The 57,671-nt window shown below is 55.4% G+C and carries 50 protein-coding genes (1 of these 50 running past the window's edge); 24 read left to right on the forward strand and 26 right to left on the reverse strand.

The annotated features are described in order from the left end of the window. From B3527_RS02785 to B3527_RS02795, 3 genes are all read left to right on the forward strand, one after another. Positions 1–1,139: hypothetical protein (locus tag B3527_RS02785; RefSeq protein ID WP_290482179.1), on the forward strand; the 1,139-nt coding region annotated here is incomplete at its 5' end. A 43-nt stretch (positions 1,140–1,182) separates the two neighbouring features. Next, a complete protein-coding gene (locus B3527_RS02790; RefSeq protein ID WP_290479601.1) occupies positions 1,183–2,253 on the forward strand; it encodes a glycosyltransferase in 1,071 nt (356 codons plus the stop codon). Between the two features lie 25 nt (positions 2,254–2,278). Continuing rightward, positions 2,279–3,379 carry a glycosyltransferase gene (locus tag B3527_RS02795; RefSeq protein ID WP_290479602.1) on the forward strand — a complete coding sequence of 367 codons (1,101 nt, stop codon included), beginning with the start codon at positions 2,279–2,281 and terminating at the stop codon, positions 3,377–3,379. Positions 3,380–3,420: 41 nt separating this feature from the next. Here B3527_RS02795 and B3527_RS02800 read toward each other — a convergent pair whose 3' ends face one another. The 4 genes from B3527_RS02800 to B3527_RS02815 form a co-directional block, all read right to left on the reverse strand. Beyond that, positions 3,421–3,807 (reverse strand): DCC1-like thiol-disulfide oxidoreductase family protein, encoded by a 387-nt coding sequence (locus B3527_RS02800; RefSeq protein ID WP_290479603.1) that lies wholly within the window; start codon positions 3,805–3,807, stop codon positions 3,421–3,423. Between the two features lie 11 nt (positions 3,808–3,818). Continuing rightward, positions 3,819–5,531 (reverse strand): hypothetical protein, encoded by a 1,713-nt coding sequence (locus B3527_RS02805; protein ID WP_290479604.1) that lies wholly within the window; start codon positions 5,529–5,531, stop codon positions 3,819–3,821. A 226-nt stretch (positions 5,532–5,757) separates the two neighbouring features. Continuing rightward, the gene (locus B3527_RS02810) at positions 5,758–6,777 is read right to left on the reverse strand and encodes a hypothetical protein (RefSeq protein ID WP_290479605.1); all 1,020 of its coding nucleotides are present in this window, start codon (positions 6,775–6,777) and stop codon (positions 5,758–5,760) included. Beyond that, positions 6,774–8,309: a lipopolysaccharide biosynthesis protein gene (locus B3527_RS02815; RefSeq protein WP_290479606.1), complete on the reverse strand. Its 1,536-nt coding sequence runs from the start codon at positions 8,307–8,309 to the stop codon at positions 6,774–6,776. The genes B3527_RS02810 and B3527_RS02815 overlap by 4 nt, the downstream gene beginning before the upstream one ends. 429 nt (positions 8,310–8,738) lie before the next feature. Here B3527_RS02815 and B3527_RS02820 point away from each other — a divergent pair, with 429 nt between their 5' ends. The 3 genes from B3527_RS02820 (at position 8,739) to B3527_RS02830 (ending at position 11,932) form a co-directional block, all read left to right on the forward strand. After that, entirely contained in the window at positions 8,739–10,199 is a 1,461-nt protein-coding gene (locus tag B3527_RS02820; RefSeq protein WP_290479607.1) for a GMC oxidoreductase, read from the forward strand. After that, positions 10,196–10,639: a hypothetical protein gene (locus tag B3527_RS02825; RefSeq protein WP_206990701.1), complete on the forward strand. Its 444-nt coding sequence runs from the start codon at positions 10,196–10,198 to the stop codon at positions 10,637–10,639. Before B3527_RS02820 ends, B3527_RS02825 begins: the two co-directional genes overlap by 4 nt. 63 nt (positions 10,640–10,702) lie before the next feature. Next, the gene (locus B3527_RS02830; RefSeq protein WP_290479608.1) at positions 10,703–11,932 is read left to right on the forward strand and encodes an acyltransferase family protein; all 1,230 of its coding nucleotides are present in this window, start codon (positions 10,703–10,705) and stop codon (positions 11,930–11,932) included. 9 nt (positions 11,933–11,941) lie between these two features. On the opposite strand, the gene B3527_RS02835 is transcribed toward B3527_RS02830, so the two are convergent. The 4 genes from B3527_RS02835 to B3527_RS02850 all read right to left on the reverse strand — a co-directional run bounded on the left by B3527_RS02835 (position 11,942) and on the right by B3527_RS02850 (position 17,787). Further along, positions 11,942–13,285 (reverse strand): HlyD family type I secretion periplasmic adaptor subunit, encoded by a 1,344-nt coding sequence (locus B3527_RS02835; protein ID WP_290479609.1) that lies wholly within the window; start codon positions 13,283–13,285, stop codon positions 11,942–11,944. After that, a complete protein-coding gene (locus B3527_RS02840; protein ID WP_290479610.1) occupies positions 13,282–15,030 on the reverse strand; it encodes a type I secretion system permease/ATPase in 1,749 nt (582 codons plus the stop codon). The genes B3527_RS02835 and B3527_RS02840 overlap by 4 nt, the downstream gene beginning before the upstream one ends. Positions 15,031–15,228: 198 nt before the next feature. Continuing rightward, positions 15,229–16,200 (reverse strand): glycosyltransferase family 2 protein, encoded by a 972-nt coding sequence (locus tag B3527_RS02845; RefSeq protein ID WP_290479611.1) that lies wholly within the window; start codon positions 16,198–16,200, stop codon positions 15,229–15,231. Positions 16,201–16,254: 54 nt separating this feature from the next. Then, a complete protein-coding gene (locus B3527_RS02850) occupies positions 16,255–17,787 on the reverse strand; it encodes a lipopolysaccharide biosynthesis protein (protein WP_290479612.1) in 1,533 nt (510 codons plus the stop codon). 399 nt (positions 17,788–18,186) lie between these two features. On the opposite strand from B3527_RS02850, the gene B3527_RS02855 reads away from it, so the two are divergent. Beyond that, entirely contained in the window at positions 18,187–18,357 is a 171-nt protein-coding gene (locus B3527_RS02855; protein WP_156947807.1) for a hypothetical protein, read from the forward strand. Positions 18,358–18,387: 30 nt separating this feature from the next. Here B3527_RS02855 and B3527_RS02860 read toward each other — a convergent pair whose 3' ends face one another. The 7 genes from B3527_RS02860 to B3527_RS02890 all read right to left on the reverse strand — a co-directional run bounded on the left by B3527_RS02860 (position 18,388) and on the right by B3527_RS02890 (position 28,442). Further along, on the reverse strand, positions 18,388–19,689 hold the full coding sequence (locus B3527_RS02860; protein WP_290488422.1) for an O-antigen ligase family protein: 1,302 nt from the start codon (positions 19,687–19,689) through the stop codon (positions 18,388–18,390). Continuing rightward, positions 19,686–20,831, reverse strand: coding sequence for a hypothetical protein (locus B3527_RS02865; protein WP_290479615.1), 1,146 nt, complete (start codon positions 20,829–20,831; stop codon positions 19,686–19,688). Before B3527_RS02865 ends, B3527_RS02860 begins: the two co-directional genes overlap by 4 nt. Before the next feature lie 59 nt (positions 20,832–20,890). Further along, positions 20,891–23,287: a GumC family protein gene (locus B3527_RS02870; RefSeq protein ID WP_290479616.1), complete on the reverse strand. Its 2,397-nt coding sequence runs from the start codon at positions 23,285–23,287 to the stop codon at positions 20,891–20,893. A 72-nt stretch (positions 23,288–23,359) separates the two neighbouring features. Then, the gene (locus tag B3527_RS02875) at positions 23,360–24,652 is read right to left on the reverse strand and encodes an outer membrane beta-barrel protein (RefSeq protein ID WP_290479617.1); all 1,293 of its coding nucleotides are present in this window, start codon (positions 24,650–24,652) and stop codon (positions 23,360–23,362) included. A 361-nt stretch (positions 24,653–25,013) separates the two neighbouring features. After that, entirely contained in the window at positions 25,014–26,168 is a 1,155-nt protein-coding gene (locus tag B3527_RS02880) for an acyl-CoA dehydrogenase family protein (protein WP_206990711.1), read from the reverse strand. A gap of 26 nt (positions 26,169–26,194) precedes the next feature. Next, positions 26,195–27,391, reverse strand: a complete 1,197-nt coding sequence (locus B3527_RS02885) for an acyl-CoA dehydrogenase family protein (RefSeq protein WP_290479618.1) — start codon at positions 27,389–27,391, stop codon at positions 26,195–26,197. Between the two features lie 109 nt (positions 27,392–27,500). Beyond that, positions 27,501–28,442, reverse strand: a complete 942-nt coding sequence (locus B3527_RS02890; protein WP_242517322.1) for a nicotinate-nucleotide--dimethylbenzimidazole phosphoribosyltransferase — start codon at positions 28,440–28,442, stop codon at positions 27,501–27,503. 200 nt (positions 28,443–28,642) lie between these two features. On the opposite strand from B3527_RS02890, the gene B3527_RS02895 reads away from it, so the two are divergent. Together B3527_RS02895 and B3527_RS02900 are read left to right on the forward strand one after the other, a co-directional pair. Continuing rightward, positions 28,643–28,837, forward strand: a complete 195-nt coding sequence (locus B3527_RS02895) for a DUF1289 domain-containing protein (protein WP_206990714.1) — start codon at positions 28,643–28,645, stop codon at positions 28,835–28,837. 9 nt (positions 28,838–28,846) lie between these two features. Beyond that, positions 28,847–29,383, forward strand: coding sequence for a retropepsin-like aspartic protease family protein (locus B3527_RS02900; protein ID WP_206990715.1), 537 nt, complete (start codon positions 28,847–28,849; stop codon positions 29,381–29,383). Here B3527_RS02900 and pyk read toward each other — a convergent pair. Further along, on the reverse strand, positions 29,370–30,794 hold the full coding sequence (pyk, locus tag B3527_RS02905) for a pyruvate kinase (protein WP_206990716.1): 1,425 nt from the start codon (positions 30,792–30,794) through the stop codon (positions 29,370–29,372). The two genes, B3527_RS02900 and pyk, sit on opposite strands and share 14 nt — an antisense overlap. Before the next feature lie 158 nt (positions 30,795–30,952). Here pyk and B3527_RS02910 point away from each other — a divergent pair, with 158 nt between their 5' ends. Continuing rightward, positions 30,953–31,792 (forward strand): DUF5694 domain-containing protein, encoded by an 840-nt coding sequence (locus B3527_RS02910; RefSeq protein ID WP_206990717.1) that lies wholly within the window; start codon positions 30,953–30,955, stop codon positions 31,790–31,792. On the opposite strand, the gene metH is transcribed toward B3527_RS02910, so the two are convergent. Genes metH through B3527_RS02935 form a run of 5 tightly spaced genes read right to left on the reverse strand, consistent with a single transcriptional unit; the run spans position 31,789 to position 37,782 of the window. Next, positions 31,789–34,422, reverse strand: a complete 2,634-nt coding sequence (metH, locus tag B3527_RS02915; RefSeq protein WP_290479619.1) for a methionine synthase — start codon at positions 34,420–34,422, stop codon at positions 31,789–31,791. The two genes, B3527_RS02910 and metH, sit on opposite strands and share 4 nt — an antisense overlap. Beyond that, the gene (locus B3527_RS02920; protein ID WP_290479620.1) at positions 34,419–34,847 is read right to left on the reverse strand and encodes a gamma-glutamylcyclotransferase family protein; all 429 of its coding nucleotides are present in this window, start codon (positions 34,845–34,847) and stop codon (positions 34,419–34,421) included. The genes metH and B3527_RS02920 overlap by 4 nt, the downstream gene beginning before the upstream one ends. After that, positions 34,844–35,917 (reverse strand): homocysteine S-methyltransferase family protein, encoded by a 1,074-nt coding sequence (locus B3527_RS02925; RefSeq protein WP_290479621.1) that lies wholly within the window; start codon positions 35,915–35,917, stop codon positions 34,844–34,846. The genes B3527_RS02920 and B3527_RS02925 overlap by 4 nt, the downstream gene beginning before the upstream one ends. A gap of 3 nt (positions 35,918–35,920) precedes the next feature. Then, entirely contained in the window at positions 35,921–36,829 is a 909-nt protein-coding gene (gene metF / locus B3527_RS02930) for a methylenetetrahydrofolate reductase [NAD(P)H] (protein ID WP_290479622.1), read from the reverse strand. Next, positions 36,826–37,782, reverse strand: a complete 957-nt coding sequence (locus B3527_RS02935) for an ArsR/SmtB family transcription factor (RefSeq protein ID WP_290481109.1) — start codon at positions 37,780–37,782, stop codon at positions 36,826–36,828. Before B3527_RS02935 ends, metF begins: the two co-directional genes overlap by 4 nt. Positions 37,783–37,946: 164 nt before the next feature. Between B3527_RS02935 and B3527_RS02940 the strand changes: the two genes are divergently transcribed. Together B3527_RS02940 and B3527_RS02945 are read left to right on the forward strand one after the other, a co-directional pair. After that, entirely contained in the window at positions 37,947–38,702 is a 756-nt protein-coding gene (locus B3527_RS02940) for an MlaA family lipoprotein (RefSeq protein WP_290479624.1), read from the forward strand. A gap of 35 nt (positions 38,703–38,737) precedes the next feature. Continuing rightward, complete coding sequence (locus B3527_RS02945) at positions 38,738–39,367, forward strand: MlaC/ttg2D family ABC transporter substrate-binding protein (protein WP_242517323.1); 630 nt, start codon at positions 38,738–38,740, stop codon at positions 39,365–39,367. Between the two features lie 69 nt (positions 39,368–39,436). Here B3527_RS02945 and B3527_RS02950 read toward each other — a convergent pair whose 3' ends face one another. The 3 genes from B3527_RS02950 to B3527_RS02960 all read right to left on the reverse strand — a co-directional run bounded on the left by B3527_RS02950 (position 39,437) and on the right by B3527_RS02960 (position 43,055). After that, positions 39,437–40,300 (reverse strand): sulfotransferase family protein, encoded by an 864-nt coding sequence (locus B3527_RS02950; protein ID WP_206990724.1) that lies wholly within the window; start codon positions 40,298–40,300, stop codon positions 39,437–39,439. A 281-nt stretch (positions 40,301–40,581) separates the two neighbouring features. Then, the gene (gene ettA / locus B3527_RS02955; protein WP_290479625.1) at positions 40,582–42,246 is read right to left on the reverse strand and encodes an energy-dependent translational throttle protein EttA; all 1,665 of its coding nucleotides are present in this window, start codon (positions 42,244–42,246) and stop codon (positions 40,582–40,584) included. A 149-nt stretch (positions 42,247–42,395) separates the two neighbouring features. Further along, complete coding sequence (locus tag B3527_RS02960) at positions 42,396–43,055, reverse strand: tetratricopeptide repeat protein (RefSeq protein ID WP_206990726.1); 660 nt, start codon at positions 43,053–43,055, stop codon at positions 42,396–42,398. A gap of 171 nt (positions 43,056–43,226) precedes the next feature. On the opposite strand from B3527_RS02960, the gene B3527_RS02965 reads away from it, so the two are divergent. The 6 genes from B3527_RS02965 (at position 43,227) to B3527_RS02990 (ending at position 50,501) form a co-directional block, all read left to right on the forward strand. Beyond that, positions 43,227–45,446, forward strand: a complete 2,220-nt coding sequence (locus B3527_RS02965; RefSeq protein WP_290479626.1) for a S9 family peptidase — start codon at positions 43,227–43,229, stop codon at positions 45,444–45,446. Next, positions 45,443–46,003, forward strand: coding sequence for an NUDIX hydrolase (locus B3527_RS02970; protein ID WP_290479627.1), 561 nt, complete (start codon positions 45,443–45,445; stop codon positions 46,001–46,003). Before B3527_RS02965 ends, B3527_RS02970 begins: the two co-directional genes overlap by 4 nt. Before the next feature lie 10 nt (positions 46,004–46,013). After that, positions 46,014–46,436: a DUF1330 domain-containing protein gene (locus tag B3527_RS02975; protein ID WP_206990729.1), complete on the forward strand. Its 423-nt coding sequence runs from the start codon at positions 46,014–46,016 to the stop codon at positions 46,434–46,436. Then, positions 46,433–47,425 carry a glutathione S-transferase family protein gene (locus tag B3527_RS02980; RefSeq protein WP_290479628.1) on the forward strand — a complete coding sequence of 331 codons (993 nt, stop codon included), beginning with the start codon at positions 46,433–46,435 and terminating at the stop codon, positions 47,423–47,425. The genes B3527_RS02975 and B3527_RS02980 overlap by 4 nt, the downstream gene beginning before the upstream one ends. A 101-nt stretch (positions 47,426–47,526) precedes the next feature. Beyond that, positions 47,527–48,642, forward strand: a complete 1,116-nt coding sequence (locus B3527_RS02985; RefSeq protein ID WP_290479629.1) for a cystathionine gamma-lyase — start codon at positions 47,527–47,529, stop codon at positions 48,640–48,642. Positions 48,643–48,710: 68 nt separating this feature from the next. Beyond that, a complete protein-coding gene (locus tag B3527_RS02990; RefSeq protein WP_290479630.1) occupies positions 48,711–50,501 on the forward strand; it encodes a carboxylesterase/lipase family protein in 1,791 nt (596 codons plus the stop codon). On the opposite strand, the gene B3527_RS02995 is transcribed toward B3527_RS02990, so the two are convergent. Beyond that, the gene (locus B3527_RS02995; protein ID WP_206990733.1) at positions 50,466–50,933 is read right to left on the reverse strand and encodes a GAF domain-containing protein; all 468 of its coding nucleotides are present in this window, start codon (positions 50,931–50,933) and stop codon (positions 50,466–50,468) included. The two genes, B3527_RS02990 and B3527_RS02995, sit on opposite strands and share 36 nt — an antisense overlap. Before the next feature lie 144 nt (positions 50,934–51,077). Here B3527_RS02995 and B3527_RS03000 point away from each other — a divergent pair, with 144 nt between their 5' ends. Genes B3527_RS03000 through B3527_RS03025 form a run of 6 tightly spaced genes read left to right on the forward strand, consistent with a single transcriptional unit; the run spans position 51,078 to position 57,284 of the window. Further along, positions 51,078–51,869, forward strand: a complete 792-nt coding sequence (locus tag B3527_RS03000) for a hypothetical protein (RefSeq protein WP_290479632.1) — start codon at positions 51,078–51,080, stop codon at positions 51,867–51,869. Then, positions 51,866–53,092 carry a DUF4350 domain-containing protein gene (locus B3527_RS03005; protein WP_290479633.1) on the forward strand — a complete coding sequence of 409 codons (1,227 nt, stop codon included), beginning with the start codon at positions 51,866–51,868 and terminating at the stop codon, positions 53,090–53,092. The genes B3527_RS03000 and B3527_RS03005 overlap by 4 nt, the downstream gene beginning before the upstream one ends. Then, positions 53,079–54,035 carry an AAA family ATPase gene (locus B3527_RS03010; protein WP_034811615.1) on the forward strand — a complete coding sequence of 319 codons (957 nt, stop codon included), beginning with the start codon at positions 53,079–53,081 and terminating at the stop codon, positions 54,033–54,035. The genes B3527_RS03005 and B3527_RS03010 overlap by 14 nt, the downstream gene beginning before the upstream one ends. Then, complete coding sequence (locus tag B3527_RS03015) at positions 54,032–55,345, forward strand: DUF58 domain-containing protein (RefSeq protein ID WP_290479634.1); 1,314 nt, start codon at positions 54,032–54,034, stop codon at positions 55,343–55,345. Before B3527_RS03010 ends, B3527_RS03015 begins: the two co-directional genes overlap by 4 nt. After that, positions 55,342–56,343 carry a stage II sporulation protein M gene (locus B3527_RS03020; RefSeq protein ID WP_290479635.1) on the forward strand — a complete coding sequence of 334 codons (1,002 nt, stop codon included), beginning with the start codon at positions 55,342–55,344 and terminating at the stop codon, positions 56,341–56,343. Before B3527_RS03015 ends, B3527_RS03020 begins: the two co-directional genes overlap by 4 nt. Then, positions 56,340–57,284, forward strand: a complete 945-nt coding sequence (locus tag B3527_RS03025; RefSeq protein WP_290479636.1) for an RDD family protein — start codon at positions 56,340–56,342, stop codon at positions 57,282–57,284. Before B3527_RS03020 ends, B3527_RS03025 begins: the two co-directional genes overlap by 4 nt. Positions 57,285–57,288: 4 nt before the next feature. On the opposite strand, the gene B3527_RS03030 is transcribed toward B3527_RS03025, so the two are convergent. Next, a protein-coding gene (locus B3527_RS03030) for a DUF3137 domain-containing protein (protein ID WP_290479637.1) crosses the window boundary here: on the reverse strand, positions 57,289–57,671 show its end. The gene runs 763 nt beyond the window's last position; the window shows 383 of its 1,146 coding nt (coding positions 764–1,146); its start codon lies off the right edge, out of view; the stop codon is at positions 57,289–57,291.

Genomic DNA, 57,671 nt, shown 5'->3' on the forward strand with positions numbered 1-57,671 from the left:
CGCCTCCGCCGCCACCTCCAGCTGCGGATATTGGACTTGGCCGCACAGAAGCAGAAGACTTGGTCCTCACTGATGGGTTCATTACTGAATCCCGTTCGACCGCTTCGAACGACGCCGTTATACGCGCGGAGGATAGCGCAACAACCAGCGTCGCCGAGGGACAGTTCACAGGTGCTGACGGCGACTATCTGGTTCGCCTGTCCCATCTTGATGAGAGCGACGGAGTCTCGGCCTATCAGATCAAAGTAAACGGCCAGATCGTCACAAGCTGGCTGGCAGATGCAGATAATGATGTGTTCAATATTCATGAAGCTTCGGTCGCTCTCGAAACCGGCGACCAAATCTCCGTGGAAGCGGTCTATGATTCAGGCGAGAAGGCCCGGATCGACTGGATTGAAATCGTCGAAGACGATTCAATCGCCCCAATTTCTCACACACTCAACCCGGAAGATTACGATTATATCGCCTTCACCGGTCAGTCGAACGCCGAGCGGTACTTCTATCGCCATAAGGATGACGAGAGCCCAGGCGATATCGGATCGGTTGTGTTCGAGGACTCCATCGAGGCTTATCTCAATGGTGACACCACGCTGATCAACGCCGCCAAAGGCGGCAGCGGCTCCAACCCGCTGGCCGATGCCAATAGTTATTGGTGGAATGTGGATACAGATTCCCCGGGGCCAGCGCTGCTAACCGCGGTTTCAAAGATAGATGCAGCCCTCAATGCGGGCGAGGATCTCGACGCCATTATCTGGGCACAAGGCGAAGATGATGCGCGCGCGATTGATGGAAGCAACACTTCTTCAATTGTCGACGCTCTGATCGACGCTACGACGAGCGTGTTCGAGTATCTCTGGAACCGATATGGCGCAGACATCCCCGTCTTCATTCAGGAATTGGGTGACTTTCCGGAGCTGGGCCCCTGGCTCGATGGCCCCGAAGGCGCGCTGTCAGCTATCCGGGATGCCCAAGCCTACATCGCATCACTTTACGACAACGTTTATATCGGGGCGACGACCACGGATGTCGATGAGCAAATGGACGATGGAATCCACTTCAATGTGGAAGGATTTGGTCTGATCGCCGAAGAACTTGCCGAGACCGTCGCAAATGTATTGACGGGTGAAGTTCTGGCGTAAATCGTGCACTCATCATTTCGTCTGGCACAGTCGAGAGCACGATATGCGAATACTCATTGCGAGCGCACACCCCTATATTCCGCAGATTGCGGGCGGCGCCCAATCCAGCACGCATGAACTCGTTCTGGAATTGCGAGCTCGAGGGCACAACGTCAGCGTATTTTCAGGCCTGACCGGAGACGGTTGGCTCGGCTTACGTCATCGTACAATGTTGAAAGTGAAGTCTGGAACGATCGTCAGCGATGACGTGTGCGGCTACACCACTTATCGTGCTTGGCACCCTGTGGATTCAACATCCGAAGTCGTGGACGCATTCAAACCCGACGTCGTGATTCTACAGTCAGGGTTTCCAGCCCGGCTGGCGAAAGGCTTCAAATCCCGGAATGTACCGCTGGTTTTCTACCTGCGAAATGTAGAATTCGAAGATTTGGGGGGAGACCTCAAAGAGTTTTCAGATTGCCAGTTTATTGCAAATTCCGAATTCACGGCGCGAAAGTTCGATGACGCATTCGGCGTGAAGTCGGAAATCATCTATCCTCTCATTCGTCCAGAAATGTACCAGACGGAAACGCGGCGTGAGTCTGTCCTGTTTGTGAATCCGCACAAGCACAAAGGACTCGACATCGCGCTGAATTGCGCCCGCGCCTGTCCCGAGATCCCGTTCACGTTCCAGATGACCTGGACCCTATCCAAGGAAGACCTCGACGAACTCAACTCCGCGCTGGCGACTCTTCCAAACGTTCGGGTTCAGGCCCGGACCCAGGACATGAAGCAGGTCTATGCCGAAGCCAAGATTGTGCTGGCCCCAAGTCGATGGGAAGAGGCTTTTGGACGCATTTCGGCTGAGGCTCATATCAACGGAATTCCTGTTGTAGCATCGGCCCAAGGCGGATTGCCAGAATCTGTAGGACCCGGCGGGGTTTTGATCGATTTGTCAGAGCCTGAAGAAACCTGGTCAAGCGCCCTGAAGAGATTGTGGACCGATAAGGCTCATTACGATCAACTGGTCCAGGCCTCACTAGACTATGCAGCGCGCCCTGCCCTGCAACGCGATCATCAACTCGATACACTGGAAGCGGTGCTCGGACGTGCAACGTCCCTGGCCGACCAGTAACCCGCCCTACCGAACAGGACACACCATGAACCTATTGTTCGTCACTGCTCATCCGCATACGCCGCAAATTGCAGGCGGATCACAATCCAGTACGCATGAATTGTCGCTGGAAATCATCAAACGCGGTCATGAAGTCTCAGTACTGTCCGGCCTCTACCACAAAGACCGGCTCGGTTACCTTGTACGGGCTGCGCTCAAGTTGACGCCTATGAAGTATACGCGCGACAAGCTGCCCGGGTATCCTGTTTATCGAAAATGGTTTGTCTGGGAAGAAGGTGACGCGGTTCTGAAACAAGCCAAGCCGGACGTATTGATTGTCACAGCGGGCAAGCCCTTCAAGACCGCAAAGCATTTCGCCCAGTTTGGCATTCCACTCGTAGTCTACGTCCGAGACGTGGAATTCCACAAGTATGAAGCCAGCCCTGCCGACCTCCCGGCTTCGACAATCTATGTTGCGAATTCCCAATTTACTGCGGATGCTTACAAGGAAAAGTATGGCATAGACGCGGTACCCATTCCGCCCATGTTCATGGCCGAGCGCTATATCTGCGATCATGCACCAGAGGTCGTCTCCTTTATTAATCCGCACCCCAAGAAAGGGCGCGATATTGCGTTCCAGATCGCTGAACGCTGCCCTGATATTCCGTTCGAGTTTGTTGAAGGCTGGCCACTTCCCGAAGATGTCAGCAAACAGAATGTCGAGTGGGCACGAAAATGCGGAAATGTGACTCTGAAGCCGCGCACCAATGATATGCGCAAAGTCTATTCCAGAACCAAGATCCTCCTCATCCCGAGCCAATGGCAGGAAGCCTGGGGGCGCATTGCATCAGAAGCTCACTTCTCTGGCATTCCGTGCGTCGCCACAAAAATTGGAGGCTTGTCGGAATCTGTTGGCGAGGGCGGTATCCTAATCAGCCCGGACGCAACAATCGATGACTGGGTGTCGGCGGTGAGGAAGCTTTGGGATGACCAAGGTTTCTATGCGGCCATGCAACAACAAACGCGTGATTATTCCAAGCGCGATATCCTGAACAAAGATCACCAGATCGACACGCTTCTGGATGCGTGCAACCGCGCGAAGGCAGCTTTTGCCGCCGAACCAGAAGCAGCTGCGATAGCGAACTGATAGACACGACAGTTGGGTGAAAGAAACCAGCTCTGCGGGTCTCAGGTTTCCGAGAGTGATTGTCCGATCTTCCGCCGGCCCAGCAAACGCAAAACGAGATTGCGACTGCTCCGCATAACGGGATAAAGCACGCGTGCTCGCTTGGGGCTACGAAATACCCAGCCGTTCAACTTGTTGAACACTGTCACAGGACTGCTGATCATCGACAATATGTGGATGCAATCATCCCCATAATACCATTCGCCACTGATGCGCGCGGCCATACCCTGATCCATATCGTACTTGCTGCGGGCGAAGATAGCCGTTTCATCGGACGACCGGGCATCTATCAGACGGACGGTCCCCACCGACTCGCGTATCCGCAGCATCTTCACATACTGGCTACAAAATGGACATTCACCATCATAGACGATTACATTTTCAGTCATTTTGATCGCCGCTAGTTTACCGGAATGATGTCGGTTTTTGTGCTCACCAGAACATCTCGCTTGAATGCGCCATCTTGCCAGTCGAGACACACCGTTTCGACATTGTAACGATAGCCTGCGATGTTTTCCAGATTCAACGCTTCAAACCCCTTGTATCTCACCGGCATGGAATAATGATGGTGAGGATATAGGTGGTAAGACGGCATTTTGCCCGATTTAATTTTCTGCTGCAGCATCATCTGGTGATGAGAGCCGATGAAGCTCGACGCGGCTCCGGCATCAAAATCGACGATAGACGCATCATTTTCGTACGGTGAATGATAGGAGCAAGTCTTGGTAGCTTTCATGATATCGTAATTGGCGATTTCGTCCGAGTGAACGCCGATGCCAATCTGCCCCCATTGCGACGTCGGCACGTGACGAGACGGTCCGCGATGCTCGCGATATCCAAAGTTACGTGTGTACATGAGATAAGAAGACTGCCGGAAGAAGCTATTGGGGACCCGGTACTCTTCACCTGTATCGGTGATCGCGGTGAAATAGGAATCTCGCAATTCCCGGCTATCATACCAACCAAGGCGTGCATTGTAGAAAACTGTATGTCCCATGATCGTGACAAGTACGCCAGCAATGATCGCCTCCTTGGGAAGTCGATCCATCTTCATCGCGACAAAAGCCGATGCGAGAAGGCTGTTCAACAAAATCCAGGGAACGAACAACGCGCCGGTCAGCAGAAAGATTGCGATGTGCATCATGTCGAAGAAGACGGTGAAGGCCAACATGGTTCGCACGCGCAAAAAAGCGAGGAAGCACAAGAACTGCGCCGCCAATGTTACGACGTTGAGATACGGCTCGACTGCGCGAAGAACTGAATATGCAAAACCGAAAAGCCCGGGCGCATACGCCCCTGGTGCGGCACCGACATTATAGCCAGCCAACATCAGAGAACTGGTTGGATTGTCAGAAACCCAAGCAAAGACACCTCCATCAAGGTGAATCTTCGCCAAGCCAGACATGAAGTAGTTGCCCAGATGAGCGCCGACCGCCATGCAAAGAATGATGAGTGGCAACGCGGTGATGCCCTGCTGAATACCCGTGTGAAAGCGCTCCGGGATAATCTGCTTCCGCTTGGCGATCTCTACCGCTTTTACGAACAGGCCAAGCGCCACAACCGCGCCGGCCGTGAAGACAAGCACTTCCACAAGCGGCGCATAATCATTGCGACCGAGTTCCTTCGCGCCAGACAGAACCCGTGTCAGGTCCTTGTGGATCAATAGATACAAGGGAGGTAACAGCGCCAGGGATGGCCGAAACATGGCGGCAATCGTGGCGGCGAAAACAATGAATGGAACGACAACAATAAAGTTTCCAGCGCCGCTCTGAACGTTCTCGTTTACACTCGAAAAATCCGCGCCCAACCACAGGCTGTAAAAGCCGAGGAAGAGGGCGAGACCCTTGATGATTATCCGAAGATACTTTGGCACATCATCATACTTGATGATGGCAGCCAGCGCGCAGCAAACTGCGATTGCAATGTAAATCGCAAGCGCGCGTTCAGGGTGCCAAGCGGCCGAATAATTGGCAATGAAGTTGAAAATCGGAACCAGCAACAAGCTTGCCAGCACAATGATGCCGATTGTCCCAAACTTGATGATTGGTGTCAGATTGTCATCGTCGGATAGGTTGGATCTATGCCCGAGTGTTGCCCACCGTAGCCCTGCCATTTTATTGTCACCCCACTAGGTCTCCGAAGCAGCGTTCCTCCACCCGGAAACAGAAATATACATTACGACCATTTAACACGCCGAAGAGTTTATCGGAATGGAAAACCGGCCCGGTCAGACTAGTTTTTTATTGATAATTACTACTGATCGCTTCAGCGAAATAAGTATTAGTCCGTATTCATCTTAAAAAAACTCTGAAACGATAACGCTAACGAAGGGATTTGCGTCAGGATCTACCCGACGCCTTCTTCATGAGCGCGTATCCTCTGTCGCCCACAATTGAACGAACAAAATTCTTCATCGACTGTTTGTTTGACAAGGGCGTCTTCTGAAGCACAATCCGCCGAGGCAACCCTTTCATGGATTGCTGAATTGTGCGCAGATCACCGCTGGCAGGCATATGCATTTGCTGCGTCTCAATGCATAGCGCTGGCTTGCCAGATAGACGGGCGATTTCAACCGCTTGGTCGTGTTCGCTTTCAATGAACATAATGCTGTTCTTGTTGCGATAGACTTCCGCCTTGAACGACCCATGCGCCTTTGCTTTCTGGCGGGCCTCCTTGTTTGGCAGGTCTAGCATGTTGAGCGACTCGTACTGGATGCCCCACTTCTCGAGCCAAGCTTCCGTTTCCGGGCGATACTTTTCAAGTCGGCTCGTTACCAGATGGCCTAATGGCTTTGTCGGACGATTCAGCGGTATCGCGTTGAGGATAAATTCGCGATAGCGGTCGCCGTCATCATTTTGCTGGGCCGTGGGGTCCAGGCAAAGGACGCCATCAATATCGATGCAGCATTCCTTAAGCAGGCCGTGGTGGAAGAGGTTCCATTGAAAAATTCGCGGCTGGGGTACAGCGTCCAGAACAATGTCGATATCCGGGTGCGTCATCTTGGGACCGAAAACGGCGCAATACGTCAGATTGTATCCTTCAAGTTCGACATCCAGCCGCTCCTTTACAGCGCGAATGGAATTGCCGTGGAACACGCTGTCATCAATCACCAGCACATTCTTCATCTCGGCGAAGGTCTTGTTCACCGCCGCACCGCGACGCGTGCGTCCCGAAGCCATGACGCGCCCCTCAATCAAACCTTCAACATCCGTGATGGGCAGGTTCAGCAAAAGGCCAAGGAAGTTCGCCGGAATCAAGCCGCTGCGCGGAACGCCCACGATTAGATCGATGTTGTCCGGCAACCGGCCAAGCCCCATCGTTATAGCGTCATACATATCTGCGAGAGAGCGATAGTTCATTCCTGCATTCCCTTTTGAGCCGCTCGAGCCTGTCGCTTGGACTGAATGCTGTTCCAGACCATTTCAAGCAGTTCTCGCGCCATCGAAACCTTTTCTTTGAACAAGGTCAGAACAGCAAGGTATATGCCATAAGAGAGCGCCAAAAGCAGGCCAATTTGTAGAAAGCCGATCTGCTGGAACGACTGCCCCGTGAAATAAAGTGCAGCAGCTGCGACTGCCAACGCCAACAGGTGCGGCATGAGCAGACGCACGAAATCTCCGAACCTGACGGTCCCATTGCGGGATGCCATGAACCAGACATAAGGCGTCTTGAACACTAGATCGCCAATGGCATACGCCGCAGCCACGCCTACGGCCCCTTGGGGCAATCCCACAACGAAGGAGGTTATGGAAATCACGGCAGTAACGGCGCCGACCATGAGATAGTGCTTACCTCGCCCCTGGCTGACGAACAGCCAACCCATGGTCGAGGTCATAACCTGAACAAGACCAGCAATTCCGAGCCACATGAAAACTGGCGCCGCCGGCACCCACTCCTTGCCCAGCAGGACGAGGAAAATTTCGTCGGCGAACAGTATGCCGACCAGAACGCCCGGCTGCGCGGCAACAAGAATAATGGTGACGGCCACAAAGTAAGCACGCTTGTAGCGCTCAGGCTGGTTCACATTACGAGAAAGGAACGGCACCATCACCCTGGAGAGCGGATAAGTAATTTTCTGCAATGGGAAGAGCAGAAGCTTGTAGGCCCGGTCATAAAGACCGAGTTCGACCGCATCATGAAAGCGCGCGATTAGAATATTGTCGGCATTTCGTGAGGCAAAATTGAGAAGGTCAAATCCGGCGATACTGGAGCCGAACCCGATCATCTCCCTCATGCCTTCCGCACTGCCTATTTTCATCGGCTTGAACTTGCTGGCCATCCAGCTGGCGAGTGTGGAAACAGCCGCCGTAACAATCGTGCCGTAGAAGAGCGCCCAATAGCTTCGGGTCAGATAGGCGGTTGCGACCGCGACAATGAACCCGGCGAGCAACGAAACGACCTCGATGATCGCGATGGTCTTGAACGCGAGCTTGCGAGCCAACAAGGCGGCCGGCTGGGATTGCAGGCCCCAGACCACGATCGTTGCAGCATACGCGACCGCGAGCGCCTGGACTTCAGGCTCTCCATAGAAATCGGCAAGCAAAGGCGCACACGCCGCCATGATGACGGCCAGCAAAATGCTCATCGAAACGCTGAGCCAGAAAAGATTGCTCACAATCTGCTGCGATATCTGGTCTCGCTGTACCGTCGCCTGGTTCAGACCGAGTTCCTTGACCATGGCCGCGAAGGCGACGGCGGGCGCAACCATGGCAACGAGACCGAAGTCAGCCGGCAGCAACAGGCGCGCCAAGACGATACCCTGAACAAACCCCAGCACAACTCGAAAGCCCTGAGCGACGCCGGTGATCGCAGCTCCACTCGCAAGGCCCGCCGCAGTCGTATTGATATTGTTGAGGTCGTCATCCTCGGGAGGCGTGTCGTTCTTGGACATGTTCTGGAATGGAGGCTTTCTCTGGCTCGTTCTCAATACTGTTGCAGGCTGCTACAGTGCGAAATTCTGGCTGGTTAATAGTACAAGGACGTCACTGCCGGATCTCTATCTAGATTTTGATAATTTGATCCGGTTGATTTTCATTGCGCTTGTCATTGGAATGCTCGCTTGTTGTGCACCCATGGCGCTTACCTTGCCTCAATTCCCCTTTTTCGGTCATGTCCCAAGTTTCCGGCGCGAACACGCCCGGGTTTCGGGAGACGCCCCCGTGTAGAAATGTTAGATGGAGAGCCTGACTATTTGGGGACGATCCCCTCTAGCATGCGAATTGCAAATATAGCGCCAGATGAATAAAGAATACCGGCGCTATCGGGTCTCTTTTCAGACCCATGCTGCAGCGCTGCATGAATGGGGATCAAAGGTGGGGTCATGCTAAAAAATCTGGCACAGCCGGAAACTGTGAATTCACAGCATTACGACTTTGTCGTGGTCGGCTCCGGCTTTGGCTCCGGTTTCTTTCTGTCGAAATTACTGGAGACAATAACCGGTCGAGTGCTCGTCATCGAACGCGGCGATTATAATGCCCATTCGTGGCAAGTGAACGAAAACCGGAACAGCTCGATCGACCGGGCAACGACTTATCATTCCGACAGCGACAAGCCGTGGAACTTCACCATCGGGTTTGGTGGCGGGACGAATTGCTGGTTCGCCCAATCGCCCAGATTTCTGCCAAATGATTTCCGGCTGAAGTCCAAGTACGGCGTCGGCCAGGACTGGCCTGTCAGCTATGATGAGCTGGAACCCTACTATTGCGATGCAGAAACCATCATGTCGGTTTCAGGCGATCCGGACATGCACGGCATCGCGCCACGTTCGAAACCGTTTCCACAACCACCGCATCATCCTTCTACGCCCGATCAGGTGATGAAGGCGGCGCGACCCGACACACACTTTATTATTCCCACTGCTCGTGCCCGAGTTGCCACGGAAGGACGCGGCCCCTGCTGCGCCTCCTTGCGATGCATGATTTGCCCGGCCGATGCGAAGTTCACGGCCCAGAACGGCCTGATGGATGTGTATAACGACCATCGCGTGACGGTGATCCTGAACAGCCGCGTCACCAGCTTTGACTCGACGAATAATACGGTAAAGAGCGCGAGTTTCGAGTCCGCGGGAAAGACATTCTCGGTTACCGGAGACGTGTTTGTACTCGGCGCAAATGCCATTCATAGCCCTGCTATAATGCAGGCATCTGGAATGGCCGATGCGCTGACCGGTGCCGGCCTAAACGAGACTTATGGGGCTGATCTAGAAATCCTGCTGGATGGTATGGAGAATTTCGACGGTTCCACTATCACGACTGGCTTGGACTATAGTTTCGCAGATGGCGACTTCCGCGCCGATCGCGGCGCAGCGCTTATCTACTTTGAAAATCGTTGGAAGTTTGGCCTTCGGACAGAGCGCTCGAAATGGCGGCAGACGCTTCCAATCTCTATCGTTGTCGAAGAGATGCTTGAAGACGGAAATCGCGTCGAACTCGGCGAGAACGGAGAGCCAATCGTTCACTTCATGGGCGCCAGCGACTACGCCAAGAAAGGTTTGCAGGCAGCCATCGACGGTTTGGACGAGATCCTTCAACCCCTACCCGTAGAAGAGGTTGTGTTCCGCCGGATACGCCGGACGGAGTCGCATCTGCAAAGCACGATGCGCATGGGGTCCGATCCGGCAAGCTCCGTGGTGGATGGAGATCTCATTCACCACAAATACCGAAATCTCATTGTGGTCGGCTCGTCTGTGTTCCCAACATGTGGAACCGGCAACCCCAGCCTGACCGTTGCCGCTCTCAGCTTGAGGGCAGCTGAAAAGCTGACTGCGAAGGTGACCATATGACCCGGAACAGACTCTCACTTTCTCGCCGGGCCATGATTTTAGGCGGCGTTGGCGTAGCGGCAGCAGCTGGGGCTGGCACGGTTCTGCTGACGACCGATCAGGGGCATATCCGGCGCACGCTGAGACGGCTGGTCGGTCCGTTCAAAATGGACAAAGCGGAATTTGAGACCTTCGTACGAGACTTTCGGGAGGCTGAGGCTGCACCTTCCTTCATCAAGTCGGCCACGCTGCGCGGACTGGAATTGATTGGGCTCGGATCAACTGTATCCGGGGGCGGAATTCCGAAATTGTCTGATCATCAAGCCGATTTCGAACGCGCCCTGCTCACCGCCTTTATCGTGCGCACCGACTATACGTTGCTTGATGAGCCCGCCACTGAACCCACGACCTATCTCGGCTCCATGACGGCTTGCTTCAATCCATATGCCGAGTTTGCCTAGGGCAGGCACCTGTATGCTGGCGCTCATGCGGTGCTTGCACAATACCTTGAAAAGATTTGCGTTATGACTTCACAACCAATTCTCCCAAATCCTTCTTCGTCTGAGCAGGTGACGTTCTCAAACAGTCTTGCGAGCCTGAGAGGCACTGCCGCCTCTTTCGTCGTGATTTATCATGCATTCCTGTTGTTCAAGGTTTCTGGACTGGATACACCGCAACGGCACGGTCTCAATTTTTCTGAACCGTTCCATATGCTGGTTCACGGCCTGATCGGATTTTTCAACGGACCTGCCGCAGTTGTTCTCTTCTTCGTGTTGAGCGGGACAGTTCTCACGCTTTCCCTGCGCCGGTCGAAGGGCAAAGGACTTGCTCATCTGGCTGGCTATTATGTTCGACGTCTCTTTCGCCTGTATCCGCTACTGATCGCGGTGACATTGTTTGCTGCGGCCATGCACTGGCTGTATTTCAGTGATGCGCCCACGGCTGGGGCCACGAATTGGATGAATGGATATTTCAACCAGGACCCCGGTCTCATAGAAACGCTTCTCAATGCCGTCGGCTACTCCAATAGCCTGAACTCTCCGGCGTGGACCATCCGGACAGAGATCATTGCATCATTTTTGATGCCTTTGTTTGTCGTTCTGACGCGTCGGCCGGCCCTTATAGCCGCTACGCTTGTTGTGCTGGTGGCACTAATGTACGCACCGCTGCACATCGGCCATGTGAATGTCTATCTGATCGCATTCTTTCTGGGTGCTCTGATACCGAACTATGGACGCATGGTCGCCGACCTAAATTTTCGGTTTCCGAAATGGTTTCGCTACCTTCTCATTGCCGGTGCACTTTTCGCTGGCATGTTCGTCCAGCGGATTTTCCGGCCATGGGTTCACGTGGACCCGTCTTCTGTTCTGGTCGTATCTCTTGCCGCAACATTTCTTGTCACCATAACTTTTTATGGTCGTAGTGAAGGCTGGCTGGCCTCCAAGAAGCTCGTCTTCCTCGGAGATATCTCCTACGGGCTGTACCTCTTGCATTTCATCATCTTGTTCGCATTCGCAGAATTGCTTGGGCCGATGCTTGGTGCCGATCCTTCACCTGTCTCTGCACTTGCCATGATGGCGTTCATTGCAGCCTTGACGCTGGCAGTGACCATTCCGCTTGCAACGCTGAGCTATCACTATCTCGAACGCCCGCTGCAGGACCTCGGAAGAAAATATTCCAAGCAAATTCAATCGGCTGACAAGACCGCAGAACTGTCGGCGGCAAACACCCGGCCCGCTGTCGAGACGCCCTGAAATGCTCGCCTATTCTTCTTTGAACGATACGGCCGTGAAGTCTGCAAGTGGCTTGGTCAAGTATGACAGAGCCGTGCGCTGACCTGTCTGGATCATGGCGTTCGCTTGCATACCGGGCGTCAGCTCGGTGCCGACGCGCTCTTTCTCCTGCTCAGTCAGCTCGACGACAGCGCGGTAATACGGCGCGATGCCATCCTGTTCGACCAGGACATCAGCCGACACGGTCTTCAGAGTGCCTCTGACTTCGGGCGTACGAGACGCATTGAGCGAGGGAAAGCGTATCCGCACAGAATCCCCATTCTGCACCCGGTCGATTTCGCTTGGGGATATTCGGACGATCATCACCAACTCCTCGTCATCCGGGACGATGGATAGCAAAGGCGCGCCCGCACCAATCACGCCATTGACCGCATGCACATTCACACCAAAAACCTGCCCTGCATAAGGCGCAACAATTTCAGTACGAGCCAATTGGTCAGCCGCGTACTGGCGACGCTCCATAAGGTCTTCAATACCCAACTGGATCTCTTTCAACTGAGTCAGCACAGTCTCACGCGTATCGGTTTCCAATCTCGATATCTGCAGCTGGCCTTCCGCCATCGCCGTACGTATCTGAGCGATCTCCGCTCTATGAGATGCTTGTTGGCCAGCAAGACGTTCCTTCTCGCGCTTTAGCGCCAGCATTCGGCTCTTTGGCGCGTGCCCTCTTTCGAACAATGCCTCAAGCCCGTTAAGCTCGTCTTCAAGGATCAATATCTGTTGGGAATTCGAACTCATGAGGTCTTTCAGACCCGCAACGCGTTCACCCTGTTGATCTATTTTGTATGAGAGCAATTGGACATCGGTTTCGAGTGCTTGAGTACGCGTATCCAAGATGGCCTGCTGAGTTGCAATAACGCGCGCCACGCGTCGCTTGCCGTCCTCTAGAGTTTCCAGAAATTCGATTGTGGGGGTCCGGACAACGACGTCACGTCCCTCCCGCTCCGACAGCAACCTCGCCTCTTCTCCTGCCAGGGTGAACAATTGGGCCTCAAGGCTGGCAAGAGAGGCCGCAACACCTGAAGTATCCAGGCGGATCAGTGGCTGGCCGATTTCAACAGTATCTCCATCCGCGACCAGGATCTCCTTTACGATCCCACCTTCCAAATGCTGGACCGTCTTGTTGGCACCCGAAACCTGCACTGTACCCGGCGCGACCACCGCGCTTTCAAGTGGCACCACTGCTGACCAGATGAACAAGCCACCAAACAACACACCAACCACCACCAGGCCCTGCACCATGAGTCTACGCAGGCCGAGGTCGATCAGCGTCAGACGGTCGCTGTCCTCAAATACGATCGGACCCGTGGTCATTGCGTCTTGCCCTTCTCTATCAGCTTGATGCCGGTAGCAGACCGCTTCTGAGTTCTCAGAACCTTCGACAGAATTTCATCTCGCGGTCCGAGTGCCTGCACTTTACCCTCATGCATCAACACTATTTTGTCGACATGGCGCAGCGTGGTTGGGCGGTGTCCGATTATCACAACAGCCACCTTCTCATCCTTGAGCAGCTTGAGTGTGTCATTCAGCGCCTCATCGCCCTCATGGTCGAGATTGGCATTCGGCTCATCCAGGATCACCAGCTTGGGATCAGAGAACAAGGCGCGCGCCAACCCAATACGTTGGCGTTGACCGGCCGAAAGACGTTCGCCACCAATACCCAACTCAGTGTTATAGCCATCTGCAAAAGACTGGATCATGTCGTGGGCGTTCGCACGTTTGGCCGCAGCCACGATTTTTTCTGGGTCGGCGTTTGGACGAAGGCGGGCAATATTCTCACTGATGGTACCGGGTAAAAGTTCGACCGCCTGCGGCAAGTAGCCAAGCTGTTGTCCCAACTGGTCCGGCTGGTACTCCTTGATCTCGGCACCATCAAGTCGCACTGCGCCAAGCGCATAGGGCCAGACTCCGGTCAACACCCGGGCCAAGGTCGTCTTGCCCGAGCCACTCGCTCCGATCACACCGACAATCTCGCCCGGCTCAACCGAGAACGAAATTGCTTGAAGAAAAGGTTTTTGCTGGCCTGGCAAGGCTGCGAATACATTCTCTACCAACAGCTTTCCGGTGATGGCCGGAAGGGTCATCGGCGCTGCCTTCTGCTCGGTAGCGCCCGTTAAAGACGCAAGCCGTTTTCGCGCGGCCCTGGCACGAACAATCGAACGCCATTGCGAAACTATCTGCTCAATTGGAGTGATCGCCCGCGCGCCGATGATAGAGCCTGCGATGATCACACCTGGCGTTGCAACACCAGCAATGGCGAGCACGGCGCCCGCACCAAGCAAGGCGGATTGCAAAAACATCCGGAAAGCACGTGTGGCGGCGGCGGCGGTATTGATTGTGTCAGATGCTCGAATAGCTGTGGCATCCGCTTCGGTGGTGGCATCAACCCATTTGTCACGGACAGTCTTTTGCATACCCAGCGCGTGAACCGATTCAGAACTGCGCCACGCATTCTGGGCGAAGACAGCGCCCGTATTACTGACTTCACCAGAGGTGAGCAACGAGGCTTCGCTTGCCTTTTGAGTATATAGAGCCAGCGCAAAAATCACGGCTGAACCAATCAGGGCCAGTACACCGAGCGTCCAGTGCATGAGGAAGAGGATCAAAAAATAGAGTGGCGCCAGTGGCAGGTCAAAAGCCGCCTTGACCGTCGGGCCAGCCATGAATTGCCGAAGTTCCGCCAGGTCTTTCATTGCCCGACCGTCCTTGGCACCTGAATCCTGGAGTGACCGACGATGAATGGCATCGAAAACCAAAGGGGCCATTTCGCGCTCAATCCGGGCAGCCACATGAACCAGCATCGAAGACCGGATCGCATCAATAAGCGCGTATCCAATGAACAATACGGCGATTAAAGCTGTAAGCGCGATCAGCGTTTGCAGGGAACCACTGACCAGCACCCGGTCGTAAACCTGCAGCATGTAAAGCGGACCTGCCAGCATCAACACATTAAGGGCAACACTGAAGCCCCCGACTGCGAGAATAGCCCTGCGGGATTTCCGCGCCGTCTCGATCAGGGTTTCTTCATGACCCAACTGGTTCGGTCTTTGATTGGACACGCATCCACCTCTTCCGTGCGAGACGTCGTCACGTCAGCGCTCTATCAAGCAGACATGCACCGTCTCGCTGATCTTGTGCCCACCGGTTCGCACGAATGCGCGAGTTTCCAGGCACTATTCACCATACATGGAATTTGGTTGAATCTCTATTTACCAAGCCTTTGAAAACAACGACTTCTCGGAGATGTTACTTAATTTTTACGCTGTCGGAGTTCGTGAACTCACGCGCGCGCCGGCCTGTCTTGCAAGATTCCCGATGACGTGAAGCGTTGCCAATGGTGAAATCACCAGAGCTCTGATGGCTTTGGCTGGATTTCTTTCGCGAACAGCCTCGATCATTGTCCACCAGGCCAGCTCTCTTTCCGAGTATCTCAAGTGACCCAGAAGCGCGCGCCGGTCCGTACGCGTCAGGCTCGGATAATTCAGCATTTCCCGACTGATTTCAACCAAGCGCTGATGATCCCTGCCCGACTGGGAATGGGAAGCTGATCCTCTCCGGCGAACAAGGTAATAGCCCTCGGGATCGACAAGATCCGCCTTGGCACCTGACATCAGTAACCGCGTATACAATTCAAAGTCTTCGCCGAACCTCAACTGGTCTCTGTAAGGTCGCGAGGCGTCGCCAAGACAGCGCCGATTGATCAGGGGCTTGATGAAGCCGAGTTCCGACCGCTCAATGTCTACATCGTAGGATTGTTTGACGAACAACTCAGTCGTCAACCGGACGGCCCCTTCCGGCTTATCGGGCCACAAGACACGCTCGACCTCTTCCGGAGTGTCCTCGGAACTCATCAGGAGATTGTCTGCCACCCAGTCGAGATCTCTCGCGCGCGCTTCGTCCAGCAGGCCGGCAATGCGCGTCGGCAACATGAAATCATCACTATCGAGCGGCGTGAACCAGGCCGCATCTGTTTGCCGTATCGCGCAATTTCGAGCGGCCGACGGCCCGGAATTCTGAGCCTGCTGGACAAATGTAAGATTTGGAATTGTCCGCGCCATTCGCTTGGCGATCTCTGGTCCCTCGTCTGAAGAACAATCGTCCACGACGATCACCTCAACCGCAACAGTGTCCGGAACCTTCTGTTCGACGGCACTACGAATGGCACGTTCAATATTGGGGGCGTCATTGTAGAGGGGAATAACAATCGCAATCTTGTTTTCATCAAGCATTGGTCTTGCCTCCATATCTAAACCCTTGAAAATCTTCAGTGTCCGAATAGATTTTCATGACACTTTCCGGAGATTCGCGATCGCCATCTTCCGGTCCCCCTTCAGCAGCATTACCATAGACGACATGCCGCGCTTCGCCATTGCGGGGGCCGCAATCAAAAGGCCTGCGACGTAGAGCGCTATTCCGAGCCCGATGATCGCCGCAACCCTGGTGAGGTCGGACCAGTCATCAGGAAGGTGGCCAGCGGCCCACCATATCCCGCCGCCCATTACGAGTGCGGCAATTAAAACCGACGACCCCGCAAGAATTTGACGGGTGATAGGGAATTTCACAGCACGGTAAACGGCCCAACTGCTGAGGAACCAGCCGAGGAACTTCTGGAAAGCCAAGGCGATCATTACGGCCTCCAAACTCACCCGCGATGCGAAAGGCAGCATCACCAGGAGAACCAGCAGCGCGAAAACACTGACCTTCAGCAAAAGGCCCGGTCGTCCGACACCGCGAAGCACCCCGCCATTGAACGCGGAAGACGGAAGGCGAATACCCATCAACATGGAAATCTGAATCGCGATGATCGCATCATTCCACTGGTCACCAAACACAACCGGCACAATGACCGGAGCGGCAGCGGCGGCACCGATGAATGCCGGATACGCAATAAATCCGGCGAGCCAGATCGCGGTAGACATCGTCTTGTAGAGCGTCGGAAGATCGTTCTGAGTTTTCGACGCTACCGGGAATGCAACTGCACCAAACGGCGACACGAGCGCCTGCATCGCCTGATTCTGTATCCGCATGGCAAGATTGAACATACCGAGCGCCGCCGGCCCGAGAAACAAACCCACAAACAATCGCGGCAGACCCAAATCCCCTGCTGCTACCAGCCTCAATCCGATTGATGCCATCTTGAATCGGAGCAAGGACTTGAACTCGATCAGATTTGTCCGGAAAGACGGCCACCATTTGGCAAAATACAGGAAAGCCAGCATCCTCGCGAAACGACGGGACATTTCCATCGCGACCAGCGCCCAGGCATTCTGAAACAGGATCGCGCAACTTACGCCGACAATTGCGCCAACGATGTAACCCACGACATCCACAATGGTGATTTCGCGAAACTGCATATGTCGCTGTAGCAAGGCAGCTGGAACCGCACTCAGCGCGCCCATGAACAGAACCAACGACATGACCCGCAGGTAGTCGACCAAGGGCGGCACATCAAAGAGCACCGCAATGTAGGGAGCACTGAGTTGGATCAGTCCAAAAAACAGGGCTGCGAAGCACAGCGAGGACAGAAAGACTGAGTTGGAATGTTCTGTTTTCAAATCGGTCCTCTGAATGAGAACCTCGTTGAGACTGTCGCTCGAAAAGACTTCCGGGATGACAAGTACAATCAAAAGAAACCCGTAGACGCCAAAATCCTCTGGCGTGAGCAACCGAGCGACCACAACAAGCGACACCAGACCGCTCAGCAAGCCCAACCACTTACTGAAAGCTACCCAGATGGCGGCTTTGCCAGCAGACCTCATCAGGCCTTGCGATGGGCTCGAGGGAATTTCGTCGGAAGAAATGGCTGCTGTTCCCATGGAAGCTGAACGCACTCAAAAGCTGGATTCGGCTTTTAACCTTGCAAGGATGGTGCCTGAAAGGGCAGATTTTACCAATTGCAGTACCGGCGAGCGGTAAGATTACTGTCCTGCAATGCTCAACAAACGATAGAAAATTCCTAGAGAATTCAGCTATCTGCGCAGATGGTTAATATACCGGTCGCCCATTGCAGCCTGTTGGTGTTTCGTCAGCCTGCTCAAATCCCCAGTAACGGCGGGATACCGTCCCAAACCAACCACATTGATGCCGGATTCGACGTCGAGACTGAGTCAATGATTATGGGTGAAATCACGTGTCGGTTTAAGTCACCTTTAATAGTTGGTCGCCAAAAAAGAAGTATGCGCAATGCGAATTCGTCTCTGGCAAGGAATACATCCATGATGCATCTGGCTGCAGAGCCCACCACAATTCGCCACTATCAGAGCGACGTCCAGACCGATATCGAGAATTTCGGCAAATGGCCCGTCTGGCTGCGCATCACGTTGATCGTTGGTCTTAGCGCTTCGCTGTGGGCAGGTATCATTTTCGCCATCGGCGCCCTGTTGTAATACAGCCCCTAAAAAGTGGTTACCTGATCGCTACGCCTTGGCGTAGCCCGGACTGGAACTCAGGTACACGGGCGCCTTCCCTACGTATGTGCGACGCACCGGCGATAGTGTCGCCAAGGCGCCAAGATACAGCAAGTTAAGGGGGGTGTTGAAACTCGCCCACGCCAAAGACTCCGTAAACGTCGAAATGAATACGATCGCGCCGAAGACGAGCAGCGCAGACATCTCCAAAGACGAATCCCGGAAGAACTGCATTAGCAGACGATAACCGCACCACGCCCACATCAACAGGTAAAGTCCGAGACCGATGTATCCGAGATGCACGCGCACTTCGAGATACGCATTGTGGAAGGTCAGCTTTGTCCCGTATGGCTTGAAATCCATTTCATTGATCGATTGTGCCGCGCCATTTGACGGGTTCCAAAATCCCTCAAGCCCCAAACCGATAATTGGGTGCTCTTCCGCTGCCAAGCGCCCAGCAGACCAGATATGAGTTCGCCCAGTGAAAGTCGTATCCTTACCTAGCGCGCCCAGGAAGTCCGCCACATAGTCTTGGTGAGTCTGGTTCAGCACAATCATGGCGCCTATCAAAAACACGCTGACGCCAGCAATGAATATGATGGATCGCAAGTGGCGCACCTTGCTAATGGATTGCCACGCGAACTTGACTAGAAACAGGCCGATGATCCCGACACCGGCAAACACGAGTGCCGTTGCCGACGGCGCCCGTAGCATAAAGATCAAAGCTACTGGGAAAATGAGCGCGGCCAATAGCCGTGTCCAAGGCCATGACTTTTCATTCAACAATGTCATGAAGCTGAGCAATGCGACGAACAACATTTGCTGGGCGAAATAGTTCTTTTGCGGATACGGCCCGCCGGAGGGCATTGAATCATAGAATGGAATACACACAATGATCGCCATCACACCTGCGAAGAACATGCATCGCAGGATAGTGGTGATATCAAATCGCGTAATGATAATGACAGCGACCAGAGGGGTTAGAAGGTAAAGTGCGCCGCTCCGGATGGCTGCCCCCATATAGGGTGACCACAGAATCGAAATGAAACCGAATATCGGCAGGAGGAAAAGAGGCCACGCCTTGAGCACGATCGGAATGACCTGCTCCTTATGCAAGGCGAGAAGCCACAGAAACCACAAAACCATCAGATAGCGTAGTGGAGTTTCAAGCGGCAGTGGCACGAATGAATTCAGGAACCAAACCGAGATAAGCGCTTGCTCCCAGTATGGGATTTTCCGCGGCTCCTCATAGACTTTGGCCATGACAAGAGATGAATCGCGGTCAGTCGGAATACGACTTACAATGTTCATGCGACAGCCTCCTGGCCAAGACTGGTCGAGATCATGTCGCGCATGAATCCAGCCGGCTGTACGAACAGGTCTTCTGGCAAGCTTGCAAGACGCATGGCGTAAGCGGCAATCTCCCGGCGATCTGTCAACAAATGTCCCACCAGTTTCGACAGCGAGCGCTCAAGGGGCTCCTCAATCACGAACCCGCAGTCATTCCGTGCGATCCAGGCCGCTGTCTCTGTACCGGCCGGCGCGATCGAGGGCGTCGCATAATAGCCTCCCTCATAGATCCGGTTCGGCAACAGCCAGACCGAATTGTACCCAGCCTCCATGAAGTCCCCTGCCCAGACCACATCCAGCGAGGCATAAATGCTGGATAGATCCTCTGGTGACCGGAACTTTCCAAAGAAGGTCATGTTTGGTCGACGCTCAATCTCGGGTTCGAACACAGGAATTTCGGTGCGTGCCGGGATTCCATGTAGCCGAATTTCCAATGTATCGGGATACGCGTCAGCCAGAGCGCATAGCAGGTCCAGCGAACGCTGGCACCGCAACATGCCGACCCAGCCGAGTACAAGTTTTCGGTCTTCCAGAATCTCCACCGGGAGCGCAGTCTCCGGCCGTGGGCCAAAGTTACTGTCAGCACTCAAACGGTTCTCTACGACATAGGCCGTGAAGTCGCCCCCGTAGTGAAGTTCGAAATGGTTCCGCAAGAAGCCGGGAGAACTCACAACAAGCGCCCGTGTCCGCTTCAGCAGAGCGCGTTCGAGGCCACGAAATATCCGACCCACAAAATCGGAGCGCGTCAGCAAGCGATGCACATCGAGGCTCTCGTAGATGACGGGCGTCTTCAGTCCTGTATGGCGCTTTGCCAGAAACGCACACGCCAGCATGTCGAGATTTCGCGCATATATGACGTCAGCTGCAGCTAATAACTCACGTTGCTCAGCCGCCTTCCGCGCGCCAGCAAACACCTGCTTGATCCGCTGGAGGAAGGCGCCATCACGCGTCTTGCCAAGATCGACATTTTTCCATTCCGGAGAAACATCACGGCGGCGCATCATGAAGCCAACAACATCCATTCCATCGCCGACGAACGACTTCACACGTCGGCGCACAGCGGCATCTGCCGCATCATGTCCGAAGAATGCAATTGTCGTCATCGCTCGATCCAATTCAGGCTAAGCGAAGCGATCATCGCATGATCGCTCCGTCTCACACCTTAGTTTGCGTCAACTTTTTCAGGAGACTCTGTGCTGTGCTCCGCGAGGCTCGGCGGGGTCTGGATCGCTGTAGGGCGAATTTCGCCCTTCTTGGGCTTGTTCGGATCCCGGCGCATGAAGCTGAACAGAGAAGGCTTCGTCTCCATTTGATAGTACTTACGATAGGCATCATATCCTGCACCCGGGTCGCTGTAGTGGCGGCGGCGGTTGAGGTTCACCATGTTTAGCGTAACACCCAGCAGGTCGGCCTTGAAGGATCGCAAGAGTGCCAACGACTGACGCGCTGCTGAGCGGTTCGTGTGACGCCAGCGCACAACCAGAATGGCCTTGTCCGTCTTGCCTGCAACAACCCGCGCCTCAGCCATCAGCAGCAGTGGCCCCGTATCGATCAGGATGAGATCGTACATGGAGCGCAAGCGAACCAGAAGATCGTCAAAGGCGCGCGTCCCGAACACGTCATGTGGCGTATGGCCCGTAAGAGACAGCGGCAGAATATCCAGCATGCTCTTGGGGTCCTTGGAGATCGCATCAGAAAGCTGTCCTGCGCCGAAGAGATACTCAATGAAACCGATCTCAGGCTTCAAGCCAGCCGCATCAGTCAACTGGCGGCGGCGGAAATCGCCATCAATGACCAGTGTCCGCGCACCCGACATGGCCGACATACGACCGAGCGCGAGCGTCAGGCTTGTCTTGCCTTCATCCGGCAGGGACGAAGTGATCGCTACGGTCTTCGTTTCGCTGTCCAAGTCCGAGAAAGCGATTGCTGCTCGCAGATAGCGAATACTTTCGGCAAACGCTGATAACGGGTTTTCTATGAGATAATCGGCAGGATTGGTTTGAGCGAAGCCAAGGGCATTGCCGGTGCGGATCAGTGGCACCGTGCCGAGAGCATTCTGAGCAAGCTTCTTTTCAATGTCTTCCGAAGACGAAATCTTCATATCGAACATTTCGGCCATGATGGCGAGAGCGCCACCGAGCAAACAGCCAAGTATCGCACCAATCAAGAGGTTCAGTGTGGTACGAGGTGAACTTGGAAACTTTGGCACCGATGCATTGGACAGGATCACGGCATCCGGCTGGACAAGACCATCCTGCTCCCGGGTCTCCTTGGATCGCGCAATGAACTCTTCATACAATACGCGGCTGGTTTCAGCATCGCGCTCAAGCTCGCGCAGGCGCACCATTGCGAGGCTGTTGCCGCGGAGCTTGGAGTTCGAGTTGCTGATTTGTGACTGGAGCCGGCTAACCTGGTCCTGACGAACACGAACTTCGTTTTCGAGATTAGTGGCGATCCGGGTCATTTCGTTCTGGATCTGACGCTCGATATCCGCCTGTTCAGCGCGCGCACCAATCAGTTCAGGGTGCTGCGGCCCGAGACGGGTTTCGAGGTCACCCACCCGGCCGCGGACAGTAGAGAGCTGTTGTTTCAAGCTCGTGATAAGAGGAGATTCCAGAACTTCGGAAATCCCATCCACGCCAGCGCCGCTATTGATCTGCCGGCGCATACTGTCAAAGCGTGACCGGACACGGTTCAGCTCGACTTCAGCCTGTGTTTTCTGCGTGGTCAGATAGGCAATGTTCTGCTCGGTGAGCGTGTTACCCATCGCCGTTTCCATGTCGTTGTCGGCAATGAATTTGGCAACGCGGTTTTCCTTTTCCTCAACTTCCTCACGAAGGGCAAACACACGATCAGACAACCATTCGGTAGCGCGCCGTGTGGCGTCCAGCTTCGTTTCAAGCTGTTGAACCCGATACTGATCTGCGATGGCATTGGCGAGACGGGCAGATGTTTCTGGCGAGGTGCTCGTGACCTCAACGTTGATAAGATAGGTGGTGCCGATACGCGAAACACCAACACGCCCCATCAACGTGCCGACGACGCTATCCAGAATGGCGCTCTCGCGCTCATCGACACTCATGCCTTCAAACGGGTCGACCACGCGCGTATCCATGCCGACCAGTGATTTGACCTGGTTCTTCAGCTTGCCCAGTGCGCTGGTCTTTCGCTCGCGCAGTGTCCAGTTGAACTCAGGATCCTCGATGAGCTTCTGTTTGACGGCAACCTTCGTCAGAAGTGACTTTGACTTCATGATCATGACTTCGGTGTCGATCACCGCCGTGCTGACCGCCAAACCACTGAGAACACTGCCCAGGTCGATCACGTTTTGCTGCTCAGTATCCAGCTGGACCACAGAACTCGATTGGTAGAGCGGCGTCTGGTTGAACGTCATGTACGCGACCAGCGTGAAGACCGAGAGGAAGCTCAGCGCAATCAGCCAGAAGCGCCGGTACACAGCCCCCAACAGCGACTTCAGATCTGTCGGCATGTTGTTGCCTTCGGTCTCCGCTTCTGCGGGAACCTGGGACGGAAGTTCAAAACTGAATGTCTTGGTCAAGATAATATACCGCGCGTTGGGGTTGGAAGCTTTCAGGCGACCGGCCGGATGGTCGGTCGCCTGGTATGGAAATTAAGGGTGGATACGAACCGAAATACCGAGAAGGTTCGCAGAGAAGCTCTCATCGGCCGCAAACGCCGTACCACTCCGGTCACGATCAACGCGACGTGCGAAGGCGTTCAGGTGCACCCGCTTGTTCATTTTGTACGTACCGATCACACCGAATTCGGTGATGTCGTCATCCCTGTCGGTCTCATCGTATTCATAGCTGGTGAGCTCGCCATATCCTGACAGGATGATATTGCGGTACAGTTCGTGATCAACACGAGCGCCTAGCGTCGTTTGAATGGAGCTCGCGCTGGTCCGAATGCCGCTATCGACTGTTCGGCGTGCACCATTGAAGCTCACAGTGGTGAGACGGGTCGGGAACCATTCTACATTCGCATCGACGGCCAGACCGTCAGTGTCTTCGTAGAAAGTGTCATCCTTTTCTTCGCTCAGGTAGCCAATGGCCACGTCACCGCGGATCAACGTGTTCAGTTCGAAGTCCACACCACCGTAAACAGTGTAGGAATCTGAATCCCTGGACCGTTCCGCACCATCGACGACGATCAGATTATCGTACTCACGCTGTTGGATCATGCCTTGGCCAAAAACAGCCACGTTCGGCGAAATCGCATAGCTGAGGCGCGAATTGAAGAGCGTGTCAGACCGGTCACGGAAGTCCTGATCGATCGGCGTGCCGTCAAGGGAGACCGTGTCGTCATAGTCGACTTCCGCAAATGTCACAGAGTTCGTCCAGCGAATACGGTCATTTGTATAATTGGCACTCAGCTCGACGCCTGCGCGGGTATACTCGATCGGCTCGCCCAGTCCGGATGTGTTCGATGCGTCGGACCGCTGATCCGTAGATTGCTGGTAGAAGACAGCGCCGCCAAGTGCGACGTCGCGCGTGACGTCCAGACGGCCCCGCAGCCGCGTATTGACGTCATTGGCTGACTGGTCACTGAAATCCTGGTACTCGTCACGGCTGACAGACACGGAAGCGGCCACTTCGTGCACGCTCCAGTTTGTACGAGCCGCAATATCAGCACCGATGCGGGCGATAACATCAGATTCTTCGTTGTCGCTCGTTCCCAACGCATTGTCGGTATAACCAAGGCCAGCGAACAGACTGGAATTTACCGTAAATGCTCCGAGCCGGATCGGCTCCGGATCATATTCGGGCTGACGGCGGTCTGTAACCGCCTCATACTTGTCCCGACTGTAATAGTCGCTCGACTGCGCATACGCCGTCCCAGACATCGCCGCAATCAGAGCGCCTGTCGCGACTCCTGCAAGGCTAACCCGCTTAGTATACAACATTTCCACCTCTTCCCTGGATTATGTATTCCGGTTGCTCGAACCGCCATGTTTACCAAAGGTCCCAAAGCAAGACCCATACCACTTTTCTTACAAAGAGTGAGGGCTTCATAGGGGAATACGGTGTCAGTCAAGTAATCAAAGTTAGGCAAATTCGAGCGAATTATTGGAAGGTTTCAGCGGCCCGCAAGACCGAGAGGCGGATTGTCGGCAATAATTTCTCAATTAATCAAGACATAAGAAGAGGCCCGGGACGCTGTCTTTGCGTCCCGGGCCGTCTCGTCAGACTAATTCGGCAGAATATTAATTATTAAAAAGCCCGTAGGCCCAATATTCAGCCTGCACAGTTACTGGACTCTGATGTCTATTCCGCCGCTGCCGGAAGTTCCATCTCTGTCAGTCCGGTGTACCGCTTCAGATGGTGATCGATATTGCCGAACTCGGAATCGATCATCGTCAGGCGTTTGAAATAGTGTCCGACAGCCAGTTCGTCTGTCATGCCCATGCCGCCATGGATCTGCACGGCTTCCTGACCAATGAAGCGACCGGCTTGACCGATGCGCACCTTGGCAGCGGATGCCGCCTTCTTGCGCGTGACTTCGTCTTCATCAAGCTTGAGCGTGGCCATGTAGGTCATGGAAATCGACTGCTCATGCTCCATGAACATATCGACCATGCGGTGCTGCAGCACCTGGAACTTGCCAATCGGAACGCCAAACTGCTTACGCTGGCGTGAATATTCGACCGTCATGGCGTGCGCCACCTTCATGGCGCCGCAGGCTTCGGCACAGATCGCGGCGATGGCCTCGTCGGTAACGGTTTCGATCAACGGCAGACCATTGTCGACTTCGCCAATCACCGCTTCTGCGCCAACCGCGACGTTCTCGAAGTAGACTTCCGACGCGCGGCGACCATCGACCGTCGGATAATCGCGGGTACTTACGCCCTGCGCATCCTTGGCAACGACGAAGACTGAAACGCCATTGCTGTCACGGCGATCACCTGACGTGCGCGCTGTCACAACGAAGTGGGTTGCCCAAGGCGCCCCAATGACCACGGCCTTGTGCCCATTCAGGACAAAGCCGGCGCCGTCTTTCTTGGCGGTCGTCTCAAGATCGGCCAGATTATAGCGACCGCGCGGTTCTGCGTAGGCGAATGCAAAGATGTTCTCGCCCGACATGATGCCGCTAAGGTATTCTTCCTTTTGCGCATCCGTGCCGCGCTTGAGGAAACCACCACCGCAAACAACGCTCGGCACGTAAGGCTCGACCACGAGGCCCTTGCCGAACTCTTCCATGACGACCATCGCATCAATCGGGCCGCCACCAAGGCCGCCATCTTCTTCGCTGAACGGTGCCATCAAGAGACCAAGCTCAGCAAACTGTGCCCACATTTCAGGACGCCAGCCCGCTTCGGACTCGACCACCTTGCGGCGCGTGTCGAAATCATACTGCTCGCGGATCAGCCTCGAGAGGCTGTCGCGGATCATGTTCTGCTCTTCGGTGAAATTGAAGTCCATCTTCTATCCTCCCTGCCTCGTGCGCCCTAAAGGCCGAGGATCATCTTTGAAATAATGTTGCGCTGGATCTCGTTGGATCCACCGTAGATCGATGTCTTGCGCATGTTGAAATACGTTTCAGCCGCAAAGTTCGCATGGTCGGGACCGACGCCAAATCCGTCATTCCCCGTATTTTCCATGCCATAGCCATACGGAGCACCATAGTTTCCAACGGCCTCGAGCGTAAGCTCGGTCAAGCGCTGCTGAATCTCGGTTCCCTTCACTTTCAGGATCGAACTTTCGGGCCCGGGGCCTTTGCCTGCTGCCTCGGAAGCCAGCGTGCGAAGTTCAGTGAATTCCAAAGCGGTCAGGTCGATTTCGAGCTGGCTGATCTTGCGCGCAAAATCTTGCGATTGAAGCAATGGCTGACCATCAACCAGCTCTTCTGACGCGATACTGCGCAAGCGTTCAACGCCCCGCTTGGAGCGCGCAACGCCAGCGATACCGGAGCGCTCATGAGCAAGCAGGAATTTCGCGTAGGTCCAGCCTTCATTTTCCGTGCCGACGAGGTTTTCAACCGGAACGCGGACATCCGTCAGCCACGTCTCGTTCACTTCATGCGTACCATCGATCAACTTGATCGGCTTCACTTCGATGCCCGGCGTGTTCATGTCGACAAGGATGAAGCTGATGCCTTCTTGAGGTTTCTTCGCCGTCGGGTCCGTACGGCAGAGGAAGAATCCCCAATCCGCGTGCTGCGCCAGCGTGGTCCAGGTCTTCTGGCCATTCAGAACATAATGGTCGCCGTCGCGAACCGCTGTCGTCTTGAGGCTTGCAAGGTCAGAACCTGCGCCTGGCTCGGAATAGCCTTGGCACCACCACACTTCGCCGGACCGAATGCCTGGCAGGTGACGAGCCTTCTGCTCTTCATTGCCGAATGTGTAGATAACTGGCGCAACCATCGACACACCGAATGGCAGAGGCATCAACGCATCAACGCGAGCATTCTCTTCCGACCAGATATAGCGCTGGGTAGAGGTCCAGCCGGTGCCGCCGTATTTTTCAGGCCATGCAGGTGTTGACCACCCCTTTTTACCGAGCACTTTGTGCCAGGCGAGGAATTCTTCGCGCGTAAGATCCTCACGCGACCCGATACCCTCAAGTTCTTTCGGATAGTTTTCGCGAATGAATTCGCGGACCTCATTGCGGAAGGTAATCTCTTCCGGCGAAAAATCGAGATTCATGACGGCTCCTCACTGTGCGCTTGATGCGCATCGTACTTATCCCCTCTAATTCAGCCATTTTCGGCTAAAGGCAAGGTGACGTGAGCGTAAACGTCAGGTTCTCGTCGCGTCAGGTCGCATTTGCCGCTGAAGGCTCAGCAATGAAAGGGGCACACGCTGTCTTGAGCAACCCAATTGCCGTAGCGGAACCCAGTCCGCCCCCGGTTTGAAACTCGAGTTGAAGGAGGGGTTGCAGGCCCAACCGCTCGACTGCCGCCTCATGAGCTGGTCGCCGTGTCACGTGCGATGCTATGCAGTGACTGATGGCCTTTGGTTCGATTGAATGCACAACCGCGGCGGCGATAGTGGTTGCAAATCCATCCAGAACCACCGGGATTCCCTGATGCCGCGCCGCAATGATTGCGCCGACACAGGCCGCCAATTCCCGACCGCCAAGATATCTGAGAGCTTGTAACGGATCAGCCAGATGCCCCCGATGCAAAGCCAGCGCGCGCGATACGACGTCCACTCGCCGCTCTACCAAATTGGCCGTGGATTGATTGTCCGGCCTGACCCAGTAATCCGGCGCTCCGCCATACAATGCGCACGCGACAGCCGCGGCGGCGGTGCCGACCCCTGCTCCGGAGACGGCAAGCGCGAGCAGATCCGGCTTTTCCTCGGTGGCCTCAAACCCGTATGCGATGGTCGCGGCACATTCCCGCTCGGTCATGGCCGGCTCCTCCGCAATACTTGGAGTTGGCTTGTCGATGGCAAGATCGAACACGCGTATGGCGGCTCCGGCCTGTGTTGCTATTGCCGACAGCGGCGCCTTGCCTTCCCGCAGTGCATCAACATGTGCGCGCGTATCCGTCTGACTTGAGAGCGAGACACCCTCTGACTGAAGGCCGTGTGAACTGGCGAACACTGCCAACACCGGGTTTTCGATACGTGGAGGAAAGCGATGCTGCCAATTAGCAAGCCATTCTGCGGCCTTGCCGAGACGACCGAAATCTCCCTCACGGCCCATTTCGAGCAATGCCGCACGCACTTTCTGGCCAGGGGCCGGATCCACATCCACCGACGCCTTAATTAGAGACCTGGCATCCGCCAATGGTGAAGTTTGTTGTGCCGGCTCACTCAAAGCAGGTTGCTCCCAATGCATTTGAAATCGATTTCATCTTATAGCAGACAACACATGTTAACTGCGACAAGGTTTTGTTACCTCGTTTATGAGATACTTGTGTCCTCTCGTGAGCTGACTAACCTAAATACATGACCACTCAACCCATAAAATCCCCTTGCATCAAAGTGTGCGCTGTAGACGCCTCTACAGGACTCTGTCTCGGTTGTGCACGGTCACTTAAGGAAATCGGAAGTTGGGTAAGACTGGGACCAGACGGACGCGAGAAGATAATGGCCGAATTGCCTGAGCGGATCACCCGGCTTGAAGCGCTCGGCAAACGCTAGGATTTCTCGATGTCCATAGGAAAGACCCTCGTATCCGGATTTGGCGCAGCTGTGCTGATTTCCGCAACTGTCGCTTTCTTTCTCGTCCCTAGGCTGGAGCAGCATCAGGCAGAGATTGCCACAATGCAACCGGATCCGGCACCGGCCCCGTCCGAGAAGCGCACATCGGTAAACTTTGCGGATGCCGCCATTATCGATCGCGAGTCAGATGGCCATTACTGGACCCGCGCCGAAGTGCATGGAACAGCGGTCAAGTTCATGGTCGATACCGGAGCCAGCACCGTCGCCTTGACCTTTCGTGATGCTCAGCGGATTGGTTTGAAACCGGAAACGCTGGACTACAAATGGGAAATTCGTACGGCTGGCGGCATCACATATGGCGCTGCCGTCACGCTGGATAATATTCGCATAGGCCAAGTCGAAATCGAACGTGTCGATGCCATGATCCTCAAGGACGGGCTCGAACAATCGCTCTTGGGTATGACCTATCTTGGCGAACTCTATTCATACGAGTTCAAGCAAAGCCAATTGATCATACGCCGGTAATTTTCTCACCGTTCTGGCCTTTTCCGACACCAACTTCCCACGCGAACCTTTCTGCATCGCCGGCCCATCGGGCATAGGCCACGCGACCCTCAAGTCCCGCTGCATCCATCAGGTCGCGATACCAGTAGTCAGCCCCGGCATTCAGCCTTTGCGGATGCACGCCCCAGAGCAGACAGGCCGTGCGCAAGCGCTGATCGTCCAATGACCCGTAAAGAATCGGTGCCGTTCCTCGGACTCTGGCAAAACGGGCGAGCCGATCAAAAGCGCCAGTACGTAGGGCCAGCGCTGTCGCACCTTCCGCCTCGGCCATACCCTGGGCCGTCTCTGCAACAACATCGATTGCGCTTTGCGCAGGTATGTCACCCGAAAACTGTTCCAGCGACCGCCGATAATCCTCAGCGCCCTCTGTGGCACGGATGATCCGGGACATGATGGCCACCGTGGTGGCGGGATGGCGTCCGACTGCGGTCTCACCTGACAGCATGACTGCGTCTGCGCCTTGATAGATGGCCGTGGCCACATCGGAAGCTTCGGCGCGGGTCGGGGCGGCATTCTCAATCATGGATTCCAACATCTGCGTCGCCACGATTACCGGCCGGCCCAGTCCGCGAGCACAACGTACGATCCGGCGCTGGATGACAGGCACGTCTTCAGGCGCATACTCAACACCGAGATCCCCTCGCGCGACCATCACAGCGTCGGCCGCGGCAACAATAGGCTCCAGGTTTGAAATGGCGGCAGGCTTTTCGAGTTTGGCGACAAGCGGTGCCCGACCAGCAATGATGGCCTTCACTTCTTCGATGTCTTCAACTGTCTGCACAAAGGACAATGCGACGAGATCAACGCCAATCTCGAGCGCGAAATCAAGGTCGGCGCGGTCTTTGTCGGTCAATGCTCGCACCGGCAGGGCCTTGCCGCGAACCGTGAAGCCCTTCTTGTCGGTCAACTTGCCAGGCACGTCAGCTCGCACCATCGGCTTGCTGCCTGCCTGAGTTACGGTGAACATCAGCTTGCCGTCATCCACCAGGATAACGTCGCCTTCTTCGAGGATTTCGACAATCTCGGCGTGCGGTACTGGAATGGTATCTTCCGCCTCGGTCGTCTCAGCGGCAACGACCGCATATTCCTTCTGATACCGCAGTCGCAGCTCTCCACCCGGCAGCGATCCGACGCGTACTTTGGGCCCCTGCAGGTCTCCCAGCGTAGCGAGGGGACGACCCGTTTCTTTTTCAGCGGCGCGCACAGCATCCAGGGCATCTTTGTGTGCACTGTACTCGCCATGGCTGAAGTTCAAGCGGAAGACGTCAACGCCTGCATAGGCCAATGCCAGAACTTCCTTCGGCGAGCGACTGCCCGGACCGAGTGTTGCGACAATCTTTGCGTTCTCACCAATTAGCCGATTTTCAGTCATTCCGCCCTCCTATGACAAGGTTGACACCGGTCCTATACGAGTCCCTTCGGGTATGCCAGCCGATCTGTTTTTCCCCCGCTCAATACACAAAAACTTCATGTGCGTGCATCCAATCGACCAAGTCGATGCATCTTCCTATGCAAAAGGAGAAATCGAGCATGAAATCAGCCCTCTTGGCCCTGTCTGTCCTGGCCGCCTGCGCCGTGCCCCTGTCACAAGCCGAAACGCCGCCCACCGAAGATCGGGTCGAACCTGTCCAGGTCATGGTGCTCGGCACCTATCATTTCGAAAATCCGGGCCTGGATCTGGTGAACACGGATGCAGATGATGTGTTGGCGCCGCACCGCCAGGCGGAACTGCAAGACCTGGCCGAGCGGCTGACCGCGTTTCGCCCCACCGCCATCGCCCTGGAGCGCATCCGCCAGACCGATGATGCGCTCGACCCGAACTTTGTGGACTTCGTCCCCGAGGATTTGACCCGAAAGCGCAACGAGAGGGTCCAGATCGGCTACCGCATCGCGCACGAGACCGGAATTGACCGGGTCTACGCAGTCGACACTCAGGATGGTGAAATCGCCTACTTTCCCTTCGATCGGGTGGAAGCCTTTGCTGCACGCACGGGCCGGGAAGACAAGATCACCAGTCTGATCGACACAATTAAGACCCAAGCCGAAGTCCTCATGCAAGACCAGGCCTCAACCCCCATCGCAGAATTGCTGGTCCGACAGAATGACCCGGCTGTGATCCGCACCATGCATTCAGACTTTTACTATGGCCTGCTCGACATGTCGGATATCGAAGATGCTGCGGGTGCCGTTCTGAACTATGGCTGGTATGCTCGCAATGCCGAAATCTTCGCGAACATCACCGAAATTGCAGAACCAGGAGACCGGATCCTCATCGTATACGGATCAGGACACAACTATTGGCTGCGCCACTTCGCGCAGGAAACGCCCGGCTTCGAACTGGTCGAAGCCACCCCCTACCTCACCGATTAGTCGACAGCAAACGGATCATAATTGAGAATCGGCGCAAGCCAACGCTCCGCCTTGCGCGTCTCCCACCCCTTGCGCCGCGCGTAATCCTCGACCTGGTCTTTTTCGATACGTCCAACCGCAAAATATACGCTGTCGGGATGCGCGAAGTAGAGTCCCGAAACACTGGCTGCAGGCGTCATGGCGAAGCTGCTGGTCAGCGAAACGCCAATGCGCGCCTCAGGTTCGAGCAGGCGGAACAGGGTTTCCTTCTCGGTGTGTTCCGGCTGGCTCGGATAGCCGGGAGCCGGCCTGATGCCGCGATACTTCTCCTTGATCAGTTCAGGATTGGACAGGTCTTCATCGGGAGCATAAGCCCACAACTCCTTGCGAACACGCTCATGCATGTATTCCGCCATCGCCTCTGCAAACCGGTCAGCCAGCGCCTTGACCATAATGGAGGAATAATCGTCGCCTCTCTTAATGAAGTCTTGCGCAATTTCCTCCGCATGCGGACCTGAAGTAACGCAGAATCCACCGATCCAGTCATCGCCTTCCGGTGCAACAAAGTCGGACAATGCGAAGTTGGCGCGGGAATTATCCTTCACCATTTGCTGGCGAAGCGTATGAAAGACATCCCCTGAATCGAGGCAAATATCATCGCCATCAGAATTTGCCCTCCAGAAGCCCACCACAGCTTTCGGCTTCAACCACGCTTCCCCGACGAGTTGTTGCATCATGGCTTGAGTGTCATTCCAAAGGCCGGTCGCAGCCTCGCCGACAATCTTGTCTTCCAATATCTGGGGATACTGACCCGCCAGGTCCCATGCCGAAAAATAGGGAGTCCAATCGATATAGCGCGCCAACGTCGCGAGATCGAAATCTTCAAAAGTCCGCACGCCCTCAAACGTTGGCTGTGGCGGCGTGTAAGTTTTCCAATCTAGTTTGAGCCTAGCCTCGCGCGCCTGACCTATCGGCAGTCGCGGTTTCGGCGGACCGCCCGCGCGCGCTTCGCGCATCCGCTCATAGCGTGCTTTGGTCTGCGTTACAAAGGCCGGTTTGTCGTCTTCGCTCAATAGCGTGCTGACGACGCCGACGGCACGGCTCGCATCGGACACATGCACAACGGGGGCTGTTCGGATGACCGGATCAATCTTGACCGCCGTATGAGCGGGACTGGTCGTAGCACCACCAATCAGGAGTGGCTGTTTCATACCACGCCTTTCCATTTCAGAGGCGACATAGACCATCTCATCAAGACTTGGTGTAATCAGGCCTGAAAGCCCGATGATATCGACACCCTCTTTTTCGGCCGTATCCAGAATGGTTTCTGCGGCCACCATGACACCAAGATCCAGGATCTCATAACCGTTGCAGGCCAGAACCACGCCCACAATATTCTTGCCGATGTCGTGAACATCTCCCTTCACAGTCGCCATCAGAACCTTACCATTCGAAACATCCACAGTGCCGAGGCGCTGCTTCTCCTCCTCCATGTAAGGTTCGAGCCAAGCGACAGCCTGTTTCATGACGCGCGCGGACTTCACCACTTGCGGCAGGAACATCTTGCCAGAGCCGAACAGGTCGCCAACGACATTCATCCCGTCCATCAGGGGGCCTTCGATGACATGCAGCGGACGCTCGACCGATTGGCGCGCTTCCTCGGTATCCGCATCAATGTATTCGGTAATGCCGTGCACGAGCGCGTATTCGAGCCGCTTCGCGACAGGCGCCTCGCGCCAGGACAGATCCTTCTCGGCCGTCTTTCCTTTCTGGCCCTTGAAGCCTTCAGCTATCTCGATCAGCCGTTCAGTGGCATCCTCGCGGCGGTTCAGAATCACGTCTTCGACGCGCTCGCGCAGGTCAGCCTCGATATCATCATAGATATCGAGCTGGCCGGCATTGACGATGCCCATATCCATGCCTGCCGGAATGGCATGATAGAGGAAGACAGAATGCATGGCGCGCCGAACGGGCTCATTGCCTCGGAAGCTGAATGAGACATTCGAGAGCCCACCGGATATATGACATCCCGGGCATGTTTTGCGAATTTCGCGCGTCGCCTCAATGAAGTCGACCGCGTAATTGTTATGTTCTTCTATGCCCGTTGCGACGGCAAAGACATTCGGGTCAAAGATGATGTCTTCAGCGGGGAACCCGACTTCTTCAGTGAGAATTCTGAAAGCACGTTGGCAGATCTCGACCTTGCGGTCTTTGGTGTCGGCCTGACCCACTTCATCAAACGCCATAACCACGACGGCCGCGCCGTAAGCGAGGCAGGCTCGCGCCTGCTTCCGGAACGTCTCTTCGCCTTCCTTCATGGAAATGGAGTTGACGATCGCCTTGCCTTGAACACATTTCAGGCCAGCCTCGATCACCTCCCATTTGGAAGAGTCGATCATGACCGGGACACGGGCAATGTCCGGCTCGGCGGCGATCAGGTTCAGAAAGGTGCGCATGGCCTCGGCGCCATCCAGCATGCCTTCATCCATGTTTACGTCGATCACCTGCGCGCCGCTCTCGACCTGCTGTCGCGCGACCTCAACGGCATCCGCGTAACGACCTTCGGTGATCATTTTCCGGAAACGCGCAGAACCTGTCACATTGGTACGTTCACCAATGTTCACAAAAGATTGGGAAGCTGCAATTGTCATTTTCTCGTTTTCCCGGCGTCTAGCGGCCAGTTGCCATCGACCACAGAGGGAAACCCGTCTGCAGGACGATTATACCAATAAATCCAGGCGGTTTCGCCTGACTCAGCCCCGGTGTCATCCAACAGGGAAATTCGTTTACGCAAGTATAGACTGGTCACCGGGTCGTTGGTTACGTCCTCGAAGGCATCCATTGCTGACATGATCGCTGTATCGCCGATCCGCCAGCGAATACCACGGCAAAGCTCATTACCCTCGATGACGCCCGGAAAACCTCCAAGATCGATCATCCGCCCTCGAAAGCGGCAGGGCGCCCCGAAGACACCCGCACTGTCCAGCGGCAGATCGGCGGGTTGCCCGGCCGCGCCCAGCTTGAGCAGTCCATAGAAAACGAAAAGGTCTCCGACCTCCACGGCTCTGGCCGTCATGAGGCCACCTCGAATGGCTCCAGCCCCGACAGGCGCATCGTGTGTTTGCTCGGCGCCGGGTCACGTGGCTTTATGCTGTCGACTGCGTTGGCGATCGCCGCGATATGTTCCGGGGTGGTACCACAACAACCACCCAGAATGTTCACAAGACCATCCTTCGCCCAACCACCTACAGAACCGGATGTTTCTTCAGGTTGCTCATCATACTGGCCCATTTCATTCGGCAGACCAGCATTCGGATAGGCAGCGACAAGCGTGTCCGCTACGCGTGACAGAGCCGCAATGTGCGGCCTCATCAAGTCAGCGCCAAGCGCACAATTGAATCCGATAGCAAAAGGCTTCGCGTGACGTACCGAGTTCCAGAACGCCTCGACCGTCTGGCCGGACAGTGTACGACCAGACCGGTCAGTAATCGTGCCGGAAATCCAGATGGGCAGTTGGTCCATGCCCTCTTCTTCAAGGTCCATGATCGCCTTTATCGCCGCCTTGCAATTCAGAGTGTCTGTAATCGTCTCAATCAGGTAGAGATCGACCCCACCCTCGTTCAGCGCACGGATTTGTTGGCGATAGACTTCATAGACCTCATCAAAGGTCACAGACCGAGCGCCTGGATCGTTTACATCCGATGACATGGACAACATCTTGTTTAGAGGCCCGATGGAGCCCGCCAGGAACCTCGGCTTGTCCGGCGTCTTCGCCGTCCACGCATCGGCCGCAGCCCGGCCGAGCTTCGCCCCTTCCAGATTGATGTCCCAGACAGATTGCGGGTCCAGCTTGTAGTCATCCTGCGCGATGACCGTTGCGCTGAACGTGTTGGTCTCGGAAATGTCGGCACCTGCTCCATAATAGGCATCATGCAGGTCGGTCACGATATCCGGCCGCGTCAGGCACAAAATATCATTGTTTCCTTTCATCTGGCCGGGATAATCAGACTCGCTGAACCGAGTCCCTCGGTAATCTCCCTCCTCCAGGCCGCGCCTCTGAATCATGACCCCCCACGATCCATCGAGAATGAGAATTCGTTCCTTGGCGGCTGCCTTCAGGGCGCTGATGCGATCTTGTCTGTTCATGGCTCAAGCGGCCTCAACTGGTTTGGGTTTCAGTCCGAGCAGGCGACAGGTGGACAAAGCCAACCCAGCCCGGTTCAGCGTGTAAAAATGGAAATCGGAGACCCCCTCATCGGACAATTTCCGACAAAGGTCCGCCGCAACATTAGCTGTTACTAGTTCCCGCGTTTCCTGATCCTCCTCAAGGCCCTGATAGAGCTCATGCAGCCAGGTCGGCAGTGATGCGCCACACAGTTTAGAAATACGCTTCAAGCCCTTGAAATTCGGTTGCAGCATGATGCCCGGCACAATGGGCATGGTAACACCACCTGCACGAGCCTTTTCCAGAAAATTCAGGTAGATTTCCGGCTCGAAGAAGAATTGCGTGATTGCTCGATCCGCACCTGCATCTTGCTTTGCTTTCAGAAACGCGATTTCGGCGTCCCACCCCTGACTCTCAGGATGAAGCTCAGGATAACAGGACACAGAAATCTCGAAGCAGCGACCGAGATCGGGCCGATGGGCACGAATGCCTTCAATCAAATCGATTGAATCCCTGAACCCACCGGGGTGCTGTTCGAATTTCTCGCCCATGCCACTCGGTGGATCACCGCGAAGGGCAACAATATGCCTTACCCCAGCGTCCCAGTAATCTTCCGCAACGGACAACACTTCATCCTTGGTTGCACTGACGCACGTCAAGTGACCAGCCGGTCGCAAATGGGTCTGTTGAGCAATCCGGCGAACAGTGTCGTGGGTGCGCTCACGCGTAGATCCCCCGGCGCCATAAGTGACGGAAACAAAATTCGGAGTCATCGGCTCGAGGCGCTCAACCGTTTCCCACAGGCGATCAGCCATCGCTTCGGATTTGGGCGGAAAAAACTCGAATGAAACAGACGGCGAGCCTGCCTGCCGAGGGGTAACGAGCGAGCTCATGCGACATGCTCCTTGGGTTTGGCGGACTTGACCGCCTTCCAGATATTTACGGTGAGACCATCCTGTTCACCTTCGGGAGGCGCAAAGGAACGCGGCTCGAAGAGGTCGAGGCCCACATCGGCAGACCACACAGCCATAGCTTCGTGCGCCATACCCAACCGGTGATGGCCATACTCGGCGCGCAAAAACTCCAGATCATGCGGTGCGAAATCCACGATCAGGAGCTGGCCGCCGGGCTTCAGCACACGGCTAGCCTCCGCGATCGCCCGATTTGGCGCGTCCATATAGTGAAGAACCTGATGAATGATCACCAAATCAGCAGAGTTGTCGTCAAACGGTACAGCTGTCACGTTCCCCTGACGCACGCGGGCACCATGCACGCCTTGCTGTTCCAGATTTGCCCGCGCGACAGTGAGCATATGATGACTTAGGTCAATGCCCTCTGCTTCCTCGGCCAACGGTGCAAATAGGCTCAGCATACGTCCAGTACCGGTTCCGAAATCCAGGACGCGCCCAAATGGTCCCATCCCCGCGAGTTCGACTAGAGCCCCCTCGATCAGATCGTTGGGATAGTGAAGAGACCGCAAACGGTCCCACGTCTCAGCGATGTTTGAGAAGTAAGCTTCAGCTGATTCCGCACGCGCAGCGCTCACTTCGTCCAGACGTGCTGCATCACGAGCCAGTTCCGGCTCGTCTCGATCCAGTTGCGCAAACAAGGAATCCAGAAATGCTTTTCCATACGACCCGGTTGAAGCGCGGTAGAAGACAAATGAACCTTCAGGCAAACGCTCAACCAAACCTGCAGCCGTGAGCGCCTTCAGGTGGTGAGACAGGCGAGGCTGGGACTGCTCCAATACCTGCACCAGTTCCCCGACCGACAGGTCGCGCTGGCGCAACAGGGCCAACACCCTCAAACGAGTGGGCTCCCCTGCTGCGCGCAGAGCCTCAATCATGGATGACAGCCGTGAAGTCATTTAATGATATAAACATTGATTTATATGTTTTTGCAACACAGCTTTACAGAAATATCACCTATGCGTGTTTCGGTAGAGATTGAGAGTTGAAGCGCCAGCGCTTAACTACCATCTACCGGCTTCCACAACGGGGTTATCCACACATGACACAGCGACTCTTTGCTGCGGTTCTTGCCATGGGGCTAGGAGCCTGTGCGTCCACACAAAACCTTGAATCCGGCACCGTTCCCGATCCTTACGAAGGCTTCAACCGTCAGATGTTCGCCTTCAATAGTGGCGTAGACAAGTATGCGCTCGGCCCCGCAGCAGACTTGTATGAGACGGTGACCCCCGAGTACGGTCGCGACCGACTGAGCGACTTCCTTCACAACTTGAAGTCTCCAGTGATCTTTGTGAACGATGTCCTGCAGGGCGAGAGTGATCGCGCTAGCGAAACGTTCGCTCGATTTTTTCTGAACTCGACGCTGGGTATCGCCGGACTTTGGGACGTTGCTGAGTATACCGGTATTGAGAAGCACAATGAGGATTTTGGACAAACCCTTGCTGTGTGGGGTGTCGACAGCGGCCCCTTCCTGATCCTGCCCCTCATGGGTCCAACAACGCCGCGTGACCTGTTCGGTAGCGGTGTGGATCGTGCGCTGGATCCGCTTGTCTGGACAGAGTTCGATAACAATCCCGACCTCGACGATCACATCGAAATGAGTCGTGGAATTCTCGGAGGGCTGAATGCCCGCGTCGCCCTCGATGATGCGCTGGAGCAACTGAATGCTCAGCCAGAGCCCTACATCGCTTTGCGGAGACTTTATTCATCCCAGCGTCAGGCAGAAATACGTAATGGTCGCATAGACGAGGAAGATGCTTACGAGGATCTCCCTGATTTTGACGAATTTGAAGAGTAGGTCCGGGGCGTGATGACCACCAACAGGAGCGAAATGTGAAACGCTACTACCGATATTTTGCATTGGCTGGCGCTGCAGTATTGATGCTTGCCCCAACCAGCCAGGCAGACGCAAAGACAGAATCCTATGTTCAGGAGAATGCCAGTGACGTATTGGCATCGCTGAACGATCCGTCCCTGGACTCAGAAGAGCGCACAGAAAAATTCAATACTTACATGGATGAGTTCACCGACATGACTGCGGTGTCCAACTTTGCCATTGGCAAGTATGCGCGCCGCTTCAGCGAAGATGAGTTAGCTCGCTACCGGAAAGTTTTTCGGGAGTATGCACTCGCAGTTTATGAGAATGAACTCGACGCCTATCGCGGAGAAGCCGTGATCGTAAAGGATTCGGTGGATCGATCTGCGACCGATTCGATCGTCAACACGGTCATTAAGCGTCAGGACGGCAAAGACATGGATGTGCGGTGGCGCGTTCTGACCCGCGACGGCAAGTATCAGGTCGTAGACGTTGCCCTGAATCTGGACGGTAATTTGATCTGGCTCGCAATCGAACAGCGCGCCCAATTCCTCGCTTTGCTAGACCGCTCGAACGGCTCGGCCGAGGCCTTGATTGACAAGATCGAAAGCATGAAGCGGAAGCTGGAAACCGAGAAGCGAAGCTAGTCGTCTGAAATCAGCCAAAGACCAATAGCCCCCACCAGACGGCTGGTTGGGGGCTTTTTTACGTGTGGCTTACACGCTCCAGCTGCGGAACGGTTTTCCAGTCAGCTCCCGAAAGCGACTCGCATCAGTTTTCAGCTTCTGCGCCAGATTAGAACGAATCCTGTCGTCGAATTCTGGAACTTCGACGGGTTTCCTCGTTTTGACCGCTGCGCGCAGGGAGTCGATGAGGACTCGCGGCGTGCGCGAACGGACGTATCTCCCCATACCTGTATCTCGCATTTGCCCCCACCAACGAGGCATTTTGCGAATTTCCTCTCCCGAATTTGCCTCGGGCAGATTGCTCAAATGTTCGACGGCCGAAGGTGCCAGACCGATATGCTCTGCGATCCGCCTGAACACGGAGGAAGAGTTGGCAAGCAGATCGTTGAAATCTACGATTAAAATGTCGTCTTTAGACCAGTACTCAAAGTAGGGCTCCAACTGGTAAGCATATTTGCTAACCATAAGTATGTGCTCACCCTCATGTGTGTCGAACACATCAGCCGGCTCAGCGAGAGATGCTGAATGCATGAATGTATGCTTGTATTGGGACTCGGCCCGCGCAACGGGATCCCGGGCGATAAAGATCAGCTTCGAGTTCGGAGCATTTTCATAAGTCCGCGCTGGTGCGCCTGGAAACATGTCCCGCTTTGTATAGTTCGGACAAAAATCCACCCAAGGAAGGTCCGAATTGCCAAACTGTTTGCGATACCAGCCGAGGCCTCGCGCAAAATTTTCTTTGGACAGATAAAAGTCAGTTTCCTTGCATTCCGGCACGGCCACTAGACCGCTTTCAAGGAATACTCGGTACAGGGCGGTCGTGCCAGCTCGCATCGCCCCAATGACGATTGCGTCAGCCGCAGTCTTGTCCCCTGGTTCGCCGGTTTGGATCATCGTCGAACATTCCCGCATTGTCATGGGCACAAATGCCCAATTCGAGCATATACGCACATTCTGTCCCCACCCTTCAAAGGGTGAGCCTCTTATCGGCAAAGGAATGACAACGCGCAAGCATTTCGTTAACCAATGCTAACGAAATTCGAATTTATACCAAAATTCGATCACACTTCTCACTACCCGCAAAGCAAACGCTCATCAGTAATGCGATGACAATTCATTTTTAGTTTGGGCCAACAAGTACGGCCCGACTTCCAGCGGGCCGAAAATCTTGCCAATCAGCGGGCAAATTTCTTGAACTTCAGACGCTTGGGATTGACGGCATCCTCACCTAAGCGGCGCTTCTTGTCTTCAAGGTAGGAAGAAAAGTCGCCTTCGAACCATTCAACATGGGAATCGCCCTCGAATGCGAGAATGTGCGTTGCCATACGGTCCAGGAACCAGCGATCGTGCGAAATGATCACCGCGCAGCCGGGGAAATTGTCGAGACCTTCTTCGAGCGCCTGCAAGGTTTCCACGTCGAGATCGTTGGTCGGTTCATCTAGCAGAAGCAAATTGTGGCTACCTTTGAGCATCTTGGCGAGATGGACACGATTACGCTCACCACCAGATAGGAGCCCGACTTTTTTCTGTTGATCTGTGCCCTTGAAGTTGAACGCGCCAACATATGCGCGCGACATGACTTCAACACCACCCAAATCGATGACATCCGTCCCCCCGGAGATTTCCTCCCAGACATTCTTGTCGGAATCGAGTTTGTCGCGACTCTGGTCAACATAGCCAATCTTCACCGTATCACCGATGCGCAGGCTACCCTGGTCTGGCTTCTCCTGCTCAAGGATCATTTTGAACAAGGTCGATTTACCCGCACCATTCGGGCCGATGACACCAACAATACCACCAGGAGGCAATTTGAAGTCCAGATTTTCGATCAGGAGATTGTCGCCGAATGCCTTTCGCAACCCTTCCGCCTCCAGAACGACTCCACCAAGGCGCGGGCCGGGGGGAATCCGGATTTGTGCGGTCATGACCTTCTCGCGCTCAGCCTGCGATGCCATTTCCTCATAGGCGTTGATACGCGCCTTGGATTTTGCCTGACGCGCCTTCTGACCAGAACGAACCCACTCAAGTTCCTTCGCCAGGGTGCGCTTGCGACCGGACTCTTCACGCGCCTCCTGCTCCATCCGCTTGGCCTTTTGCTCAACCCAGCCGGAATAGTTGCCCTGGAAGGGAACACCGCGGCCACGGTCGAGTTCGAGGATCCAGCTGGTAATATCATCAAGGAAGTATCGGTCGTGGGTCACGAGGATCACACAGCCCTGGAAGTTGATCAGATAATTCTGCAGCCACGCAACGGTTTCGGCGTCGAGGTGGTTGGTCGGTTCATCCATCAGGATCATGTCGGGCTTTGAAAGAAGCAGCTGGCAGATCGCGACACGGCGAACCTCGCCGCCGGACAGGCTTTCCACATCCGCGTCATCATCGGGGCAGCGCAGCGCGTTCATCGCCATCGAAATCTTGGAGTCGATGTCCCATGCGTCAGCCGCATCGATCTTCTCTTGCAGCGCCGTCATCTGCTCCATCAACTCGTCGGAATAGTCTTCGCCAAGCTTTTCTGAAATGGTGTTGAACTCGTCCAGCATCTGCTTTTCAGGGCATTTTGAAGCGACATTGTCGAACACGCTAAGTTTGGGGTCGAGTTTCGGCTCTTGCGGCAGGTAACCGACTTTCACGCCCTCGGCCGCCCAGGCTTCGCCTTGAAAGTCCTTGTCTTCGCCCGCCATGATACGCAGCAGCGTGGACTTACCAGACCCGTTGACACCGACGACACCGATCTTGGCATCCGGCAGGAAATTCAGGTGAATGTTCTCGAACACCTTCTTGCCACCGGCATATGCCTTGGTCAGGCCTTGCATTTGGAATACGATTTGGGGACCGGCCATTGAAAGCGTCTCCTGAAACTTTGGGGGAATATGTCGCCTCAGTTACGCGGACGTGGCCGAAAATCAAGCGGGTAAGCGCAACCTGTTCTGAGAAACATCTCTGGCAAACCTCGCTCAGCCAGAAACCTCCTCTTCTACCAAATTGTCGATTAGCCTTCGATGCGTTTGCGCTCGTCGTCGGTCAGCACACTTGCGAGACGCTCGAGCTCGGTTTCAGCACTTTGATTTCCCATATCCTGAGCCCGACTGAACCAGCGCCAAGCTTCGACAAAGTCGGGCTGGTCCTGGCCATGCCCACCTGCATGAGCAATTCCGAGGTTGAATGCGCAGCGATTGTCGCCGAGCTCTGCGCCCTTGTCCCACCACGATTGCGCGGTTTTGAACTCTTTAGGGCCACCAGCGCCGGTCATCATCATGACGCCGAGGTATGTCATCGCGTTCACTTCGCCCATATGCGCGGCCTGCTCAAACAAACGGCGCGCATCCGTCTCGTTACGCTCGCCACCAAGGCCTCGTAACTTCATGAACCCCAGATTGAACAATGCGGGTGGCAGGTCAGCCTCCGCCGCCTGTGCATAATATGCTCTGGCAGCGGCAAAGTCCTGATGGACGCCCCGCCCATGATGTAGCATGGCGCCGAAATTGTTGGCAGCCGCAGCATGTCCGGAGTCCGCAGCCCGGCGCATCAACGCCGCGGATTTCATCAAGCTCTCTCCGCCCTCGCTATCGAGTAGCAAGGCGACCGCTTGTTCGAACAGAACATCCCCTTCCGCCATAAGTGCACGATATGCATAAACCACTACTTGCATAGCGACTTTTGGCAGTTTTTGCCTCACAAAAGTTGAAACAAGTGTTTAGTTTTGGCGATTGGTTAGCTGTCCGATAGTCACTGAATCTGCATGCATGAGTGGCGAACACGAATACTCAGGGCACACTTCGATCAATCTCAAAAAAAACTTTCCTCAGGACACCATCCATCCATGACAGAATTGACCCTGGATCGCCTCTTTGCGTCGCCTTCCCTAACTGGCCAAACAACACTGGGCATCAAGTACTCTCCCGATGCTGCACGGGTGACCTTCCTCAAGCCTCGGCCCGACGACCAGCAAAGACACGATCTCTGGCAATTCGACGTTGAGACAGGCGCGCCGTCCCTCCTTGTGGATTCCCTATTGCTTGAACCAGAAGAAATCGTTCTCTCAGAGGAAGAAATAGCCCAACGCGAGCGCAAGCGAATTGCGGGGAGAACAGGCATCCTCGACTACTCATGGGGTACAGCCACGACGATACTCGTCCCACTAGGGGGAAACCTGCACTTGGTCACCCTTACTGAAGACAGTCCGCAAGTTCGGCAACTAACCGATACCGATGCCTTTGACTATGATGCCCGCATTTCACCCAAAGGCACGTATGCCAGCTTCATTCGCGACGGGGCGCTCTGGATAGTTGATCTTGCGACGGGCGACGAGAAACGCGCCTCTCCCCCGGCCGAGCCGTCAAAATCACTGTCGTATGGCGTCGCCGAATTTGTCGCACAGGAAGAGATGAGCCGATACACCGGAAATTGGTGGAGCCCGGACGATAAGTACATCGCCTATACGCGTGTGGATGAGACATCCGTGGACATCGTTCCACGCTTTGATATCGCCGCAGAAAATGTTGCCGTTATTGAGCAGCGCTATCCTCGCGCGGGTCGCCCCAACGCCATTGTGGACCTATTCGTTCTGGAGGTGGAAACCGGCATTGTCACGGAGATTGGATGGCGGCGCAACGACTGGGGACACGCAACCGACCAATATCTCGCGCGGGTCAATTGGACTGAGAGCAGCCTCTACGTCCAGCGCGTCAATCGGGCTCAGACACAGCTCGAAATGGTCCAATTCATGGCCTACAAGCATTCCGAGAAAGGGTTGCGCCTTTATGAGGCCACCGTCGCTCAGCTTGATGAGCAACCCAATTGGATCAATCTGTCTTCAGATTTCGTGAGCTTGGGGGATACAGGCATTGTTCTCACGGAAGAATCTCGTGGTTACCGCCAAATTAGCTTGTTACCGCCTTCGACAACCCACCCCAGACAACTGATTGGCGGTGACTGGGTTGTCGACAAGCTGCAGCATGTAAAAGCCGACATGTCCGAAATACTCTTCACAGGGTTTCTGGATACTTCGCTTGAGTGCCACCTCTATCGCGCCAAGCCAGCGACTTCTGGCTCAGCAACTCCTCCAGAGGTCGAGCGCATCACCTCCATAGGCCAAACATGGTCCATTGCCATGGCGCCAGACGGGCGATCCTTTGTCGGAACATCATCATCCCCAAGCCACCCCCCTCAAACGGGTCTGTATGCTTCTGACGGCAGTTTGATTTCCTGGATTTCGGAGAATGCGCTCGACGCAGACCATCCATATCACTCCTTTCTGCCGGATCACGTCACACCAGAGTTCGGAGTCCTGTCCGCCGATGACGGTCAGATTCTACACTATTCCCTACTGAAACCGCCCGGTTTCAATGCTAGGAAATGCTACCCGGTTATTGTGGAAGTGTATGGCGGGCCACATGTCCAAACTGTCACGCGCAGTTGGGGGAGTCTGTCAGATCAACATCTCGCCCGTCAGGGATACCTCATCTTCAGGCTCGATAATCGAGGCAGCTGGAATCGCGGCAAGAAGTTTGAGGACGTGATCCATCACCGCACGGGCCTGCATGAGGTCAGCGACCAGATGATGGGCGTGGACTGGCTCAAGACACAACCATTTGTCGATCCCGGCAGAATTGCCATTCAGGGCTGGTCCTATGGCGGATACATGACACTGATGACCATTCTGCAAGCGCCAGCTGATACATTCGCGTGCGCTGTCGCGGGAGCTGCGGTTGCAGACTGGAGCCTCTATGATACATTCTACACGGAGCGGTATATGGGGACACCACAAAACAACCCAGGCGGCTATGAAGCCTCCAGTGTTTTTCCAAACCTCGACGCGCTTTCGACCCCCCTCCTCCTCATTCACGGCATGGCAGATGACAACGTCACCTTCGACAATGCCACACGACTGATGGCCAGACTTCAGGAATTGGGCAAACCGTTTGAATTAATGACCTATCCGGGCCAACGCCACGGCATTCGGGGAGAAGCGCTGCAACGCCACCTGATGCAAACGCGTATGGCCTTTTTGGACCGCAAACTGAAGAGACCATCAGAATGATCAAACCCTGGAAAATCCTGGAAAGCCGTCAAACCTACAAAGACGACTTTCTTTCGGTGCGCACGGATGTCTGCCAACGTGAAGACGGCCATGTAGTGCCCGCCTATCATGTGTTGGAATTCACAGATTGGGCCACGATTATCCCGATCACTGACGAAGGCAATATTGTGCTGGTCCGCGAGTATCGGCACGCCGGCGAGATCGTCCTCTTGGGCGTACCCGGCGGCGTCCTGGATCCCGGAGAATCCGATCCGGAAATAGCAGCCCGGCGGGAATTACGCGAGGAGACCGGCTACATGGCGCGCGAGTTGATCCCCGTTGGCACCTGTTATCCGAACCCGGCAACCCAGAATAATCAGCTTCATTATTTTTTGGCCACGGGCTGCCAGAAGACAGATGCTCAGTCTCTTGACGCAAACGAGAAAATCGAGGTCGTCGAGATGCCTTACAAAGACTTCCTGGAATACGAAGCTTTCGAGACTCAACACGGCCTTCACGCGGCGGCACTGTTTTACACCGAGCGGTATTTCGGGAAACATCCCGAAAAACGACCGTGAGGAAGTGCCCATGCCTGCCTTCCAGCCTACTGCCGACCAATTCAGGGCGTTTCGTGACGACCCGAACGATGGCCCCATTACCCAGGTAAATTTGCTGAAGTTTCGAGTTAAAGCTGAGTATCAGCCGGATGACCCCGAATTTGGCGAAGAGATCAGCGGGGAAGACGCCTATATTCGTTACTCCGAAGCCTTCACTTTCGCGGCAAAAAAGGTCGGCGGCTCCACATTGCTCCTTGCATCGACCGAACGCTATTTCATCGGTCAGGGCGATTGGGATGGCGTGCTGGTCAACCAGTTCCCAGATCGACAGGCTTTCATCGCTACGCTCAACCATCCGGACTACAAATCCATGTCTCGCCATCGCGAGGCAGGCCTGCTTTGCCAGGAATTGATCGTGACCCGTCCCACTTGGATAAACGGGAGAAAGCTGTGAGCCGCTACGAAATCTTTGGCGCGCTCGGCTCGCCCTATTCCATGAAAGTGCGCGCCGCCCTGCGGGCCAAACGCCTTGTCCATACCTGGACCGGTATGACAGCCGACGACCGACAAAGCGTCATGCCAAATGTGCGGGCACCCGTGATCCCTGTCATCCGCCAGCCTGACGGCAGCTGGGTGAATGATTCAACCCCCTTCTTGCTGTCACTCGAAGGCGAAGGCCGAGACCTCTTGCCACCCGATCCGGTTGCCCGGTTTGCCTGCCTGTTGCTTGAGGACATGGCCGACGAATGGTTCATGAAAGCCATGTTCCATTACAGATGGGCATATGACCTGGATGCTGAATGGTGCGCCAATTGGCTGATCTATGACACGCTTCCCAACACAAGTCGCCTTGGCGTGGAAGAAGCTGCTGCCACCATCCGTGAACGGCAAATCAGCCGCATGACTCTTGTTGGCTGCACACCCCAGACTGCCCCTCTGATAGAGGCCAGCTGGAAGCGCATCTGCAAAGTTCTGGAGGCGATGGCAACCGGGCCAACACGCTTCTTGTTCGGAGATCGCATTTCGCTCGCGGATCTTGGCTTTTACGGTCAGTTGAAAGTCATGAGTGTTGACCCCACTCCCATGACCTGGCTGCGAGCGGACACACCGTACTTGTATCGCTGGATTGATCACGCCGATGATGCGAGCGGTATCGAAGGTAACTGGTCTGATAGTATCAGCCCGGTGGTCCACGACCTTCTCGCAATAGCAGGGGAAACCTATTTGCCATTCCTGAAAGCCAATCTTGATGCGCTCAATTCCGGATCAGACAGGTTTTCGCTTGAAATAGAGCGCGGGCGCTATGAACAGGGCGTATTCAAGTATCAGGCAAGATGCCTGCAAACCTTGGGCGATGCCTGGAAAGATCTGGATGTTGTCGCGCGAGACAAACTTGCTGAGTGGATTGGACCAAACGCAAGCATCCTTTCAACAAACGTTTAGCAACTCGGGTACAAGACTGCGCCTGAAGAACGAAATTCTGTTTTCTTGTGGCTCGGCTCAACGCAGAGTCAGCGCGAATCCCACTGCGAGGCATATTATCCGTGACGAAAAAACCGTCTCCCATCTCAGAATTGCTGCACCACCGCGCCCGCAACCTTTCCAAGGGTGCACCAGTATCGCTTCCTATCATGGCGAGTACGACATTCCTGTTGCCAGGAGATCCGGACGGCAGCCATTTCTATGCGCGCAATGGAAATCCAACAGTCGAAAGTGTCGAAGCGGAGATAGGCATTCTGGAAAATGCCGAGACGGTGCTGTTCCCATCCGGCATGGCCGCTATCGCCGCAATGTTTCACACAGTGCTGCGCCCGGGAGACAAGGTTCTGGTGCATGCAGACGGCTACTACAATGTTCGAGCCCTGTTGAATGAACACTTCGCACCCCGGGGCATAACCGTCGAGACTTGTCCTACCGCCCGGATGGCGGATGCCGACCTGTCGGGCTGCCGGCTCGTAATGATTGAAACACCGTCAAATCCGGGCCTCGAAGTTTGCGACATCGCGGCTGTGGCTGATCGGGCAAAATCAGCCGGAGCCTTGCTGGTGGCTGATAACACGACTGCAACACCCCTGTGCCAGCAACCTCTCGATCTTGGGGCGGATATGGTCGTGATGGCTGACACAAAGGCCATGGCGGGCCATTCAGATGTTCTCTGCGGACATGTAGCAAGTCGGGACACATCCCTGATGAATCAGGTGCGTGGCTACCGTCGTTTGGGCGGCGCCACGGTAAGCCCGTTCGACGCGTATCTGCTGCATCGCGGGCTTGAGACCCTGGAATTGCGCGTTTCGCGGGCAAACCAGAATGCTCTAATTCTGGCAAATCACCTATTATCGCACCCCTCTGTGCAGACCGTCCGGTATCCCGGTCTCCCGCGAGACGCGAGCCACGCAGTTGCGTCTCGCCAGATGCGAGACTTTGGTCCGATCGTGAGCTTCACGTTAATAGATCGCGCAAGCGCAGAAAAGTTTATTGATAACAATCCACTAATAGTGCCCGCCACGAGCTTTGGAGGTGTTCACACCTCTGCTGAGTGCCGAGTCCGCTGGGGAGACCACGTCGCCGACGGATTCGTCCGCTTGGCGTGCGGAATAGAGCCCAGTGAAGACCTTGTAAAAGCTACGGAAAATGCTTTACGAGATATCAGTCCGGTTTGATGCTGGGGAAGTGACTTTCACGGACAAGTGGTATAGCGTTTGCTCTCAACGAGCAGGGGTCTCGTTTCATGAAGCGACTGAGTATTGTCCTTTTCTTCGCCCTGCTGGGCTTTGGCGCTTGGGGCTGGTTCCGTCTGAACCAGCCTGAGCCGCCTATGGCGTTGACTGAGCCCCTGCGGATCGATCAAGGCGAGATCCAGGGCGGTGTTGATCCAGACAATCCGGAAATCCAGGTTTTCAATGGGATTCCCTATGCCAGCGCCCGTCGTTGGTCAGCGCCAACTTCCCCGCCGCAATGGGGTGCCATTACCCGGGATGCGAGGGAATTCGGCCCGCAATGCCTGCAACCCCGCGGACATATGAATGAGGTTGTCGACCGTATCATCGATGGTAACGGCTTGCCCTGGTGGAAACGATTGGCCGCCAGGCAATACCTCGCTGCCCAGCCTGAGCCCGCTGAAGCCGAGGACTGCCTGTTCCTGAATGTCCGAACGGCAAATCGCGGCAAGCCTCGGCTACAGCCGGTAATGGTATGGATTCACGGCGGCTCTCATCAGGCTGGGGCGGGTTCGGCGTCATATTACCAGGCAAATGGCCTTGTGGATAAAGGCGTCGTTCTGGTCACAATCAACTACCGGCTCGGACCATTCGGCTACATGGCGCACCCTGCCCTGACCGAAGAAGCCGGAACATCCGGCAATTACGGCCTGTTGGACCAGGTCGCAGCACTCCGCTGGGTTCAAATGAATATTGCGCGCTTCGGCGGCAATCCAAACAATGTCACCATATTTGGCGAAAGCGCAGGCGCTCAATCTGTCAGTGAGCTGATGGCAACGCCTCTTGCTGACGGCCTGTATGACAAGGCCATCTTGCAGAGTGGCGTCAGCAGTTACAATGCGCTTCACCTGTCCCACTCGCCATTGCCCAATGTGCAAAGCTCCGAAGAAGTCGGTGTCGAGTTCCTTTCATCGCTGGCCGATGGCACCGCTACCGCAGACCGGCTTCGCGCCATCCCGTCGGGGGCGATCATCGACCGTGTTCTGTTGAGGCAGGATTTGGTCAAGTACTTCTTGCCGACAGTGGATGGTAACGTCCTGCCCGTGCCAATCGGCGAAGCTATTCGGGACGGTGGCGCCAATCGGGTTCCAGTCCTTGCAGGCTATAATGCTGATGAAGGCACTCTATTTTACAGTCAGCGCAAATCGCCGACAGCCCTACTGCCGAACATCTCTGGTTCCATCACACAACGCGAAGCGATGCTGGAAGGCGTGTTTGGTGTGAACTCATCGAAAGCGCTACAAGCCCTCTACGGCATGACATCCTTGGAAACGTGGGATCGGGGCGCCGAAAAAATGCTGGGCGATGACTTGTTCGGCGTCCATACGCGTTTTCTGGCCAAAGCCAATGTCGCTGCTGGCCAGCCAACCTGGCTCTACCAATTCAGCCGGACGCCGCCAGGAAAGTCTCAAACGCTCGGTGCATATCACGGGGCCGAGATCGCGTTTGTCTTCGATAGCCACAACGGCTTCCTTCCGGCAGCTGATGACGATGAAATCCTGACTGACAACATGATTTCATACTGGACCAATTTCGCCAAGACGGGTGACCCCAATGGCAAAGACCTGCCTGAGTGGCCAGCTTATGATCCTGACGCCGATATCTGGCTGGAATTGGACCATGAAATCAAACGCATCAGCGGCCTTCGCGCGCGCAAACTCGACATACTGGAAGACAATCTCAATTTGCGGATCGACGCCATCAAGCGATCAAAAACACCGTTTGAGCTGATCGAGAATACCGCACTTCTATCGACAGCCGCCGGGCTAGGCGGTGAGGAGCGTTTCGCAAATAGCGACTAGGCCCGCCTGGTCGACAGCGTCAAAAGCATTCAGTTCTGTCGAGTCGACATCCAGTACGGCAGCGAGATCGCCATTTGCGTCGAACACCGGAACGACAACTTCAGAATTGCTCGCTGAGTCACATGCGATGTGCCCGGGAAATTCATGAACATCCGGAACAATGATCGGCGCGCGCGTCGCCGCCACATGCCCGCAGACCCCTTTGCCAAAGGGGATGCGCAGACAACCAAGCGTGCCCTGATACGGCCCAACAACCAGTTCGGACTCCTTCAGGGGGTCAACCATGTAGAATCCCGTCCAGAAAAAGCGGGGTGAAAAGGCCTGTGACAGGATACAGGACGCTGTCGCATAACGCGCAGTGATCGATGTTTCTCCCGCAACAACGCTATCAATTTCCGCCTTCAATTCCTTGTAGCGTTCTGCCCTGTCCATATTCTGCCTCATCTGTGCCTTGAGCGGGCTATATCGGCTGGATGCAGGCACTTCGCAATAGGGCGTTGAAGCTGACACCAACCTCTGAAATAGTCGGAGCAGTCAAGGCGGTGGACGGGGCCGCTGCCATGAGGGAGACAGTCATTGAGCCTGACGGGACGCCTAAGCGCCGCCTTGCTGATCGCAGCCTGTCTCACCGTCCCTGCGGGGGCGCAGACAGGCGACGACTATGACGACCTCACGTTGGACGCCCCAATCGAGACTCCCGACTCGAATGATTGGGGCGAGGTCACCCACCATCCCGAAACAGACCTTGAAACACTTGAACAGGCGCATCGGGACTATCTTAGAAAATCGACCCTCCAGCTCGAACGACCGGAAGCCGATCCTGTCGAGTTCGATCCGCCCTCTCCTCCGCCTAACTGGCTACGAGGATTGTTTGAGTTCCTTAGTCATTTGGGCCCGCTTCTAACGCTCATTTTCTATGTAGCTATCGCCGCCTTGATTTTGGGCGTGTTGTACTTCCTTTTCGGAGAGGCGCTGCGTATCCGGTTTGGCAAAGATGGCAGCAAAGCCGACAAAGTCGGCGACGATGTCATCCCGGACTTCCGCCCGGCAGAATCCGTCGCCCGCTCCCTACTGGAAGAGGCCGATGCGCTTGCCCGCGCAGGAAAATTCGCGGAGGCCGTGCACTTACTCTTGTTCCGGTCAATCGAGGACATTCAGACGCGCATCGAGATCGGCGTGCCTCGCTCACTCACGGCACGTGAGATCGGCAAGCTTGGCTTCCTGCCAGATCGCGCGCGGACCGCTCTCAGCCCGATCATCGCCATCGTCGAACGTAGTTTCTTCGGCGGCCGGGATGTCGACGAAAGCGGCTGGCATATGGCGCGGGCTTCCTACGAAGACTTCGCATTTGGGGAGCAGTGGACATGAAGGATCGTTCTCACGTCGACTCCCCGTTCAGTGGCAAGATCGTCGGCATATTGCTGGCAGTGGCGCTTTTTTCCTTTGGGGCAATCATGGTGCTCGCAGGCTGGGCACCCGAATTGCGGGACCGGAATGTGGCCGGTGCGCACCCGTTCTCAACCTCGGCGCTCGGTTATAATGGCTTCGTGCAACTCCTTCAGGAACAAGGCTATCCGGCGGAAGTCTCCCGGCTGGAGCGCACGCTTGAAGACAGTGATTGGGGCCTACTCGTCTTAACACTCCCCCAATGGGGTGCAGCAAAGGCGCTCGAAGACTTCGAGCCACAGCGGACTACTTTGCTCGTCCTGCCGAAATGGACCGGCATGACTGATCCTCTTAACAAGACCCATCAAAAGGATACGCGCTTCATGAATGCGCGCGTCCTGAACGACTTACTGGAGACGATAGCTATCGATGCGGAAATCGGACGTATCGATGTGCCAAGTGAAACCTCAACCCCCTTCGGATCAATCGCGCTCAAACCAGACGTGAAGATGCAAGTGTTACGCGGAGACTCGCTTACGCCGATTGTTGAGACACAGGATGGGATCCTGCTCGCCTGGGCGCCCGATGCGGACATGTATGTTCTGTCCGACCCCGACATGATCAACACTTTCGGTTTGTCGCAGTTTGAGAACGCTCGCTTTGCGACTCAGATGATCGACTTTCTTCGTAATGATTACGACGAGCCGATTATATTTGATGCGACTCTCCATGGTTTCGTTCGGTCCGAGAATCTGCTGCAGATGATTTTCGACATCCCCTTTATCGGCGCGACGTTGACTGCGTTGGCGGCCGCTTTCCTGCTGGGCTGGGCCGCGCTCATACGATTTGGGCCACCTGTGAAGGAAGGACGCGCCATTGCGCTTGGAAAACAGGCGCTGGCTGACAACTCCGCAGGCTTGATTACGATGGCGCGCCGGGAGACTCGTATAGCACCCGCATATCTCCACATGATCCGCCGTCGTGTATCCCGGGATATAGGCGCTCCAAAGACATTGAATGAAACCCAACTCACCGCCCTGTTCGACCGGCTTGGCCCGGAAGAAGAGTCCGGCAAACACTTCACAGACATGGCGTCGGGACTGCGCGGTCCTGCCACCAGCCGTGAAGACCTCATGAACAAGGCGCGCGAGCTGTTTCGCTGGCGCAAGGGAATTATCGGGAGATCCATGAATGAACGTGAATGACATCAAGGCGCTGGCGGACCGGATCCGTAACGAAGTGCGCAAGGCAGTCGTGGGACAGGACACAACGGTTGATGTTCTTCTGACTGCGATATTCTCGTCAGGGCACGTCCTTCTTGAAGGCCCACCGGGAACAGCCAAGACCCTACTGGCGCAATGCTTTGCGAGATCGATTTCGCTCGACTTCGGTCGCATTCAGTTCACACCCGACCTGATGCCGGGAGATGTTCTCGGCACGAACCTGTTCAACTTTCAAACCAATCAATTTGCCCTCACCAAGGGTCCAATTTTCACCGATCTCCTTTTGGCGGACGAGATCAATCGAACACCTCCGAAAACACAAGCCGCGCTGCTAGAGGCCATGCAGGAACGCAAGGTGACGATTGATGGCGACACCTACCCGTTGAATGACCGATTCACGGTGATCGCGACCCAGAACCCTATCGAACAGCAGGGCACATATCCCCTGCCGGAAGCGCAGCTTGACCGCTTCCTGTTCAAGCACACGCTGGACTATCCAAGTCGTGAAGAAGAGCTCGCAATTGTTTCCAAGCATGGCACTCGCACGGGCATGAAAACCGCAGCAGCGTTCGGCATCGAGCCGGTTGTCTCGGCAGAAGAACTCAGTGAAGCTGTCAATTCGGTTGCTGAAGCCCGGCTGCAGGACGATATCATTGCCTACATCGTGGATATTATTCGCGCGACCCGGACAACCCCGGCCCTGGAAACTGGCGCTTCGCCGCGCGCCGCTGCCGCGCTGGCCACTGCGGCCCGTGCCCGCGCCGCGCTCGACGGCCGGGACTTTGTTATTCCAGACGACGTGAAACTGCTGGCCCTGCCAGCACTCCGCCACCGCGTTTTGTTATCCCCCGCCGCAGAAATCGAAGGCAAGACGACCGACGAAACTCTTTCAGCTATCATCGAACAGACGGCCGCACCGCGGTGATTTCACCCACACCTCGCGCCATCTTCCTGATGCTGCTCGGCGTGCCGCTCATGGTGGCTATAGCTCTGCTGCGTCCTGAACTCTGGGTCATATCCGCTGGCTGGGTCGGCGGCATCGCCAGCCTGATCTTTGCGGATGCCGTCCTGGCCGCATCCCTGCGAGCCTATGAGGCAGATGTAGACGCGCCGGCACTGCTTTATGTCGGCGGGTCTGATCCAGCGGACCTGACGCTGCGGTTCGCGCGAGGTCCGCTTCCCAGACGAATCGAGGTGTTATTGGAAGTGAACGCTTTCTTGCAGACCATTCCACCCGCAGGATTAAGAGGCTGGCAGGACCGGGCCCGGTCATACTCGTTGCCGCTCACGCCAACACGACGGGGTCTCGCCAAGCTGGTCAAACTCTGGAGCCGCTGGAAAGGTCCGCTCGGGCTGATACAAAAACAACACACTACCGTGCTGGATAGAGATATTCCGATCACACCCAATATCCGCTGGGTGAAAGACGAAGCTATCCGTATCTATTCTCGTGATGCGGAATTCGGCGTGAAGATGCAGATCGAGCGCGGCGATGGCAGTGAATTCGACGCTTTGCGCGAGTTCACGACCGGCATGGATCGGCGCGCAATCGACTGGAAACACTCTGCACGCCACCGCAACCTGCTCGCCAAGGAATTCCGAACCGAACGCAATCACAATATCGTCTTCGCTTTTGATACGGGGCGATTGATGAGCGAGCCGCTTGGCGGCGTGCCCAAGATTGATCGCGCCATAAATGCCGGACTACTCCTGTCCTTTGTGTCTCTTCGCAGCGGCGACCGCGCCATGATCTATGGCTTTGATGCCAAGCCCGGTTTCATGAGCGGGTTCATGTCTGGTCAACGCAGTTTCACAAAAGCTCAGGATCTGGCGGCTCAACTGGATTACTCCGCTGAGGAGGCCAATTTCACGCTTGCACTCTCCTCACTCGCGAGCAAGCTGGAGCGACGCAGCCTCATCATTATTTTCTCCGACTTTGTCGACACGATTTCGGCCGAACTCATGCTGGAAAATGTGAAACGCCTGACTGATCGGCATCTGGTGATATTTGCCACATTCGAGGATGAATCGCTCGCAGAAATGGTAGATGCGCCACCAAGTTCAACGGAATCTGTAACTCGCGCCGTCATCGCAGACACGCTCATGGCTGAGCGCGACACCGTCCTGCTTCGGCTTCAGCGCATGGGCGTACAAGTGATCGAGACGAGACCGGAACAATTCGGCGCGGAACTGATCTCCCGGTACCTTCAGATCAAACAGAGGGACATGCTGTGAGCGACCTTCTCAAATCCTACCGCTTCCGCGAAGAGCGTGAGTCCGACTGGCGCAAACTGGACTTGATCCTGACACGGGCTGAAAACTCCGGCGTGAAAGCGCTCAGCGACGACGATATGACAGCCTTGCCTCGCCTCTATAGGCAGGCGGTTTCTTCCTTGTCGGTGGCGCGCTCCATTTCGCTCGACCAGAATGTCATCGCCTATCTCGAAAGCCTCTGCACACGTGCATATTTCTTCGTCTACGGCGCCCGGACCTCCATCGGCGAGCGCATGATGGATTTCCTGCGACGCGACTGGCCTGCTTGTGTCTCCTCGGCCATCGGGCCAACTTTGCTGGCAGCTCTGTTCCTGTTTGGCGGATGGGCGCTCGCATTCTTTCTGTGCATGCAGGACATGGAATGGTTCTGGACTTTTCATGGCCAGAACATCTGGGACGGGCGCAATCCGGATGCGTCCGTCGAATATCTGAGGTCCACAATCTATACCGACGAGGGAGATCTCGGCGACGGCCAGCTGACTTCCTTTGCGAGTTTCCTGTTCAACAACAATGCCCGGATTGCGCTGTTTGCTTTCGCGCTCGGATTTGCGTTCGGTATCCCCACCGCATGGCTGCTCGTATACAACGGTGTCATGATGGGCTCACTTCATGCCGTATTCTGGGACAAGGGGCTTGGCTATGAATTTACCGGATGGCTGGCGATCCACGGAACAACCGAGTTGTTTGCCATCATACTGGCAGGAGCAGCGGGCTTCGTGATAGGGGGCGCAGTCGCTTTCCCCGGCCAGATGACCAGGTTGAACTCGGCGCGCCATGCCGGGCAAAAGGCCGCCACAATTGCAATGGGGTGCGTCATCATGCTGATCGTCGCGGCTTTGCTAGAAGGCTTCGGGCGGCAAATGATCAATAGTGACGCGATCCGCTATACGATCGCTCTGAGCATTCTCGGTTTGTGGTGCGCATATTTTTATCTGCCAAGACGAACGGACACCGTATGAGCTCTACCGTTCCTCCGGCACCAGACACCGTGAACCTTGCGAATGTTGAAGCTGCGCGCCGCCGCCGCGCCCGCATGCAAGAGCAAGAGCGTCAGTCGAAACTTGTACGGAAACTGGTCACGCCGGAAGGCGCCGCGATACAGCTTAAACTGGCTACTGCATCCGAGCGTGCAGGCGCGTTTCTCATCGATGTCGCGATACAATGGGCCATCGTAATCGCGACCGCTTTGGGGCTCTCTTTTGCAATAGGGGCCATGGACCCCGAGAGTGCCAATATCGCTCGGGCGGTTTGGCTTGTCTTTTTCTTCTTCGTCCGAAATTTCTACTACATCTTCTTCGAACTTGGCACGAAGGCTGCCACACCCGGAAAGCGCGCCCTTGGCGTCCGGGTCACCTCTCGCAATGGCGGGCGTCTGACTGCGAACTCGGTTCTAGCCCGGAATTTCATTCGTGAAATCGAAATCGGTCTACCCTTTCAGTTCCTTATGATGGGCGGGGATCAAGTGACCAGCTGGATGGCCCTGCTTGGCTTGGTCTGGTCCGGCATCTTCCTGCTCTTCCCAATCTTCAACAAGGACAAGATGCGCGTTGGCGACCTGATTGCTGGCACCTGGGTAATCAAAAACCCCAAAACCAAGCTGATGGGCGATATCTCATCGACGACCCGAGCCACTACGCATGAGCGATTTGCCTTCACACCCCAACAAGCCGAAGCCTATGGCATTCATGAATTGCACGTATTGGAAGATGTCCTTCGCCAGTCAACGCAAGATGTAAAGGCGCAGGTCGCGCTTCGCATTCGGCAAAAGATTGGATGGCAAGCCCAGCCGGGTGAAACCGATATCGCCTTTCTGGAAGCCTATTATGCAACCCTTCGAAGGCGGCTCGAACAACGCATGATTTTGGGCGAACGGAAAACCGACAAGTTCGACGTGCGCTGACTATCTACAAACGCCCCTGCACCCAATCCCGGGTCAGGAAGCCGTCGATCAGGTCACACACGAGACCCAACTCAACCAGCGCAGACGCATAGCGACGTGGATCCACCAAGGTTTTGAAGATCGAACCTGCTTCGAACTGATCCTCCGCTTCCAGCGCCAGAGTCATGTGACCATCTTCGAACACACCGCGAAGCTTGCCCCCGGAAAAGTGCCGCTCCAATGCGATCAGGCGCTCCATACTGTCTGGGGACAACAACGCCCGGGCCTCCACCTGGTCTGTCGAATAGACGGTAAAAGCTTCCTCGAGTTCGCGGGAAATCAGATCCACTTTCTTCAGGTCACCCGAATACCTGCCCCGCTTCCACCATCCAGACCGCGCGATCACGG

This window comes from Hyphomonas sp. UBA4505, assembly GCF_002388685.1.
GTDB lineage: Bacteria > Pseudomonadota > Alphaproteobacteria > Caulobacterales > Hyphomonadaceae > Hyphomonas.

Excerpts from the sequence above, each read along its gene's own strand:
- B3527_RS02810 (WP_290479605.1), bottom strand. The coding sequence starts at position 6,777 with ATGAACTATCGCTCTCTCGCAGATATGTATGACGCTATAACGATGGGG.
- B3527_RS02990 (WP_290479630.1), top strand. The coding sequence starts at position 48,711 with ATGAAGCGACTGAGTATTGTCCTTTTCTTCGCCCTGCTGGGCTTTGGC.
- B3527_RS03010 (WP_034811615.1), top strand. The coding sequence starts at position 53,079 with ATGAACGTGAATGACATCAAGGCGCTGGCGGACCGGATCCGTAACGAA.
- B3527_RS02920 (WP_290479620.1), bottom strand. The coding sequence starts at position 34,847 with ATGACGGCCAGAGCCGTGGAGGTCGGAGACCTTTTCGTTTTCTATGGA.
- B3527_RS02960 (WP_206990726.1), bottom strand. The coding sequence starts at position 43,055 with ATGCAAGTAGTGGTTTATGCATATCGTGCACTTATGGCGGAAGGGGAT.
- metH (WP_290479619.1), bottom strand. The coding sequence starts at position 34,422 with ATGACAATTGCAGCTTCCCAATCTTTTGTGAACATTGGTGAACGTACC.
- B3527_RS02925 (WP_290479621.1), bottom strand. The coding sequence starts at position 35,917 with ATGAACAGACAAGATCGCATCAGCGCCCTGAAGGCAGCCGCCAAGGAA.
- B3527_RS02975 (WP_206990729.1), top strand. The coding sequence starts at position 46,014 with ATGCCTGCCTTCCAGCCTACTGCCGACCAATTCAGGGCGTTTCGTGAC.
- B3527_RS02860 (WP_290488422.1), bottom strand. The coding sequence starts at position 19,689 with ATGAACATTGTAAGTCGTATTCCGACTGACCGCGATTCATCTCTTGTC.
- B3527_RS02880 (WP_206990711.1), bottom strand. The coding sequence starts at position 26,168 with ATGGACTTCAATTTCACCGAAGAGCAGAACATGATCCGCGACAGCCTC.
- B3527_RS02820 (WP_290479607.1), top strand. The coding sequence starts at position 8,739 with ATGCTAAAAAATCTGGCACAGCCGGAAACTGTGAATTCACAGCATTAC.
- B3527_RS02935 (WP_290481109.1), bottom strand. The coding sequence starts at position 37,782 with ATGATTGAGGCTCTGCGCGCAGCAGGGGAGCCCACTCGTTTGAGGGTG.
- B3527_RS03005 (WP_290479633.1), top strand. The coding sequence starts at position 51,866 with ATGAAGGATCGTTCTCACGTCGACTCCCCGTTCAGTGGCAAGATCGTC.
- B3527_RS02865 (WP_290479615.1), bottom strand. The coding sequence starts at position 20,831 with ATGACGACAATTGCATTCTTCGGACATGATGCGGCAGATGCCGCTGTG.
- B3527_RS02830 (WP_290479608.1), top strand. The coding sequence starts at position 10,703 with ATGACTTCACAACCAATTCTCCCAAATCCTTCTTCGTCTGAGCAGGTG.
- B3527_RS02790 (WP_290479601.1), top strand. The coding sequence starts at position 1,183 with ATGCGAATACTCATTGCGAGCGCACACCCCTATATTCCGCAGATTGCG.
- metF (WP_290479622.1), bottom strand. The coding sequence starts at position 36,829 with ATGAGCTCGCTCGTTACCCCTCGGCAGGCAGGCTCGCCGTCTGTTTCA.
- B3527_RS02800 (WP_290479603.1), bottom strand. The coding sequence starts at position 3,807 with ATGACTGAAAATGTAATCGTCTATGATGGTGAATGTCCATTTTGTAGC.
- B3527_RS02795 (WP_290479602.1), top strand. The coding sequence starts at position 2,279 with ATGAACCTATTGTTCGTCACTGCTCATCCGCATACGCCGCAAATTGCA.
- B3527_RS02970 (WP_290479627.1), top strand. The coding sequence starts at position 45,443 with ATGATCAAACCCTGGAAAATCCTGGAAAGCCGTCAAACCTACAAAGAC.
- B3527_RS02910 (WP_206990717.1), top strand. The coding sequence starts at position 30,953 with ATGAAATCAGCCCTCTTGGCCCTGTCTGTCCTGGCCGCCTGCGCCGTG.
- B3527_RS02835 (WP_290479609.1), bottom strand. The coding sequence starts at position 13,285 with ATGACCACGGGTCCGATCGTATTTGAGGACAGCGACCGTCTGACGCTG.
- B3527_RS02845 (WP_290479611.1), bottom strand. The coding sequence starts at position 16,200 with ATGCTTGATGAAAACAAGATTGCGATTGTTATTCCCCTCTACAATGAC.
- B3527_RS02825 (WP_206990701.1), top strand. The coding sequence starts at position 10,196 with ATGACCCGGAACAGACTCTCACTTTCTCGCCGGGCCATGATTTTAGGC.
- B3527_RS02850 (WP_290479612.1), bottom strand. The coding sequence starts at position 17,787 with ATGGGAACAGCAGCCATTTCTTCCGACGAAATTCCCTCGAGCCCATCG.
- B3527_RS02965 (WP_290479626.1), top strand. The coding sequence starts at position 43,227 with ATGACAGAATTGACCCTGGATCGCCTCTTTGCGTCGCCTTCCCTAACT.
- B3527_RS02815 (WP_290479606.1), bottom strand. The coding sequence starts at position 8,309 with ATGTCCAAGAACGACACGCCTCCCGAGGATGACGACCTCAACAATATC.
- B3527_RS02855 (WP_156947807.1), top strand. The coding sequence starts at position 18,187 with ATGATGCATCTGGCTGCAGAGCCCACCACAATTCGCCACTATCAGAGC.
- B3527_RS02875 (WP_290479617.1), bottom strand. The coding sequence starts at position 24,652 with ATGTTGTATACTAAGCGGGTTAGCCTTGCAGGAGTCGCGACAGGCGCT.
- B3527_RS02900 (WP_206990715.1), top strand. The coding sequence starts at position 28,847 with ATGTCCATAGGAAAGACCCTCGTATCCGGATTTGGCGCAGCTGTGCTG.
- pyk (WP_206990716.1), bottom strand. The coding sequence starts at position 30,794 with ATGACTGAAAATCGGCTAATTGGTGAGAACGCAAAGATTGTCGCAACA.
- B3527_RS02950 (WP_206990724.1), bottom strand. The coding sequence starts at position 40,300 with ATGATCCAAACCGGCGAACCAGGGGACAAGACTGCGGCTGACGCAATC.
- B3527_RS02805 (WP_290479604.1), bottom strand. The coding sequence starts at position 5,531 with ATGGCAGGGCTACGGTGGGCAACACTCGGGCATAGATCCAACCTATCC.
- ettA (WP_290479625.1), bottom strand. The coding sequence starts at position 42,246 with ATGGCCGGTCCCCAAATCGTATTCCAAATGCAAGGCCTGACCAAGGCA.
- B3527_RS02895 (WP_206990714.1), top strand. The coding sequence starts at position 28,643 with ATGACCACTCAACCCATAAAATCCCCTTGCATCAAAGTGTGCGCTGTA.
- B3527_RS02885 (WP_290479618.1), bottom strand. The coding sequence starts at position 27,391 with ATGAATCTCGATTTTTCGCCGGAAGAGATTACCTTCCGCAATGAGGTC.
- B3527_RS03025 (WP_290479636.1), top strand. The coding sequence starts at position 56,340 with ATGAGCTCTACCGTTCCTCCGGCACCAGACACCGTGAACCTTGCGAAT.
- B3527_RS02940 (WP_290479624.1), top strand. The coding sequence starts at position 37,947 with ATGACACAGCGACTCTTTGCTGCGGTTCTTGCCATGGGGCTAGGAGCC.
- B3527_RS02995 (WP_206990733.1), bottom strand. The coding sequence starts at position 50,933 with ATGGACAGGGCAGAACGCTACAAGGAATTGAAGGCGGAAATTGATAGC.